The organism is Mucilaginibacter sp. UYNi724 (genome assembly GCF_054057495.1).
In genome coordinates this window covers 288,358-345,334 of sequence record NZ_JBSRZI010000002.1, presented here as the reverse complement: position 1 = coordinate 345,334, position 56,977 = coordinate 288,358, and the positions used below count along the sequence as shown (strand labels likewise).

Here is a 56,977-nt window from a genome sequence, read left to right as displayed (position 1 = left end):
CAGGATATCATGAAGCTTTTAGAGAAAGGAGGTATTAAATGAAAAAGGCATCTCCGGAACTGGCCTTACTGAAGGCAATCCAAAAACATAAAGGACTAAGCCCTTTTCATATCAGCTTGTATACGGCCATGCTTTCATTATGGCAAGAGCAGCAATACAACACGCCTTTCAGGGTAACGCGGAGCAGTTTAATGGCAACATCCGGCATCCGTTCACCGGCCACTTATCACAAGTGCTTAAAGGGTCTGATCGGCCACGAATACATTATATATGAGCCATCTTTTGATAAGCATATAGCAAGCCGGGTCACCTTGATAACGGACAAAGCAGGTATGTAAAATGCACAGCTTAAAACCATTTGGGATATACAATATCGCGAAAAACATTATAGGGAAATTTTATCCGGTAGTAAGGAGCAAGTTTGTGTCTTTGTTGCCACAAAGACCTCCCGGATGTCTGCGACACCGGGCAAACTTGCCTTTTGCGCCCGATGGTTGCAAAAGGGAAAATTAGAGAAACAGTAATGAATTAACAGATGGAAGCGATAGAAAAGAACACTAATAACAAACAAACAGCTGAGCTAAAAAACAAAGGCGGTGGGCCGAAGAAAAGGGTCAGACGTGACTTAATCATGCGCATCAGAATGACAGCGACCGAGCGCTTTTATATTGACAGTAAAGCTAAGACTGCCGGAATGCGTTCAAGCAGTTGGATAAGGGCAGCGGCTAAAAGTGCAAAGATAGTTCCGCGATTAACAAATGAAGAGCGGCGCATCCTTTGGATGCTTGCCGAGTTGGCTAACAATCTTAATCAGCTAACAAAGCTTGCGCATCAACTTGGACTACTAACGGTAGCACGGGATTGTAGTAAAATTTTGAACGAGATAGATGTTATTCTAAAACACCTCAATAACAATGATAGGGAAAGTGATAACGGGTAAAAGCTTTGGCGGGTGTATCCGGTATGTGGTACAAAAGCATGATGCGGTTATACTGGATGCCGCAGGTGTAAGAATGCAGCAAGTTAATCAAACCATCAACGATTTTAACCTACAAAGAAAATACAATCCGAATTTAGGAAAGGCAGTTGGTCATATTGCCCTAAACTGGAGCGTAAATGATCTTGACAAGCTTAACGATGAAGTAATGGTAAATATGGCGAAAGAATATCTTCAAAGAATGAAGATACAGGACACACAGTATTTAATTGTTAAGCACCGGGATAAAGAACACCCGCATATTCACATCGTTTATAACCGCGTAAGCAACAATGGTGAAACCATACCGGATAAATTTCAAAAGAAGCGAAATGTACAGGTAGCAAAAGAATTAACCATAAAGCACGGCTTTTACATGTCGCCAGGTAAAGATCAGGTCAACCGGCAGCAGCTTAAAGGGGACGATAAGATCAAATATGAGTTATTCGATGCGATAAAGGCGGCCAGCAAAAAAGTAAAAAATATCAATGAGCTAAAGCAAGTATTGGCTAAGCAGGGTATTGATACCCACTTGAAATACAAGAGCGGCACTACCGAGGTGCAGGGCATCAGTTTCAGCAAGGGCGAGTATAAGTTTAAAGGATCAGAGATCGACCGCAGTTTAAGTTACGCAAAGCTGAGCCAGGCCATAGAGCAACAGCAGGCTAAACCGGAAAAGAGTTTAGCGGATCAGTTAAGGGAAGTAATAGAAAACGCAAAGCAGGAAAGCGAAAGTCAGGAGAAGACTGAACAAACCATTTATTTAAAACCGGAGCCGGAAACCCATTATTTACGGCAATCACTATCAGCGGGAGCAGATTTATTAGGTGGCTTGCTTGGCAATATAGCCGACGATGACGATAGCCCGGAAAGAAAACGGCGAAAGAAAAATGAACAACAACAAAGCAGAGGAATATCAAGATGAAAGAGATAATAGAAGAACTAAGCAAAAGGATGGATAGCAACGATGAGATTGTTGATAGCCTGGTGAAAAACAATACAGAGATGGAAAAGCAGGTAGCAAAAATTTCCGAAAATCCCGTCCCAGATTATTCAGTTGCCATTAGTACTATACTTACAGAGGTAAGGGAAATTAAACAGAATAATCAAAGGGATGAGGAATTGATCTTGTTGAAGCAAGTCAATGATAAATTAAGTAAGGTACCAACATCAGCCACTAAACAGTTACGCATTTTATTGTTCCCCGAAACCAACAAGGGGCAGTACTATAAAATTGTTTTTGGCAGGCTTATCCCCTGGGGTATATGCTTAGTCGCTATAACCTACTTGTATTCTTTAGGCGGCAAAGCAATTGATGCCTACGGCCAGCATAAGCAAAGTGAGAAATCAGTTCATTATCAAAGGGCATGGATTTACTTAAAGCATATTGCTAAAAAGAGAACTCTATCAGCTATGGATACGGCTTATTTAAAAACAGATGATAAGTAAACTCAATATTATTGCGAATCATTCAGGAAAGTAAATAAAGCCCCCTTACACTCGCTGTTTGGGGGCTTAAACCTAAACCTTATCACAATCGGACAAAAAGGGTTTGTCCTTTTAGATGTCGGCAATTTAATATTTTTAGGCCACTTCTTATTATTTGCCTTTTAGCAACTCGTTCTTTTCTTTTTCAGCCTGTAATAGGCGTTCAAGCAATTCAATCTTTTCGTTATAAAGCTTTTTGTTTTCTTCAATAACTTCCAGCCATTTTTCCACCGGATTAAAAGTTAACGTGCAATTATTGTTTACTGAACCGGCGTTATCATGCAACGTGCTCGATATGATATTAATGACAGCCTCTTCGCTAAAATTTTTTATGGCTTCTGCGGTAACCCCTAGCGCCTTAGCAATTTTATCCAAAGCCAAATCTTCTACATCAGCACTCTGCTCAATTTTTGAAATAGCTTGTTGGCTAACACCCATTAAAGTAGCAAGTGTTTCTTGCTTAATTCCTCGCAACTCACGGATCTTACTGATTTTTCTGCCAATGTGTAAGGTTGTTTTTGCCATAAGTCAAATGTATTGTTAAAATGTAAATGTACAAAACAACAGCTTTATTGTAAAGTACAATTGCCTATGGTTCGGTACGATAATGTTTTGCTATTCTTTTGTTTTGCCGGTTAATGGAGGCCGGTGAAAATTGAGCATTATGAATAACGCACCATATGCACCCTGGGAACATTATCCTAAAACACTTCGCCATTACGAAATTGAAAATCCGATGTCTGTAGTTGTTGATTTCTTTAGTGCGGATTCCGTAAAAGGCCACGGCAAGCGGTTAAAAGAGTGGCGCTATTATGTAGTGAACGATGAGCATTATGACGAAGATCGTCACGGCCCTGGTACATTGCTTTTTGTATATGACCTGAATTTAAAGATTTTGGAAGCGATGTACTTGCTACTAATCGGCTATAAAAGATACTCTTTCCGCCAAGACAAAGTTACCGAGGAACAATTGGAGGAAGAAAGGGAACGATGGGAATATTATCCTAAAAATCTTTCCATGAAAGAACAGCTTGAACCCTATAGGGCAGTTAAGAAAGTCTTCAAAAAGATTAAACCGCAAGAGTACAGGGATCAGTTGCATGAGTGGTCACACGTAGCGCTTTACAATAACGCAGATGTTGAATCCTTATATGCAGGTGAGGTTATTAATGTTTACGAAAATTTAATCAAGCTGTACTCTGCAGCATGGCTAATTTTTCAACGCGAAAGTAGTCGTCCACAGCTTAAGCGGAGCATACTTGAAAATAGTTTAAACGAAACATCCACCGAGCCAATCGCACTACGAACAATAAGCCCCGAACCAACAGCAGCCGAAAAATTGGCATTGGAAGAAATTAAAAATCTGATATTAAAATGCTGCCCGCAGGTTCAAATGATCATTCATTTAGGAACAAATGCTAAGCCGTTTACATTTTACCTGCTTATTCTTATTAGCGATGATGAAAAAACACCAGAGCATGTAATCAGCAATAAGATAGAGGATAATTGCCAGTATCTTGCTCTTGTACATGCCATAGTCCATAAGGCAAATAGCGCAAAGGAAGCCTTAAATATCGGCAGGCGTTTTTGGTCGGCTGTTATGGAAAAGGGATTTGTTGTATATCAATCCCCTGAATTAATATTACCCCCTCACCAGGAAATAACTAAGGAGGTACTATTAGAAAGAGCAGAGTTTAATTGGGAAAGGTGGGGTAAACAAGGCAGCGAATTTTTAAGGGGTGCAGAGCTATATTGGGCTGATAATAATTTCAGGCTCGCAGCATTTCTTTTGCACCAATCCGTTGAAAGTGCTTTAAAAGCAATTATACAATCCATTATAGGTTACCGGGTGCAAATGCATAATTTATCGAGGTTGCTAAGGCTTACCTTATTGTTTACGGATGAATTAAAAGACGTATTTGAATTGAATACCACCGAGGGGGCGCAACTATATCAATTGTTGCAAAATGCCTATTCACAATCAAGATATAGCAGTTCATTTAATCCTGACGGTGATTCAGTAAGAATACTATCTAAACAAGTAACAAAATTCAATAAGGTGGCTGAAAGAATTTACAAGCAATATATAAATGATATTAAGTGTTGACCGTTTCAGAGGTATTGGCAGGTGGGCACTTGTTCGCCTCATCTTACTTTTGAAAAATGGGTTACAATAAAGAAAGTACTGCCAGACCCCTTAGTAGCATGTCGGGCGGTAGATTTAAACCGTCCGGCATTGCTGCTAAAAAGCAAAACGACACATACACCCGTTGGAACCATGCAGCTACGGCAGGCGGCTTCATTGCACCTCGCGCTATCGCGCTGGGTTTCATTTCGCCGTCAGCCTCGCTGCCGCTGGCAGGAGTGACATTCGTTCCTCATAACACACCTGCCTTTCCCTCGCCCCAATATTAATCTCATTTCACCGCGTCCGGCAAAATTACCGACCGGCGGATGAAAAGTAAAGGCTATACAAGCGAAGCATTTTATTTTGTTTTTTAGCGGTGTTTCGGCCTTGACATTTCACCCGCCTTGCGATTTTGGTGCCTAAGCGTTGTAAATGCGATGGTGCGTAAAATGGATTGCCATGCTTGTACAAGCAAATTGTAATTAAGCCTAATTCAGTGTTAATTTAATCAGCTTAGTGCTGATTATCACCGGCATTCATTTTCATTTTTCCATGTATAGTTATAATAATTATTACCCCTGAAAACACCATGGCGAATCCCGCCAAATGTATCCAACGAAACGGTTCATTTAATAAAAAATAAGACAATACCAAGGCACTGATCGGCATCACACCCATAAATGTCGCGGCAGTGCTGCCTTCAACTTGTTTTATCCCTTTATACCAAAGAACGGAACCGAGCCCCATAGTGCCAGCGCCATAAATAGCCAAATAAAGCCAGCTTTTAATGGCAATTGTATCAAAGGAAAGGTTTTTGGCTTGCCATATCATAAAAGGCAGGAACCCCAAAAATCCTATCAGTGCAGAGAACGCCGCGATATCTTCAGGCGGAAAGTTTTTAGTAAGTACTTTGCCCATCATTGTATATCCGGCTTCACAGCAAATAGCGGCGACCACAAGCAAAATACCTAATAATTCATTTTTGCCTTGGTTATCCTGATGTTTACCAAGTTGCATAATGATCACCCCTGCTATAGCCAAGGTAATGGCGGCGCCTTTCTTCCAATTAAAATCGTCTTTAAAAAACACTACCGAAAGAATAGCTGTCAACGCAGGGGTCGCGCTCATGATCACACTTCCGGTTACCCCGGATATATGTTTCATGCCAAAAAGCATCAAGACCGTAAAACCAACCACGCCGACAAGGCTTATTCCGGCTAAAAGCCACTTATCCCTTCCTTTATAACTTTTAATATTGGAAAGTTTAACGAAAGGAACTAAGACGATGAAGGCAAGCAGGACTCTTAATCCGCCCGCAATAAAAACCGGGAAATCTTTTGTAACCAATTTGCTTAGTGGGGTAGCGCTACCAAACAGTATCATGCCGAATAGTAGCATCAAATAGGTCTTAATATTTTTCATAAACGTTCCATCCCCAGTTAAAAAGCTACAAACAGTAAACAGATTTGTTTCCGCAACAACTGCCATATTATAATACCCTCAAGATAATATCCCTACATTTAATTATTGTTAATTCATTTGATATCTATGAAATTCCTTATCAGCCTGTGGTTGTAAGTCTTTCATAATAATAAGCTGACTAGGCGGAATCATGCTATTATTTTTTAAGAGCAAACATTTTTTAGATAAAAAACTTGTTTTTATAAGATATTACCCCCTTAACGGTAAACTACATTAATGAGCTATGTTCGAAAGATTCTCCTATAGCGACCGGGTATTTGCCAAACCAGGAAAAACGGACGAAATCATTGTCTTAATATTAATAATTGTAAATGGATACACGCGAGATCATCACCATCACCATTGTTTTAGCAGCATTATTTGCGTATATTAATCATCGGTTTATTAAATGGCCGCCTACTATAGGGATAATGGCCTTATCGCTGATATCCTCTATATTGCTGGTTTTATTAGGCAATTCACAATCTCTCCTTTCAGAAAAAGCGGTTCAGCTTGCCAACTCTGTCGACTTTCAGGATATATTAATGAATTTCATGCTCAGTTTTTTGCTTTTTGCAGGGGCAATCCATATTGATGCCGGTAAATTGAAAAAAGAGCGCTGGCCGGTAATATTGTTGGCTACTATGGGCATACTTATCTCCACCTTTTTAGTGGGCGGCATGACCTGGTATTTATTCAGGTTATTTTCAATGCCAATTCCCTTTATTTATTGCCTGCTGTTTGGCTCGCTTATATCACCAACAGATCCTATTGCGGTAATGGGTATTCTTAAACAAGCAAAGATTCCATCTTCTCTCGAAGTTAAAATAGCCGGCGAATCGTTATTTAACGATGGCGTAGCTGTAGTAATATTTATCAGTATAGCGCAGATCGCCCGCTCAGCAGGTGGAGATTTTTCGGTAACTGATATTGGGAAGCTTTTCCTCCAGGAAGCTTTAGGTGGTTTAATCTTTGGAGCAGTACTGGGTTACCTGGGCTTTTTAGCACTACGGTCTATAGACGATTATAAAGTGGAAGTTTTAATTACCCTGGCCCTTGTTATGGGCGGCTATACGTTAGCGTCTCACTTGCATATTTCTGGTCCTTTAGCCATGGTTGTTGCGGGCATTATAACCGGTAATAAAGCCAGAGCGGGAAGCATGTCTGATGAAACCAGGGATTATCTGGGTAAGTTTTGGCATCTTATAGATGAGATACTTAACGCAGTGCTTTTCCTTTTTATTGGTTTAGAAATGCTGATCATCAAAATCAATACTACCGTTATGATTATCGGTGCGATAAGTATTTTACTCGTTCTTTTAGCACGCTGGATCTCCGTTATTCTCCCGGTTACAATGTTGCGATACAAGATCAAATTCGAAAATAATGCAATAGCTATTCTGACCTGGGGAGGTTTACGAGGGGGTATATCGGTAGCACTGGCACTTTCGTTGAGTGCAAATATGTACCGGGATGAATTTGTACTGATCACCTATATTATTGTGGTGTTTTCCATTTTAGTACAAGGTTTAACGATTGGTAAACTAGCTCAAAGGCTCCAGGTAAAAGCGTTAGAATAATTATGAGCAACCTTTTGCAACGTATTCGTTATTTTCTGACCCATCGGTTTAACTTGCAGGAAGACAAGGCTGATGAGGCAACTATTATCTCGTCCATACGAAAGAATATTGACTTTCGAGGGGCCAACCTCTGGGCATTAATCTTTGCAATATTCATTGCTTCTATCGGGCTTAATGTCAATTCAACTGCGGTTATCATCGGCGCTATGCTGGTATCTCCCATCATGGGCCCGGTGATGGGTATTGGTCTGGGAATTGGGATCAACGATCTCGAAATGGTAAAAAAAGGAGGTAAAAACTTACTGGTAGCAACCATTATCAGTATTCTTACCTCGACTATTTATTTTTCCATAACACCGTTACATGAAGCGCAATCGGAGTTACTTGCGCGTACTTCCCCGTCTACATGGGATGTATTTATTGCATTTTTCGGGGGCCTGGCAGGCATGGTTGCGGCATCCCGTAAAGAAAAAAGCAATGTTATTCCTGGTGTGGCTATCGCCACCGCACTGATGCCACCTTTATGCACCGCAGGCTTCGGCTTGGCCATGGGTAATTGGTATTTTTTCCTGGGGGCTATTTATCTCTACTTCATCAATAGTGTTTTTATTGCCATTGCCACGTTTTTGATGGCGCGGTATCTAAAAATGCACAGAAAAGTATTTGATGAGCCCGGCGTGCAGAAAAAAGTAACACGGTACGTTGTGCTCATTGTTTTAATCACCTTGATCCCCAGTATTTACATGGCTTACCGAATTGTGAACAGGAGTATTTTTGAAAGTAATGCCCGCAAATTTGTAGAGCAGGAATTTCATTTTAAGAATACGCAGGTCATCTCGAAAACTTTTGCATACACCAGTCAGCATAAGCAAATTGATCTTTTATTGATAGGCGCAGAACTGAATAAAACATTAATTGATTCCTTAAAACACAGAATGAACAACTATCGACTGCGTAATGTGCAACTCCGTATCCGGCAGGGCTTGAACGCCAAGCAGCAACTGGATCTTTCCCAGATCAAGGCCAGTATACTGGAGGATGTTTTTAACACGCGGACGAATACCGATACAGTGAAAGTACTGGCAAGGCTTCCCCAAATTGATAGCATTGTATTGACGGAAATGAAAGTGTTGTACCCGGCTATCCGATCATTTGGGGTTAACCAAATAGCCATTCGAAGAGCGGATACAACTTTGGTTGATACACAAAAGGTAGCACTCGCACGGTTTTCAAAACCATTACGTAAGGCAGACGTTCAGAAATTACAGCAATGGCTACAAAAGCGGTATCAATCAACGCAATTAAAACTGGTAATTCAATAAATCTAAGTTATGAGTACAAGCAACCCTGCATTACATAAATTAAATGAGTTACAAGCTACCGCTATTTGCGGCAATGATATCAGTTCATCGTGCCTTTATGTGTCGGCCCTAACTATTGCCTATGCCGGCCAGTTTGCCTGGATCTCGCTATTAGTTGTTGCTATTGTTCTCTATTTATTCAGGAAGATATATGGAGAAGTGGTGGGCGCGCTGCCGCTTAATGGCGGCGCCTACAATGTACTGCTCAACACCGCATCTAAGCGTACTGCTTCCTTTGCGGCCTGTTTGACCATTCTTTCTTACATGGCGACGGCTGTGATATCCGCCTACGAGGCCATGTTTTATTTTCATGATATAGCGGGTAGCCTTCCGTTAATTCCGGCTACCATTATGGTATTGGGGATTTTTATGATGCTGGCCATTATCGGCATAGGTGAATCGGCTATCGTTGCCGTGATCATCTTTATCACACACCTGGCATCACTCAGCCTGCTCGTACTCATGTGCTGCTGGTTTCTTTTTAACAACGGATTAACGACTTTTTTAACTAACTGGCATTTACCGTTGACATCCGGCAGTATACTGACAGCTCTGTTTTTGGGTTTTTCGGCAGCCATGCTTGGTATCTCCGGGTTCGAAAGCTCTGCAAATTTCGTGGAAGAGCAGAAGCTCGGTGTATTTCCAAAAACGCTGCGCAATATGTGGCGCGTAGTAAGTTTCTTTAATCCAGTTATAGCCCTGTTGGCGCTGGCAGTTTTACCCATGTCATCCATTAATGGCCATAAGGAATCTTTACTTTCTTTCATGGGGCTTACAGCAGGTGGTGGCTGGCTTAGCTATCTCATATCCATTGACGCCGTATTAGTATTATGCGGAGCCGTACTAACCTCCTATGTTGGTGTTACCGGGCTTGCTGAACGGATCACCCTGGATAGGATCCTGCCTAATTTTTTTCTTGCGAAAACCAGGAGAGGTGTCAACTATCGCATCGTTGTAGGTTTCTTTATCCTTTGCGTCTCCATCTTATTGGTTACCAAGGGGGATCTTGCAAGCCTTGCCGGTGTTTATACATTCTCCTTCCTTTTGGTCATGGCCTTGTTTGGCGTCGGCAACTTGTTACTTAAAGTGAAACGCCAAAAGTTACCCCGTATGGAAAAAGCACCTGTACTGTCCGTACTGATAGCTGTGGGGTTTATTATCGCTGCCTTTCTTGGAAACATGCGGCTTAATCTGGCTTCGTTTTATGTGTTTCTCCATTACCTGATTCCGGCAATGTTGTTTATCCTGATCATGCTTAACCGTGCCAGGATCATTAAGTGGCTCATATATTCAACAACGCATGTAGGGTTACCCATCCGCAAGCTTGTAATTAAAATTTTCAGGCCCTATAGGTCACTAGTAAAGATCAATTCGCAGGAATTGGTCTTTTTCACGCGTGGTGATAATGTGGCAATATTAAACCGGGTAATGATGTATGTAGAAGATAATGAATCCACCAAAAAGCTGAAGATTGTCCATATCTGTAATGCGGAATCTGACAATGATCATTTGAAAAAAGATATCGAGGTGCTAGACCGTGCATATCCGGATATAGACATCAATTTTATGGAAATAGAAGGCAAATTTGGCCCAGAATTGATTGAACGGCTGTCTAAAGAATGGCAAATCCCTAAGAATTTTATGTTTATCGGGGCACCGGGCGATAAATTCCCCTACCACGTTTCTGAGCTAGGCGGGGTACGGCTAATAATGTAAACAAAAATATGGATATTAATAATGCATATCAACTAATCAGTGATAAACTTACGCTCTGGATAAAAGACTTCATACGGATATTACCCAATATTGCCTTAGCGGCATTGATCCTTGTAGTTGGTTTTTTTGTGGCAAAGTTGGTGAGTAAAGCCGTCAAAAAGATTTTCCGGAGGTTCATTCATAATGAAACCCTGGATAACTTGTTTGGCTCGCTTATTTATCTTTTTTTGCTGGGCATTGTTGTTTTTATAGCCTTAAGTGTTCTGAAATTGGACAAAGCTGTAACGTCGATCCTGGCGGGAGCGGGTATATTAGGACTGGCATTGGCCTTTGCTTTCCAGGATATAGCCGCCAATTTTATGTCGGGGATATTTATTTCAGTCAGGAAACCGCTGTCGGTAGGCGATATTGTGAAGATCAAGGAATATATGGGAAAAGTGGAAGAGATCAATCTTCGCGATACAGTGATCCGTACCTATCAGGGACAGATGGTGATCATACCCAATAAAGATGTTTTTCAAAACCCGATAGAGAACTATACACTGCTCGGCAAACGCAGAATGGACCTCACCGTTGGCATATCCTATGGCGACGATCTTGATAAAGTAAAAGAGATTACGCTGGACGCTGTCAAGGACATTGAAGGATTATCGAAGGATGATGAGATCACTATGTTTTACACCGACTTCGCTGACAGTTCGATCAACTATGTGATCAGGCTATGGGTCTGTACCACCGAGCAGGTGAACTTTCTGGAAGTAAAAAGCCAGGCGATCATGCGTATCAAAAAAGCTTATGATACTAATGACATTATGATTCCGTTCCCTATTCGAACGATGGATTTTGGAATAAAGGGCGGCGTTCCTTTAAGTGAGATGAAAGTAAAATAAAGAAATCTCTGTTTTTTCTTGACGGTTTGGATTTTTTTTTGTATATTATGGCATACTTCACAGCGGCCTGCCTATGGTCGCTATTTGTTAACCAAAATATATATAATTATGAAAACGACTATAAATAACATTCTCATACCCATAGATTTATCCGATACAGGGTTAAACGCGCTCAATACCGCAGTCAAAATGGCTTCAAGACAACGGGCAAATCTTCACTTGCTTTATGTGCAGGACATCATGAACTATTATCCACGCCAAGGTCAGTTGTCTACTATTGAACCCATGATGGAAGAAATATTTGAAAAGGATAAATATCTCATTGAACGTACAGCTGCTGCAATTGTTAAAGATTACCAGGTAAACTGTCATTGTCACACTGTAACAGGACTACTTTCTACTGCGGTAGAAGAGATGGCTAAAGAGATAAATGCAGATCTGATTATCACCGGCATTCCTTCCGGATTAAAAGGTCAGTCTTACTTGTTTGACAGCGCTGCCTATCAAATCATTAAGTCAGCTCCTTGCCATGTGCTGACGGTACCAGCGGGCAGGAAGGTGAATAACTTTAAGCATATTGTTTATCCTGTGATCAGCGACGGGCAACCTATGGCCAGTTTGCCATTAACGAGTGCGGTCATCGAAAAGAATGATGCAGATGTATCAATCGTCAGTGTGATCCAAAAAGACAACGCGGACTTGTTGAGCAGTATAACCAGTTTTGCGGAACGCATCCGTCATAAAACACAAAAAATTTCCAGATCAGCAAGAACAAGGCCTCTCTATACCAGTAATGTTGTTAAGGCATTAAGCAGGATCTGCAGGGAGGAAGAAGCCGACCTAATCGTTATCGAATTGAATAAGACCCGTACTTTGAAAGAATTCTTTTACGGAAGTTTTACTCAGAAAATGATCCGTAATCCAGATGCGGCGGTACTGTGCGTAAAAGGTGATTTCAAATCAAAAGCAACAACTCTGAAAATAGCTTATCAACGGAAAGCTAATTTAACCGTATAAAGATGATGATTTCTAAAGGCGAACCCTTAAATACCAAAGTATTCATCAGTATCCTTCTGACGTTGATTTTGGGTATTTTTATTTCCGGAAATGCAGTTGCTCAATCTGCACCGGCCAGTGAACGGATCTGTGGAAAGTGGGAAAATGAAGAAAAAACGTTAAGGATACAGATCTACACAATCCATAGTGATTTTCAGGCAAAAATTATCTGGTTTAGCGATACAGAAGGTAAACCAATGAATTATTGGAAAGACAAAAGAAATCCTGATCCTGCGCTGCGAAACAGAACCATTCTGGGCATGAGCATTCTTGATGGATTAAAATACGATGCGCAAAATCAAACCTGGGAGGATGGTAAAGTTTATGATTCGAAGCATGGTAAGGAGTGGAATGCGGCTGCATCTATAACACAAAAGGGCTTGTTAAAAGTGCGGGGCTATTGGCATTTTAAATTTATCGGAAAAACAATGCTTTTCCACAGGATTAAATAATACCAGAAATACAGCTATTATTTGCTAATATTTCTTCCGGTTTCAGGCAATACCTGAATAAGTAATCGTCCTAAAACAAATAACTCTACCACCTGTAGTTTTATTAAGGTTACTATAGTCAGCCATTTTTAACGGCCGTTTTAAATAAACTCACCCATAAAAAACCAATATGAGCGATCAGCATGAAATTGTAGCGCCGGGTATAATCTCCGGCTTTTTCACTGATCAACAACAGGAGGAAATCGCATTTTCTGATTTGTTCAAAATGGGTTATCAGCCGCAAAAGGTCAACGTCGCTATGGCGAGTACTACCCGCGATAAATTAGTTAAAGCGGCAGGTTACGGCGTTAAGGCTGATCTCGGCGCAGCGGAAAGTGATGCCGAAAAAATCACACGAGATCCGCTGGCGATCTCACATGCTGATGATATCCGTAAAGCCGCTGATATCCTGAGTGATGCGCTGTATAATTTGCAACAGCAAAAATACCCATCATTGTCTGGAAGTGCGGCGCGTGTAAAGACAGCAGCCGCACAGATCGATCCTGATACGCTGACCCTCGAACAAAAGGAAAAAGTCAAAGGCTTTTTTAGTGCAGCGGCAGCATTACTTGAAAAAATGAATTAAAAATATAAGAACATGAATATACAGATCAATACGGACCATAATGTAGAAGGAAATGAACGCTTAAGCACATATCTCGAAACCAAGATAACTAATGCGTTAAGCCGGTTTGAACAACAACTCAGTCGTATAGAAGTACACCTGACTGATGAAAACGGCGAAAAAAAAGGAAAGGATGAAAAACGCTGCCTTTTAGAAGCGCGTTTGGATGGGATGGATCCTATAGCGGTTTCGGGGCTGGGCGACACGGTAGAAGCGGCTGTTAATCATGCTGTCGAAAAGATGAAAACGAAACTAACCACCATAACCGATAAAATTAAGAACCACTAAATACCGGATCATGAACAAATTTGGATTGATCGGTATATCCGCAATAGTTGCAGCAGCAGTTAGCTTCGCTACTTTCAAAGTTATGGAACCCAGGAGGGGCGCAATCGACTCGGCCCAGGCTGGTATACCATCTACCCAATTGGCTGCGAACCGCGGCAAAGCCAAAATAATGGATGCTGTCCCTGAATTTACACAAGCCGCCGCTTTAGTCACGCAGTCAATTGTGCATATCAAAGTAAAACTGAACCGTCCCGCTGAAAATGAAGGTTCTTATGGGGGCTATTATAACCAAAACCAGCGCGCGGTACCGGTAATGGCTTCCGGTTCCGGAGTTATCTGGAGCAAAGATGGTTTTATTGTTACCAATAATCATGTGGTGGATGGTGCGACAGATATCGAAGTAATCCTGACAGATAAACGGATCTTCCCGGGTAAACTGGTAGGGCGTGATCCAAATACTGATCTGGCCCTTATTAAGATCAGCACTAATGACCTAACACCTATTCAGGTCGGGAACTCCGATGACGTTCAGATCGGCGAATGGGTGCTGGCAGCGGGGTACCCGTTCTCGCTGAATACCACGGTAACTGCTGGTATTGTAAGTGCTAAAGAACGAAGCATCGGCATCATCGGGCAAGAAAACAAACAACCAAATGGAGAATCGGGTACGGCTACCGCTACCAGTTCTGCCGTGGAAGCATATATCCAGACCGATGCTGCGATAAACCCGGGCAACAGCGGCGGGGCTTTGGTCAATACCAGCGGGCAACTGATTGGTATTAATGCAGCTATCGCCTCGCAAACCGGCAGTTATGAAGGTTATGGCTTTGCCATCCCCGTAAACTTGACCAGCAAGATCGTGGAGGACTTGCGTAAATATGGCGAGGTGAAACGCGGTTTGTTAGGCGTAAGTTTTCCTTCCCCTGCTACTGAAGATCAGTTTTTGATCCAGCAAGGTATTAAGCCGGGAAGCGTTAATGGAGCATATCTGACCGGCGTGCAAAGCGGCAGTGCCGCATCTGCCGCAGGATTAAAGCCGGGTGATATTATTCAGGGTATTGACGGCGCTAAGATCAATTCATCAGTGGAATTATCGGAACGCATCGCGCGTCATCATCCCGGTGATGCCGTCAAACTGGACTATCGCAGAGGGACTGCAGTCAGCAGTACAAAGGTTACCCTTAAAGCACAGGAAGCCGCTCCGAAAACAGACGAACTTGTTCCGCAGGCACTGGCCTCAAAATTAGGTGCTTCTTTCGCGCCGTTAAGTGATGCTTTTAAGCAACGTTACCAAATGAATACAGGCCTGGCCATAACAGCTATCGCGCCGGGTGGGCTGTTTGAGCAGATCGGGATTCAAAGAGGTTCAATTATCATCAGCGTCAATGGTAACCGAATCAATTCCTCAGATGACCTTAGCAAGGCTTTTAAAGCCGCCCGCAATGGCATCGTCCGTTTTGCCTGCATTACGCCGGATGGCTCACGGATCGTATTTAATTTATCACTCGGCGCTTAATTTCAACCCTATGAACACCTTTAATGAACTTTCAACCGCTGAACAACAAGAATTTTTAAAATTTCCGGTTTATGTTTCTATGCTGGCCGCTAACGCAGATGGTACCACGGACGATGCGGAAAAGAATACCGCGATCGCATTTGACCATACCAAGACCTACACTAGCGACATTTTGCTGGCCGGTTTTTATCAAAAAGCAGATCAGGCATTCCGTGAAAATTGGAACCAACTCGACGCGGTTCTTCCTAAAGGACAAGCCGAGCGAAAAACGGCTTTAACGGCTAAACTGGGGAAATTAGAGACCATCCTGAAAAAGTTTGACGCTGATTATCAGGCGGCCATGCACAAAAGTATGCTGGCATTCAAAGACCATGTTTCCCGCGCACATCACAATATATTAGATGATTTCCTTTTCCCGGTGCCGATAACAGGTATTAATGCCTGAAGAAGCTTTTTCAACCACCTGTTCCGGGTGACTTATTCGGAGTAGGTATTGAATTTAATTTAAAGAATATGAAGATCACGATTAATGAACCTTTAAAAAAAAGTCCTGAAGTTGGAGGCTACCCCCGAAACTTATGAACACGGTTCCGGCTGGCGAATCGATTTTCCGGATGCCAAATCCTTTAGCGTTAGCCAGGAAACTGGGCGTTGGGCCGTGATTTCCGATATCAGTCCCGAACCAATCAACCGGATCGGCATCGCCCTTCACCCGATTTCACTTTACACTTGTTTTAATTCTTAATCTATGACCACTAAAAAGAAAATTATAATGATAAGCGGCGGCGTTTTGCTGATCGCGCTGATTTCCATTGTTTACTATCGTTACTATTTTGTGTTTGGCCAGGGTGTGAAAGCCGGGCAGTTGAATTATTTTGTAGAGAAAGGCTATCTATTTAAGACCCACGAGGGTAGATTGATACAGGCCGGTTTTAAAACTCCGCAACCAGGGGCGATAACATCTAACGAATTTATGTTTTCGGTAACTGACTCCAAACTGGCTGATTCACTTAATCATCACGCGGGCGCTGTTTTACAATTACATTATAGAGAATATTTGCACACATTACCATGGCGCGGTGTAAGCCACTTTGTAGTCGACAGCATATATGCTATTGAACCTGGAACTAAGCCGTGAAAATGAGTAACCGTTTTACCAAATGGCTGCGGGGCACTTATAATAAAATTGTCACCAGTATTGCTTTTTACCCTGCCCTTATTGCCATTGGCTTTTTAGTGCTTTCCTGGCTAATGCTGGAGCTTGATTTTTCGGAAACTGGTAAGCATATCAAGTCTAATTACAGCTGGATACGGCTAAAGGATGCCAGCACCGCCCGCAGCATTGTATCCACTATTGCAGGTGGCATCATTTCTCTGATGGTTTTCAGTTTCTCTATGGTGATGATCCTGCTGAACTAGGCTGCCTCACAAATGAGTAACCGTATGCTGGAAAGCATGATCGGTAACCGCTTTCAGCAATTGGTACTGGGTACTTATATCGGTACTATCGTTTATTCACTCTTTTTACTCAGCACCATCAGGGATATCGAATCCGGCATCTATGTCCCCGCCTTAAGTATCTACTTATTGGTGGCGCTTACGGTAATTGATATTTTTGTGTTTATCTACTTCCTGCATTACGTGACACAGTCGGTCAAGTTCGAGACCATTATCGAACGGGTGCACCACCAAACACTGGCATCGCTTCAAAAAATCTGTACTGTTGATATCTCTGAAAATATTATCCTCCCCGCTACTCAGCCTGTAGTATTGTTAACCCAAAGATCAGGCACCTTCCAGGGTTTTGATCAAAGGTCGTTATTGAAGTTTATTGGAGAAAACAGTGGTACGGTGCAACTGATACACCCGGCGGGTACTTATTTGCTTGTCGGGCAACCAATACTTAAATGGTATGGTAAGCCCCTTTCTGATGATTGTAAAGGCGACCTGTTGCTAACGCTTGATTTTTATTCGGGCCAGCCGGTAACTCAAAATGCATACTACGGCTTTCATCAACTGGCAGAGGTGGCTTTAAAGGCTTTAAGCCCCGGGATTAACGACCCGGAAACTGCGGTATTAAGCCTTCACGCACTGGCAGACCTGTTCGCTTACCGGTCAAGGCATCATCCTCAATTGTGTATTCAGCACCCTGATGACAAAGGAAGTATCATATTGACCGACCGAACTTTTGAAGATCTTTTTGCTGTCTGTATTTACCCGATATGGGATTACGGAAAAAATGACCGGTATATTCAACAGGGGCTGTATAGTATCCTGACACAATTGATAAAGATAATCCCAGCCGATAGTCAAAAAGAATTATTAGCAGGTATGCTTGAAAAAATAGATCAAAACGTAACAGAAACCTCGGGTCAACTCCCGCTGGTAAAAAGTATTTAATAGCCCGAAAATGACAAAGCTTAATTATTATCCATTGCGTTTCGCACCAATATATCAGTATCGCCTTTGGGGCGGCCGGAATTTAGAGCAACTGTTGGCTGAACCTTTACCGGACGGCCCGGTTGGCGAAGCGTGGTTGCTGAGCGACCGGGATGACCATGCAAGTTTAGTGGCGGAAGGCAATCTGGCCGGAAAATCCATTGTAGACCTGATCAAAGCTGATGAAAAAGGCTTGATGGGCAAATTTGCAGGAAAGTTTCAACGGTTCCCGCTGTTACTTAAGTTTTTGGATTGTAATGATGTGCTTTCGGTACAGGTTCATCCTGATGATAACCAAAAGCAATATATCCCGAAAGGCGAAAATGGTAAGACAGAAGCCTGGGTAGTGCTGGAAACCAGTAAAAAAAGCCTGATATACGCCGGACTAAAATCGGGCACTACGCCTGAAAAGCTAACGCAAGCGATCCGTGAGAAAACTGTTGGACAATACCTGCATAGTTTTAAACCGGATCTGAACGATAGTGTACTCATTAAAGCAGGGACGGTGCATACCTTGGATGGCGTGGTTGTTTTCGAGGTGCAGGAAAACAGTGATGTCACTTTTAGGTTATACGACTGGGACCGCACCGATAAAAAGACCGCAAAACTACGGGAATTACAGGTAAAAGAAGCGATGGCCTGTGTGGATTATAGCCAAACAGACATAGGCCCGGTAAAGCCTGAAAGTAACAAGCCGCCGGTTTTATTGAGGTCGGATCACTTTATCGTCTGGAAGCACGAAGGCCTTAATGGGTTTACAGTTGGTGAGGCAAACGAACCAAGGATATTAGTCTGCATTAACGGAGGCGGCAAATTGAATTTCGAAAAGGACGTTTTTGACATATGCAAAGGACAGGTTTTTTTGCTGCCTGCTCAAACAGGTAAATGTGTATTTGAACCATCAGGAAATGTTGAACTTTTGGAGATAGGTATTCCATTATAATAACTATGAAAAAACTGATCGTATTTGACCTTGATGGCACGCTGGCTGAAAGTAAAGCGGCTATAGACCCGGAGATGGCCGGATTGTTTACTGAATTGTTAACCGTTGCAAGGGTTGCCATTATATCCGGCGGCGATTGGTCGCAGTTTGAAAAACAGGTGATCGGGCATCTGCCTGCGGGCACCGACCTGGGCAGTTTATCCATTCTGCCTACCTGTGGCACTAAGTTTTATGCCTTTGATGAAAGCGGCTGGAAGCAATTGTATGCCGAGAACTTTACGGATGAGGAAAAAAAGAAGATCATCGGTTCCCTTGAAAAAGCGATAGCCGAATCCAGCGTTCAAGCAGAGAAGATTTGGGGTGAGCAGGTGGAAGACCGGGACAGCCAGATCACCTTTTCGGCGCTGGGACAAAAAGCCCCGCTGGAACCCAAAAAAACCTGGGACCCGGATTTTGAAAAACGAAAAAAGATCAGGAAAATTTTAATCAGGATGATCCCCGGTTTTGCCATTAACCTGGGTGGTGCTACCTCTATCGATGTGACCAAGCCCGGCATAGATAAGGCTTATGGAATGCGAAAACTAAGAGATATTTTGAAAATAAAGGTAACTGATATGCTGTTTCTCGGTGATGCGCTGTTTGAGGGCGGTAACGATTTCCCGGCGCGCGCTTCGGGTGCGGATTGTATACAAGTGCGTGATCCTGAGGAAACCAAAAAGATTATAGCTACGATTATAGCCTGCCAAAAATAGATATGAAAACATTGAAACTAAAAAGGATTGGTATCCTGATGGAACCGGAGCCAAATAACCCAATGGAAGCTGGCGGCGTTCTTAACCCGGCTGCTGCCCGTGGCAGGGACGGTAATTTATACCTGTTCCCCAGGATCGCCACAAAAGATAATTATTCCCGGATTGGAATTGTTAAAGTGCTTTTTAATAATGCGGGTGAGCCCATTGATGTGGAGCGTATAGGGATCGCGCTGGAACCGGAGGTTGATTATGAAAAGCGCCCGGATGGCGGGGGTGGCTGCGAAGATGCGCGGGTGACCTATGTGGAGCCTTTAGAGCGTTATATCATGACCTATACAGCGTTTTCACCTGACGGGCCGCGTATTGCACTGGCGCAATCACAGGATCTGCTTAAATGGGAGCGGATCGGCCTTGCGACTTACCTCCCGTATGAAAACATGGCGTTCAATGGTATCAATAACAAAGATGCCTGTGTTTTTCCAATGCAAATCCCAAGCCCACACGGGCATCGGGCATTGGGGATGCTGCACCGGCCGTTATTCCCCGGCACCTCGCCTGAAGAAAAAATGGGGCACCCCTGGGATAAGGCGTTAGACAAACACCACGAAAGTATTTGGTTATCCTATTGCCATATCCACCCGGAGAAGCAGGAAAGTGAAAAATGGGACCCTGCTGCCTTCACCTCGCACCGTCCGCTGGCGGTGCCGGTCTTTGATTGGGAGCGAATCAAGATCGGTTCGGGCACACCGCCTGTAATGACCCGGTTTGGCTGGATGTTTTGTTATCATGGTGTTAGCGAAAGCAAAAATTCAACGCTTGAAAAGCAGCAACTGATATATTCCGCAGGCCTGATGTTCTTGTCTGAAACCGATCCTTACGATATTACTTTCCGTTCTTTTGAACCCATTTTGGAACCTACGCTCCCCGAAGAAACCGTTGGCGTGATTGCCAACGTAGTATTTCCGACCGGGATAGACCGAAGGGATGATATCGGCATGCCCGACCGTTATGATGTTTACTACGGCATGGCTGATAACCGAATCGGCGTTGCCCGCTTAGACCTGCCAGAGAACCTGGACTGGTATGAACATTCACAAAACTATTAATGATGGAACAAAAAACTAACTCGTTATCCCGCGCCGTTCAATACTTACTGTTATTGTTTCTTTTATTTGCCGGTTTGTATTTTTCGGCCGGCATATTAATGCCGATAGCACTAGCAGGGATCATGGCCATGCTTTTTCTGCCTTTAAGCCGCTGGCTGGAAAAAAAAGGGATGAACCGGACTGTAGGTGCGGTGATCTGTGTGTTATTGCTGCTTTTAGTGATTGGCTTAATGATATTCCTGTTCAGCTGGCGGGTATCAAATTTACAGGCTAATCTTGACCAAATGGAGCAGCAGGCCAATAAATATATCGGGCAATTGCAGCAGCTTATCAATGACCGGTTTGGGGTTTCCAAAGAGCAGCAGGATCAAATGCTGAAAAAACAAGGCTCGTCAGGTGCCGGTAATGTGGCTACCTATATCGCTTCATTTGCTGCAGGATTTTTAGGTTCGCTCACCACGGGTATCCTGGTGCTGATCTACATATTCCTATTCATCAGTTCCAGGAAACATTTTAAGAATTTTATTTTGAAACTGGTTAAAAAGGAGCATCAGGCTAAAACAAATACAATCATAGAAGAAGCATCAGGGGTAGCGCAGAATTATGTTTCGGGCTTGGCCAAAATGATCGTTTGTTTATGGGTGATGTATGGCATCGGGTTTTCTATTGTTGGCGTTCAGAATGCCTTCTTTTTCGCCATCCTTTGCGGCACGCTTGAGATCATTCCATTCGTCGGAAATCTTACGGGAACCTCTCTGACAGTACTGATGGCGGTAGCACAGGGTGGCGGTAGCACGATGGTCATCAGTGTGCTGATCACTTACGGGCTGGTGCAGTTTATCCAGAGCTACATTTTACAACCCTTAGTGGTCGGTAAAGATGTCGATGTTAATCCTTTCTTTACCATTATGGTATTAGTATTGGGAGATACTTTATGGGGCATTGGCGGCATGGTACTATCCATTCCGCTTTTAGGTATGCTGAAAATTGTATTTGACCATATTGAACCGTTAAAACCCTATGGTTACCTGATAAGCAATGGCGATGAAAAGAAGCCGGATAAACCATTGACAACAAAAATCAAATCATGGTTTAAAAAGTAATTCAATAGATTTTGAAAACATTTGACTTTAGATGTTATACAACTTTTGAATTTGCATTATTCTAAGTCGTTTTGTATATTTAAATCGTAAGATTTGTAATTAGTCTGCATCAAATAATGGTTAGTAATTCGGTGCGTAGTAAATCGATAACCATATAAAGTATTGTAAGTCAATAGGGTTTTAGTCGTGTTCGATTCCCCAAACGGGAAACTCCCCCACTGGCTGTCAAAATAGCGGCTCTCGAATTGCTTGCTACCCATTTCAAAATCTACATACAGCACCCTGGTTTGCAACTCCAGGCTGTTGTTGAAGTTGAGGGTGCAGCCGCCCTGCGCCAGGTTGTTGCCAATTTGCACGGCAAGGATAGATTTGCCCAGGTTGGTATCGGCAAACAGGATGCACATTTCGCCTTCCAGCCAAAGGTCGCCCAGCAGCATGCGCGGCATGGGTTTGCCGTACTCCTGCTTCATCCACTCGCCGGCGGTTTTTACAAACAGCAGCTCGGTCTTCTGCGGGTCGAGGTAAACAGTTGCGTCAAGGCCGTGTTTTTTCAATCGCTTCTTGCTCTCGTAGGCTTGTGTACGAATGGCCTCAATCACCGCCGGCCTGTACAAGCGCCGCGTCGGTGAAATCTGGTAATAATCTGGTTCGTCCATGAAATTATAATTTCTGTAAATATAAAGAATAATCTTTACTAAACAAAGAAATTATAATAGATTGTGGATTTTATAGCGGAAAAAGGCGAATTTGAGGATAAAATGGAGGTGTCCCAGGGTGTCCCACTGTGTACCGTTTTTTTATGAATTGGACAGCGCAATAAAATTGTTTAAGTAATTGTATGAGAGTTATTTACCATAAAAATCTACAAGTGTTACTTTAACTTAACCCGAATATTACGATTTTGTAAACAATTAATTTACAGCATGTTACATTTTTGTACCGCGTTATGCAATTAAAAGTGGGACAGTAAGTCAGCCTCACCCAAACCCTCTCCTTCGGAGAGGGCTTAAAAAGCAATTGTTTGATAATCCCAACAAGGGGTTAAAGGCATTAGCTCCCTCTCCTTCGTAGAGGGCTGGGGAGAGGCTTCCCCCTTATTTCAAAAACTCCGGCTTTAATTCCGCTTTCATCGCCTTGCGGAACTTAATCACCTTGGGTTCGGATACGCTGCTGATGTATGGGTTATCGCCATTGGTGCGGTAATAGCCCTGGTGGTAATTCTCGGCAGCATAGAACGCGCTGAACGGTACTACCTGCGTAACTATTGGGTTAGTGTAATGCCTGGTACCGTTCACTTTTTTGATCACGCTAACCAAGGCCTTCTTCTCATCGTCGGTACGGTAAAAAGCTATCGAGCGGTAATCGGTACCCACATCCGGGCCCTGGCGGTTAAGTGTGGTTGGGTCGTGCGCAAAAAAGAAAGCCTCGGCCAACGTAGCAAAGCTGATCACTTTTGGGTCGTAGTAAATTTGGGTAACCTCGGCGTGGTTGGTGGTACGGCTGCTTACATCCTCGTAGGTGGGGTTCTTGGTTTTGCCACCCGCATAGCCGGATACTACCTTGCTTACGCCTTTTAATTCGCTCATGGCCTCGCTCATGCTCCAAAAACAACCACCGCCAAAAGTAGCGATGGCCTCGCCTGCTGCAGGTTTTGGTATCGGCGCCATAGCATTCCGGCTGCCGGTTTGCCCGTTGGCACAACCTGTAAATATTAACAGGGCCGCCAAATATGTTATCAGGATCTTCATAATTATAAGTTTATATGTTGGTATAATTTACGCAAATGAAGTGATGGCGGATGGTCATGTGTAGGTAAAATAGTGGATGGTTAATAGTTCATAGATAATCGCTTGATGAGCTACTATGAACCATGAACTATTATTTATCACGCTCTTCCATACTTAAACTTTATCTGCCTCAGCAATTGGTCTACCCCGTTGCTTTTTATCTCGAATACGGTGCTCAGCAGCATGCCCAATTTACCGGCGGGGAAACCGCCTTTGTTGTGCATCCATTCCAGGTAGCTTATGGGCACATCGCAAATTAGCGTGTCTTTATACTTGCCGAAGGGCATACGGGTGTTTACACAATCAATTAAAACCTGCGGGTCGGGTACAATATTTTCCACGGCGTAAATGTAGAATAATATTGCTTAGCCCCACACCTTGCCGGCCTTCCTCACCAATAAAAAACTCACTACCGATGCTGCTATGGCAATTGCAGCAGTTCTCTTCATGGTGCCTTTGTATGGCGGGATGTACCGTACGCCGTTCTCGTCGGATATTGCGCCGTGGCCAACATACCTGCCTGTTTTGGGTATCGCGACGCTCTCGAAACGGTTTGCCAAAAAGTTTAGCGCTGTAGAAAGTTCGCGCCCCCGCATTACCGCACCATGCCCCGTTGCCGCTATTCGTGGTTGCAAAGCAGCCAGTTTCCGTACCGATTTTGCCGCGGCTATCCAGTCGGTAGTAATATACTTTGGCGGGCCGCTCACCTGCTTGCGATAAGTCAATACCGAAAATGCCGACTCAGCTGGTGTGGTGGTAAACGCATCGCCTGCTATCAGCGTGGTATTCAACCGTAAAAATAAGGAGATATGGCCAGGAGTATGCCCCGGCGTGTGGATCACTTTCCATTCGGGCAGTTCGGGGATGCCGTCGTGCAGGTCTATCTCGCGCACGTTGCGGGTAATATTTATCGGGCCGGTTGGCCACATCCACGATATCAGGCTCATGAACCCTCCACCAACTTCAGGGTCGGCGGGCGGATAGGATGATCTGCCGGTTAAATAAGGCAGCTCAAGCTTATGGGCGTAAACGGGTACGTCCCAATGTTTCAAAAGTTCTTTGAGCGAACCGGCATGGTCGGCATGCCCGTGGGTAAGCACAATGGCACTCGGCCTGGTACCGGGGCCAAAAATAGATTCGGCCATGGCTATGATCTTACCTGCCTGGCCTTTAATGCCGGTATCAACCAGCACCCAACCCTTGCCAACACCGCGGCGATTGGCTATCATATAAACATTTACAAAAAAAAGCCGCATTCCCCACACATTCTGCGCCACCTGGAAATATCTTACACTCATTACGTTGTTAACTAATTGGTTTTAAAGTTAACAGCCCTTTAATGCTAATAGTTTTAGTGGGTTAAAGATAGTTTAATACTAAAGGTTGTAGATGCAAACTGATAATGGCAAACTAACATGGGCGTTGCCTGCGGCTGGGCTTTACACTCATACGCCTGCAGGCCTTGCGCTCAAGGCCGGTATCCGTTTCAATCCCTAACGCTGGCGCTATGCAACTTTTAACTGTGGCGCTATAACAGGGCGTAAAAAATCGTTCATATCTACCTCGAACACATTGCAGATCTCTATCAGTTTAATGAGGGTAACTTTCGTTTGCCCTAATTCAACCTTACAATAAGCATTTTGGGTTTGCTTTAATTTAAAAGCCATAAACTCTTGCGAGTAATGCATTTGCGTTCTTTTTTGGCGGATAGCCAGTGCAAGCGTTTTTCCGATCTGTATCATGATATTATGGTTTTGTGTTGGGTTTATATCTTCAACAAACGTATTAATATGATGCACGGATTTCTATTCATTAAAATGAATAACATTTATACACGAATTGGTTTAACCCGCTTATGACATAAACAAAGCAAACACAAAGCGCATCCCCTTGTTAGAAAATGTAAATACTAACATTATGGAACAGCAATTTGAAGCGGTACTTACCGGAACAGATACACCGGTTAACGGTGTGGTTACACAGAATAATGGCACCTATGAGTTTAAAGCGCTTGATGAAACACTGCAATTAACTATTGCAAAAGATGCGGACGGCAACTGGGAACGCGTTGGCGGGTCTGAGCCCTACTTATCCGGATGGGTTGATGAACTGGCAGAACAAATTCAAACCGGAATAAATTATTCAGAATAATGGAAAAACGGGAATTAGGTAAATCGAGCATCTCCGTATCTCCGTTTTGCTTCGGTGGAAATGTATTTGGGTGGACGGCAGATCAAAAAACGTCGTTTACGCTGTTGGACGCCTTTGTTGATGCAGGTTTCGATTTTATTGATACTGCCGATGTTTACAGCAAATGGGTGCCCGGTAATCCCGGAGGCGAATCTGAAACCATTATTGGTAACTGGCTTAAACAAGACGGCAAGCGCGATAAGATCATCCTCGCCACAAAAGTAGGCAAGCCAATGGCTGATGATAAAAAAGGCCTATCTAAAGCCTTATCACCAAAGCGGTTGAAGCATCTTTAAAACGTTTACAAACCGACTATATCGACCTGTATCAATCCCACGACGATGATAAAGAAACTCCGTTAGCTGAAACACTCGAAACTTATAATGACCTTATTAAACAAGGCAAGGTAAGGGCGATTGGTGCCTCAAACCACAATGCCGATAGGCTTAAAGAAGCATTACAAGTAAGCGAACAAAACGGTTTCGCCCGCTACGAAACCCTGCAACCCGAATATAACTTATACGACCGCGAAGATTACGAAACAAAGTACGAATCGTTATGCCGCGAAAGTAACATTGGGGTGATAACCTATTACTCGTTAGCCAGTGGTTTCCTGACCGGTAAATACAGATCTGAGGACGACCTTAACAAAAGCCAGCGCGGCGGCGGTGTAAAAAAATATATGAATGGCCGTGGCTTCAAAATCTTGGCTGCTTTGGATAAAGTAGCTGCTGATTATGACACTACCCCTGCCGCGGTGTCGTTGGCTTGGGTTATGGCACGGCCGGGTATCACAGCCCCAATTGCAAGTGCCACAACTGTAAAACAATTTAACGACCTTGCCAAAGCCGCACACTTAAACTTAAACAGCGACGCTATCGACTTACTAACTACAGCCAGCAACTATTAAGAAATCGTAAATAAACAATAAAGCCATCCCGATATAACCGGGATGGCTTTGTTATTGATATATGTTGAGGAGGTAATTTTTAGAACCTTGCCTGGCGGTGAGATCCACCACCAAAGCCACCCCTGTTTTGTGCTAACTGCGTACGATCATCGCCGCCGCGGTTGCCACCATTGTTATTATTCCTGCTTGGTTGTGATGGCTGGTTGCCACCGTTACCACGCCCGCCATTTCCACGGTTATCATTGTTACGGTTTGGCTGTTGTGGTTGTTGTTGGCCACCACCCCAGTTACCACGGTTGTCATTGTTACGGTTTGGCTGTTGTTGGCCACCATTGCCACCCCAGTTTCCACGGTCGCGGTTTGGTTGGTTAAAACCGCCTTGCGGCCTGTCATTACGGTTGGGCTGCTGCGGCTGTTGTCCCCAACTGCCTTGGTTATTATGCCCGCCACCGCGGTTATCATCGTTACGGTTTGGCTGTTGCGGCCGGCCCCATGCACCCTCGTTGCCACGGTCACGGCCCGGCTGGTTAAAGCCACCTTGCGGCCTGTCGTTACGGTTGTTGCCTTTGTTCCAGTTGTTGCCTTTGTTCCAGTCGTTACGGTTGTTATTGTTCCGGCCGGCATAGTTATTATCACGGCGGTTCCAATTCCAATCGTTACGGTTATAGTTGCCACCCCATTGGTTGCGGTATTGGTCGTGGTGCATGTACGGCCTCCGGCCCCTTATCTCATAACGTTGAGAAGTACGCCAATCATAGTTGCGGTATGCGCCGGGCAGGTACGCTGCAGAGATCCACCGGCCACCATCCTGATAATAGTAGCAATGGCGCGGGATGCTGTAGTATGCCTCAACTTCGGGCAGGTAATAATAGTCGTCGCTGTCGTCAAACTCATCGTTATCATAAACCATTACCGGCTGTGGTTGCGGGGCCGGTACATACACCCGGCGGGCCGGAACATTGAACCCGATGTGAACAGAAATTTGTGCCTGTGCACTATTATAAACCAGGCCCCCTAATAATATTGCTGATAGTATAACTGCCTTTTTCATATCCTTAAATTTTATACATCTATGACCACGCCGGTTAACAAAAGTTTAACCCTGCTATCGATAATATTTAGCATTTATTACAAATCGGAATTATATATTGAACTGTTTAGCCGAAACGAAATTTAGTATTGTTGCAAAGACTTGTGATTGTATTTACAAATGCTACAGATGTCAGAATGTACATTTTCTCCAAACAGATTTGGCTATGTGCTGTATATTAAGTTAAATTCGCTAACCAATATTTATGGCTTGCCCCTGCCATTCATCAATGTTAAAACATCCACAAAAAAATGAAAAATAAATTCAACTATGTTTTAGCCGTTACCGCGCTGGCCGGTTCGGTATTATTTGCTGCGTGTAATAGCAATGGAAAAAAAAGCAATGCCGATAGCGCCACAGCGATCGTTGATACATCAGCTAAGTCCGCCGCATTAACACTTCCCGAAGGTTTCACCGCTAACGTACTCGCCGAAAACCTTGGAGGTACACGACACATTGCGGTATCGCCACAGGGCGATATTTTTGTGAAACTTGGTAAAACTAAAAATGGTAAAGGCATTGTGGTACTCCACGAAAACAATGGTAAAGCTGACGTTAAAACCAGCTTTGGCGACTTCGGGGGAACAGGCATCTACTTGAAAAATGGTTACCTATATGCCTCATCTGACGAAAATGTTTACCGATATAAATTAAACGACAAAAACGAAGTAATTGACGGCAGCCAACCGGAAATGATTGTTAAAGGTTTGATAAGCCGTAACGAGCACGAAGCTAAAGCGATTGTATTAGATGATGCAGGTAACCTATACGTAAACATCGGTGCATACTCCAACTCCTGCCAAGTTAAAGACCGCGAAAAAGGTTCAATGGGCCAGCCAGGCTGCCCTATCCTTGATTCGGCAGGTGGGATTTGGCAATTTAAGGCTGATAAGTTGAACCAGACCTACAAAGATGGTCTGCGTTATGCAACCGGCTTGCGTAATGTTGTTGGCTTGGACTGGAATAAACAAAACAATCAGCTATTTGTGATGCAGCATGGCCGCGATGCACTGCACGACATTTTTCCGGATATGTTTACTACTAAAGAATCTGCTAATTTACCTGCCGAATGTATGTATGCCATCAAAAAAGGCGACAACGCGGGTTGGCCATATATCTACTATAATCAGCAATTAAGCAAAAAGATAATGGCACCTGAGTATGGTGGCGATGGCAAAAAAGATGGCGACCCAACCAATAAATACATCAGCCCTGCGGCAGCTTACCCTGCCCACCTTGCACCGGATGGTTTACTTTTTTATACCGGCGACCAGTTTCCTGAGAAATACAAAAATGGTGCTTTCATAGCCTTCCACGGGTCATGGAACCGCGCCCCAGAGCCACAGGCGGGTTACTTTGTGGTTTTCCAACCTTTTAAAAATGGTAAAGCTGATGGGAAATGGGAGGTATTTGCCGACGGATTTTCAGGCTCGGCAGCAAACACCGCCAAGGGCAGTGCGGTACGCCGCCCATGTGGCTTAGCCCAAGGCCCCGACGGTTCGCTTTACGTAACCGATGACTCTAAAGGGACTATCTACAAGATTAGCTACAATAAATAAGAAATATTGTGTAACAAACAAGGCCTCCAAATTGGAGGCCTTGTTTGTTACTTTATCTCCCCGCGTCATTGCGAGGTACCAAGCAATCTCTTTGCTATACAGGGCGTGCCTGCCTACGTCGAGATTGCTTCGTATCTTGATCTTGCAATGGCGCTTTTTTTATAATTCTGTTACGCTGCAATATCCTGGCTCGCCCCGCCTTTTTCTATTTGATAATTATTCATCAATTCGTTCTCGGATATGATAACGCTGAAGTCTTCAAAACGTACGCCATCTTCAAATGCGTATAGCACGTAGCCGCGTTTGGTGCCATCGTATTGGCCCAGTTCGTAAACTTCGTCTTGATTTTTGGCTTTTATTTTTGCGCCGCTCACCAACTGGTAAGCGTCGAATATGTTTTCAAATGTTGTGTTCTTCATGGTACAAAAAAGGGCAATGCAATTTCTTTGCCATTTATCTATCCAAACCAATTATATAGGTCAGTTTGCTTTAAACTGTATTTTTCTTCGCCCGATATGTCCTTTAAAACCTCCCCCTCGCCCATTTGGATAATGCGCGAACCAAAGTTTCCTGCGTCTTTTAAATTATGCGTAACCAATATGGCAGTAAGTTGATATTCCTTTATTAAACCGTCAGCAATGCGTAAAACATGCTCGGCAGATGGTGGGTCGAGTGCGGCAGTCGGTTCATCAAGCAGCAGGATCTTGCAGCTATCCATTACGCTCATCAACAAAGTAAGCGCCTGGCGTTGCCCGCCGGAGAGTGTGCCGATGGGTTGCTCTATTTTATCCTCCAGCCCCATACCTAAAGTTGCAACCTTATCACGCACATGCTTTTTAAAGGCCTCGTTCTTACCTATAAATAAACCTTTGGGCTGCGTGCGCAGAGCGGCTAAACGGAAGTTATCGATAATGCTCAGGTCGGCGGCGGTACCCAATAAAGGGTTCTGAAAAATGCGGGCTATCCACTTGCTGCGTTTGTATTCGGGCAGGCGGGTAACATTGGTACCATCTATCCTGATGGTGCCTTTACTGGGCAGGATGTTGCCCGCAACTAGGTTAAGCAGCGTAGTTTTGCCCGAACCATTGCTGCCAACTATCACCACAAACTCGCCGTCATTTATTTGCAGGTTAATGTTGTTTACTGCTATTACCTCGTTAGGCTTGCCGGTGTTAAATGTTTTATGGATGTTGCTCAATTGGATCATGCCTGCCTCCCCGTTAAACGCGGCAAGCCGACGATCAATAATACAAATACAGCGGTAACCAATTTAAGCAAGTTGGCATCTACACCTATGTTGAGTGTGAGGGCCAGCACAAACTGAAAGATCACCGCGCCCACCATCACCAAAACTAAACTCAACCATACGGATGTAATCCGCAGCCAGTTGATAATGGTTTCGGCAATGATAACCGAGCCTAAACCAACTATCACGATACCTATCCCCATATTAATATCTGCAAAGCCCTGCAACTGCACAATCAGGTAACCACTTAGGGCTGTCAATGCGTTCGCGATAGCTAAACCTGTGATCTTCATCCTGTCGGTATTTACGCCAAGGGCACGGATCATCGGTTCACTGTTACCTGTAGCACGCATGGCTATACCGAAATCTGTTTTGAGCAGGTAACCGATGATTAGCGTAACGACAATAATAAAAGTGGATAATATATAAAGCGCGTTCAGGTTAGGGTTTGTGCTGATATTTACCGCGGTGAATAATGTAGGCATGCTCAACAACGGCAGGTTGGAACGGCCAAGGACAGTTAGGTTGACCGAGTACAACGCCGTCATTACCAAAATACCGGCAAGTAAGGCGTTTATTTTTAGCTTGGTGTGGATGATACCCGTCAACGCCCCGGCCAATGCCCCGGCCAAAAGCACGGTCGGCAATATGAGGTAAGACGGTAAGTTATGCGTAAGCATCGCCCCTGTTACTACGCCGCCAAGGGTGTAACTGCCATCGGTAGTAATATCCGGGATGTTAAAGATCTTCATGGAGATGTAGATGCCGAAGGCTATCCCCGCGAAGCAAAGCCCCTGCAATAAAGCGGTTAGGTAAAAGTCCATTATTTTACAGCTTCAAAATCGGCCGGGATGCTGATGTTGTATTTTTTTGCGACGGCAGGGTTATAAACACGCTTTCGGATATTCACCATCTCCAGCTTTAAGCCATCAATTTTATGTGTTTTAAGGTATTGGGCAGCTTGCAAGCCAGATTGGTAACCCCATTGGTAAATATCGGCACCAAAGGCAGCTACTGCACCACGTTGTACTAAGCCGGCCTCGCTGGTAAAGATGGGCACATTTTTTTGGTCGCAGCTTTTTCGAATGGTTTCAAATGCCGCAAACACCGTATTATCCGGGTTAGCGAAAAACGCGTCGATGTTTTTATCCAATAATGCCTGCGTAACCAACTGCGCGTCGGCAGATGAATTTAACGGCAGGGCGATAACCTTAACGTTCAACTTAGTAGCCAACCCCTGGATGCGTTGCAGGGCATCTGCAGATTGTGGCTCCGATTGGTTGTAGATCATTCCGATGGTCAATTGCGCGCCTTTGGGTTTTAGCAATTTCGGGATCACAGCGAACGAGGTGTCTATGTAATTCAACTCTTCCATGGTGCCAAAAAGGTTTGCCGGGCCGTTACCTTTCGCATCGGCTACTTTCATCCGCTCGGGAGTAGGCGATACCATCTGGAAGATAGGGATGGTTTTAGTTTTTTGGATAGCCGCAACGGTGGACAATGTGGTCGAGGTTGCCAGCAGGTCGACTTTTTCAGACACAAAATAATTCACGATCTGGTTAAGTGTAGGGATGCTGCCCTGGGCATTGCGATATTCTATCTTCACCGTTTTTTGCTCTTCGCTGAAACCATTCTTTTTCAATGCATCTGCAAATCCAACTTTGGCTTGTGCTAAAGTGGCATCATCAAGCGCTTCCACAAAACCCACAACCGGGATATTGTTTTTAGTGGATGATGAGCAGGATGTGATGATGATAGCCGAAACAATTAAGGGTAAGATCCGCAGAAATTTCATGATACTAAGGTAGATAATCAACCCAAAAAAGAAAAACATTAAAATGCAACGTTTTGATACGTACAACCGTCTTAAATGCGGTATTCGCTTACATTTGTTACCCTAACAACCTTTATGAAACTAAAACTTACCTTATCCGCAGTTTTACTTTTTTCGGCAGGCAGCTTGTTTGCCCAAAACGCTCTCAAAAATCCTTTCGACGCCTTCGCCAATAACCAGAGCGGACTGATCCAAAAAGCTTACGACAAACGCGCCGACGCCGAAGCCCTAAAGCTGATGACTGAATTAACGGGCAAATACAAACAGCTAAATGCTGATGATAAAAGTATGTTTAAGGGTTACTTAACCAATAACTGGTACAATGTCAGTTGCCTGTATTCGCTCATCAACAAAAAGCAAGAAGCGTTTAACGCGTTGGATAGCGCGGTGCGTTATGGTTACTTCAACTACAACCATTTGATGGAGGATAGCGATTTTGCCAACATCAAAAACGAACAAAAATTTAAACAGATTGCCGAGGCTATGCGCTCTGTAGGAGATTATAAATACATCCTGCAAAAGGCAGAAAAATTTAATCCGGGTGATACGCGTAAACTGCCGGCATTTACTTATCAATCGGCAAGTGATGCCAATTTGGTAGCCATCCGCAAAAATTTTAAGCTGGATTCTATTGCCGGTAACAGCGACGAGGCATCAAAAGCCATAACCATTTTAAAATGGGTACACAATACCGTTAACCACGACGGGCAGCACGAAAGCGGCATCACCATAATCAATGCTAACGAGATCATCAGCAAAGCAACCGCTAAAAAGGTTGGGGTATCTTGTGGTGAACTGGCTACTACCCTTAACGAATGCTACCTGGCTATGGGCTGGAAATCTCGCAAGGTGTATTGTTTCCCAAAGGATAGTTTGAATGTTGATTATGATTCGCACGTGATCAATGTGGTTTACCTGCCAACCCTAAGCAAATGGGTTTGGATGGATCCCACAAATAACGCCTATGTAAAAGATGAAAATAACAACCTGTTAGGCGTTTCCGAAGTGCGCGAACGCTTGATAAAAAACCAGCCATTGTTTATTAACGACGATGCCAACTGGAACAACCGAATGAGGGTTACCAAGGCCGATTACTTGGATAAATACATGACCAAAAACCTGTACAGGGTTTATAGCCCATTGCGTAACGAATACAACTACGAAACCCGCGATAAGGATAAAACCATCACTTACATTAGCCTTTTGCCGGTAGACTACTTCAAACAAAGCCCCGACAAAAGCGTAGATACCAATAAAAATACTAACCTTACTATTGAGCGTTACCGCACCAACAATGCCGATGCTTTTTGGAAAGTTGGTAAGTAAAACAGTCCGTTCATTTTTAAACATTTAAAGGATAATAGAGTTTATTGGTTAATTTAGCCCCTGAATGATACCTATTATTTCAAAACTACCCCAAACAGGAACCAACATATTTACCACCATGTCGGCCCTGGCTGCCGAATATGGCGCGATAAATTTGTCGCAGGGTTTCCCGGATTATGATTGCTCGCCCAAACTGGTAGAGCTTGTACACAAGGCCATGCAAAACGGCCATAACCAATACGCCCCAATGGCAGGTGTTATGGCACTGCGCGAGCAAATTGCGATCAAGACAGAAAAGCTTTACGGGGCGCAATACAACCCCGAAAGTGAAATAACCATTACCGCGGGCGGCACACAGGCCGTGTTCACAGCCATCAGCGCGGTTATCCACCCAAACGATGAGGTGATCATGTTTGAGCCTGCTTACGATTGCTACGCCCCTGCTATAAAACTGATGGGCGGCGTGGTAAAGTCACTGGAGCTTGAACCACCCGACTATCGCATTGCCTGGGATATGGTGAAGAGGCTTGTCAACAATAAAACAAAAATGATCATCCTTAATTCGCCGCATAACCCCACCGCTACAATTTTGAGCCGTGAGGATATAGACGAGTTAAGCGCCCTGGTAAAAAACCAGGATATATTGATACTGAGCGACGAAGTTTACGAGCACCTTGTATTTGACGGGCAGGAACACCACAGCATGGCCCGCTACCCCGAATTGCAGCAGCGAAGCATGATCGTGGCATCGTTCGGTAAAACCTTCCACGCCACGGGTTGGAAAATGGGTTATTGCCTCGCTCCTGCTTATCTAATGGCCGAGTTCAGGAAAATACACCAGTTTTTGGTGTTTAGCGTAAATACGCCGTTACAATACGCCATTGCCGAATATTTAAAGGACGAAAACAACTACCTTAACCTGCCGGATTTTTTCCAGCAAAAGCGCGATCATTTCCGTAAAGGATTAGAAGATAGCAGGTTTGAGTTGCTGCCATGTTCGGGTTCATACTTTCAGTCGGTTACGTACAATGCCATTACCGATGAAAAAGATACCGATTTTGCTACACGTTTAACAAAAGAGATCGGGGTGGCGGCGATCCCTGTTTCGGCGTTTTACAGGAAAGGGACAGACCGGCACGTACTAAGATTTTGTTTTGCCAAAAGGCAAGAAACGCTTGATAAAGCCGTTGATAGATTGATTAAGGTTTAATCTTACAGCAATATTTACATATTAATTATTTGCCGGTACCTATAAAAAGCAATGCATATATGGATAATCTGAAAATTACGGTATACCAGGGGTATTTATTTTGGGAAAACACAGATAAGAACCTGCAAAATATTTCGTTGCGATTATCCGGAATACGCGAAAAAACCAACCTCATCATCCTGCCCGAGATGTTTAACACAGGTTTCACCATGAATGCGGAAGCACTTGGCGAAACAATGGACGGTAAAACCATGCAATGGATGCAAAAAACCGCGCAAAAGTACGAAGCGGTGGTTACAGGTAGCATTATAATTAAAGAGGACGGCAAGTTCTACAACCGCCTGCTTTGGGTACGCCCCGATGGCAGCCACGAACATTACGACAAACGTCACCTTTTTGCTTTGGGTAAAGAACATACCGTTTACACGCCCGGCGTTAAAAAACTAATAGTTGAACTTAACGGCTGGAAAATCTGCCCTGCTATCTGCTACGACCTGCGTTTCCCGGTTTGGTTGCGCAATGTAGATGAGGATTACGACATGCTGATGATAGTAGCCAACTGGCCCGAAAAACGCGCCCTGCACTGGCGTACGCTTATCCCAGCACGTGCGGTAGAGAATCAGGCATATGTTATAGGTGTTAACCGTGTTGGCCACGATGGTAACGAAGTTTACCACTCCGGCGACTCCACCTGTATCGACCCTAACGGTAACGTGGTTTATTACAAACGCGATGAAGAAGATGTTTACACTTTCTCTATCATTGGAGACGAAGTTAATAAAGCCCGCCGTGCTTTGCCTTTCCTAAAGGATGCGGACAGGTTTACGATAGAGGATTAATTTGACTTTACTTTACTGTGCGTTTTGTCATACCTGAACGATAGTGAAAGATCTATTGTACTTTATGCATGCCGGTGATTAGATGATTCGTACCTCCGCATGACAAAATAATAAAGCCCTTTTATTTCTATACTAATCTTGCTATTTTGCGGTAAGCTAAAAACCGTTTTGTAGATGAGATTGATCGTTCGTGGTGTTTTAATTGTATTGTCCTTGTTTGCCGTGTTTACTGCATCGGCCCAAAAGAAAAAAAAGGACCTTACCCAATTTGTTGATCCGTTTATAGGTACGGGTGGCCACGGGCATACTTATCCCGGCGCGGTGGCCCCTTTTGGTATGATACAGTTAAGTCCGGATACACGTTTAGAGGGTTGGGATGGCGTTTCGGGCTATCATTATACTGATACAGTTGTTTACGGATTTTCGCATACCCACCTGAGCGGTACCGGCATCGCCGATCTTTGCGATGTGCTTTTTATGCCCACCACCGGCCAACCTCAACTAAAAAATACAGACTACCGTTCGGGTTTCCAAAAGAAAAACGAAACAGCATCCCCCGGCCTTTACACTACACTACTTGACAAGTACAACATTGTTGTACAACTTACTGCCACCACGCGTGCAGGCTTGCACAAATACGATTACAAGGACGCCAAACAAGGCAATATTATCATCGACTTGCAACACCGGGATGAAGTGCTCGATAGCTGGATAGAGGTTGTTAATGACCATGAGATCCGCGGGTTTCGCCGTTCAAAATCGTGGGCTACAGATCAGCACTTATTCTTCTACGCTAAGTTCTCTAAGCCCTTTAAATCATATGGTATAGCGCTGAACGACGAGCTAAAACAAGGGCAAAAGAAAGTGCATGGGAAAAATGTGAAGATGTACATCCAATTTGATGACCCGGGCGTGGTACTTTCAAAAGTTGGCATCTCATCGGTAAGTGCCGATGGTGCATTAAAAAATCTGGACACGGAAATGCCCGATTTCGACTTTAAAAAGGTTGTTAAGGCGTCCAAACTTGCGTGGAACGAGGAGTTATCAAAGATTCAGGTGGAGGGCGGCGCTCCTGCCCTTTCGCAGCAGCAGGAGGCCAACTCGGTTTATAACCCTTACGGTTATAATTCGCCTGCCGCGCGCGGTAAAGGAAATAAAAAGGCGGAGGTTCTTGATTATGCAAAGCAAAAACAAGTAATGTTTTACTCGGCATTGTACCATTGCTTTGTAGCACCAAGTATTTATAACGATGTTGACGGGCAGTACCGCGGTATGGACCAAAAAATCCACACCGCCAATGGGTTTAACTACTACACGGCATTTTCTCTTTGGGATACATATCGCGCCGAAAACCCATTACTGAACATCATCGACAGTAAACGCACGCTTGATTTTATAAAAACTTTCCTTGCCGTTTATGAGCAAGGTGGTTTGTTACCGATATGGCCGTTGGCTACTACCGAAACCTACTGCATGGTGGGCAACCATTCCATTCCTGTTATTGTGGACGCTTACGCCAAAGGTATCCGCGATTTTAACGCCGAAGAAGCTTTTACAGCGATGAAGGCTGCAGTTAACCGCAACCAGTTCGGGTTAGATAATTATCGCTCTACCGGAGCTGTAAACGCCGATGTAGAGCATGAGTCGGTAGCCAAAACGTTGGATTATGCCATTGATGATTGGTGTATAGCGCAGATGGCTAAAATGTTGAATAAGCCACAGGAATATGCCGAGTATATTAGACGCGCGCAATACTGGAAGAACGTCCATAATGACCAAAACGGCTTTATGCAGGCTCGCGATAACGGCGGTTGGTATACCCCTTTCGAACCTACCGAAATCAATAATAACTATACCGAAGGCAATGCCTGGCAGTATAGCTTCCTTGTGCCGCAGGATGTTGAAGGACTGGCAAAAAGCCTTGGGGGCAAGCAGGCGCTTGAGACCAAACTTGATGAATTGTTTAGCACAAACGCCAAACTTAGCGGCCGCCAGCAGGATGATGTTACCGGGCTAATAGGCCAATACGCGCACGGCAACGAGCCGAGCCACCACATCGCGTATTTGTACAACTTCACCAATTCGCCCGATAAAACGCAATATTATGTGAACAAGATCTTGCGTGAGCAGTACAGTGCCAATCCCGATGGTTTATCAGGTAATGAAGATTGCGGGCAGATGTCGGCCTGGTATATTATGAGTTCGCTTGGGATCTATAATATAGCGCCGGGGCAGCAGCAGTACCAGATAACCGCGCCGCAATTCTCAAAGATCATTATCAACCTGGAGAATGGTAAAAAGTTCACCATCAGCAACCCGGGTGCAACCGTTGGCCGCGGTAATTTTTATGTGCAGGGTATGAACCTTGATAGAAAGCCATATAACAAGCTATTCTTGAATTATGAGGACGTGGCAAAAGGCGGTGATTTTGAAGTTTTTACAGGTTCATTAGCTAACAAATTGTTTATGCAGGAACTGGAAAGGCCAACCTCTGCTATCAACGATGAATTGATAGTGCCCAACCCATACGTTACATCGGGCACTAAAACGTTTAAAAATGCTATAACGGCAGAGATAGGTTGTGCCGATAGCGCCGCCAAAATTTACTATACGCTTGATGGCAGTACGCCTACCGTTACATCTACGCAATACAGCAAACCCATTAATATATTGGTGAATACCACTGTAAAAGCAATAGCTATACGGAATGGTAAAAGCAGTTTTGTCGATGTTGCTTCCTTCACCAAAATACGCGGTGATATCAAACTTACACTTACCAACAAATACCTGTCAAATTACTCGGCACAGGGCGATGAAACGCTGATAAACGGCATCCACGGCACAGCCAACTGGCGATTGGGCAATTGGCAGGGCTATCAGGGCAAAGATATGGAAGCCATAATCGACTTAGGCCAGGTAAAGCCTGTTAAACAGATTAGCATAGGCGCTTTGCAAGATACCCGTTCATGGATAGTTTTTCCCAGTAAAGTGGAATACTGGTTATCTGAGGATGGCAAAAATTACAAACTGGCCGCCACCGTAAACAGTAAAATTGATGTAAAAGAACTTGAACCACAAACCCAGCAATATACCGGGCCGATAAATAAAAAAACGAGGTATATTAAAGTGATAGCTAAACAGTTTGGCGCATTGCCCGAATGGCACGAGAGCAAAGGCAGTCCGTCGTACATCTTTGCCGATGAAATAACAGTGGAATAATTGATGTAACAAACTGTTTGATAGGTAGTCAAATATCAAAACGCTTTAAATATAAACCTCACCGACATGAACTGGAAATTTTTATCACGCAAAAAGAAAGACGAGAGCAAACCGAAAAAAAGTGCGGCACGTGAGTGGCTCGATGCTATATTGTTCGCGCTGATAGCTTCTACCATCATTCGCGGTTTGCTATTTTCAGCGTATGCTATTCCTTCCGCATCTATGGAAGGCAGCCTGCTAACCGGCGATTATTTGTTTGTGAGTAAAATGGCTTATGGCGCAAGGATGCCTATTACGCCGATATCAATTCCGTTTTTAGAATCTACCGTTACAGGCGCTAAAATTAAAACCTATTGGGACGGTTTACAATTGCCGTACTATCGCCTGCCGGGTTTAGGTGAGGTTAAAAAAGGTGACCCGGTTGTGTTTAATTATCCTGCCGAAGGCCCAGACCGCCCGGTTGATATGCGCACCCACTTTATAAAGCGCTGTGTTGGCACCCCCGGCGATGTTATAGAAATTAAAGATTCACAGGTTTACGCCAATGGCAAAGTAGTTAAAAATGCTTCAAAGGCACAGGCATCCTATATGGTAACTACCACAGGTGCCGATCTTAATCCAGAAATGATAAGCAACCTTAAAATAGATGTGAGGTACCAATATGCGCCTAACAGCTACGAGATGATCATCCCTCCTGCCAGTTTAAGCGAGTTTAAAGGTTACTCTAATATTGTAAATGTAAAAGAAGTTATTGAAGCCAAAGGCGAATACAGTCCGCAGATTTTCCCGCATAACGAAAAATTTAAATGGAACGAAGATAATTTTGGTCCGTTACTGATCCCAAAACGCGGTACTACCATCCAGCTTAACGATTCTACCATGGCCCTTTATGGCCGCGCTATAGAGGTTTACGAACTTAATAAAGTTACCCGCGACGGAGCCGCCGTTGTCATCAATGGTAAAAAGGCCGCTACCTATACCTTTAAAATGAATTATTACTGGATGATGGGCGATAACCGTCATAATTCGGAAGATTCGCGCTTTTGGGGCTTTGTACCGGAAGACCATATTGTAGGTAAAGCCATGATAACCTGGATGAGTATCGACAGCACACAAAGCGCATTGAACCAGGTACGTTGGAACAGGGTTTTAAGGGCTATAAATTAAACCTAACATTGCACGCAACCGAACACTTCGTGTAATAAAACCGCCCGACTTAATTTAATACTGTCACTTAATTTATCATATATCAGTTATTTATGAAAATGGCATTTGCTTTGTAGCAGGTTATGCCAATTGCAGTGTTATGAGTAAAAACGGTAAGTTTATTATCAGGCGCACACTGTCGCAGGAGCGCTTTGAAATTCTTTGGAAAAAGCGCGGGAACGGCGAGGCTACCCTACGCGACCTAACCGAAATGGACGAGATCATTAACCGTGACGCAGGTGTGAGACAGTTTGTGCTGGAGGAAATGGAAGGTGAAGATAACCCGGATAACAATTCTGGTTACCAAGATCTGATGAAGCAACCTGCGAAAATCAACCAAAGTTTCGTTGATAAAATAAAGGCACTTTTTAATAATCTGTTCAACAATTACTCGGCTGCGCACTTGCACCCTGTCTCCCGTTGATATTCGACTGGTTGTAACTTTTTCATTTCATTCCCCTGCAAAGCGTTAAATTTAAGATATTAGGGCTGGTTACACCATTCCGCTTTATGAAAATAATTTTACTGCCCGCGTTTTTGCTCTTCAGTTTATGTGTTAGCGCACAAAAGGTATCCAAAAAACCGCTCGATCAAACCGTTTACGATGGTTGGCAGAGTATAACCAACGAGCGAATTAGCAACGATGGTAAATGGATAGCTTACGTGGTAAAGCCACAAGAGGGCGATGCCAATCTTTCGGTGTTAGATGTTAAAGGGAAAAATAAAATAACCATTCCACGTGCAGATACGGTACGCTTTACACCCGATTCTAAATATGCCGTGTTCCTGCTCAGGCCGTTTTATAAGGACATTCGCCAGGCTAAAATCAAAAAGAAAAAGCAATCGGAGTTCCCCAGGGATACATTGGGCATCCTTACCCTCGGTAAAAATATCATTAAGAAAATACCTTCCATACGCACTTTTAAAATAGCAGATAAAGCAGCAGTTGTCGCTTATCTTTCTACCGTTGATACATTGAAAAAGCCCGAGCCATCAGACACTTCAAAAAAAGCTATTGCCGCTACCATTGCGCCATCAACTAAAGAAGGGGCAGAACTTACTATTCAGCAATTGACTAACGGCAAAACCCGCAGCTTTAATTATGTGAGCGATTACCAACTTACTAAAAATGGCAAATGGCTTGCATTTTCGGTTACAGCACCAAAGAAGAACAAAACAGTTAAGTCGGGATTGTTTGTGTACGATGTAGAGCACGATTCGCTTAAAACATTAAGCACCGGGCGCGGCAGTTATAAAAACATAACCTTTGATGATGCCGGCAAGCAATTGGCTTTTACCGCCGAAAAGAACCCGGAGAAGGCTACGGTAAAACCATTTAAGTTGTATTATTATACCGCATTTAAAGATAGCGCTACGGTAATTGCCGGCCCCGGTTCTGAAGGTATGCCTATAAAATGGGCTGTTAGCGGAGATTGCAAGATGTCGTTCAGTAAAAGCGGGAATAACCTCTTTTTTGGTACTTCCCCTATCCCCAAACCAGCCGACACCGCCTTGGTTGATTTTGAAAACGCCCGTGTAGATATCTGGAATTATAAAGACGATTACCTTCAACCGCAACAATTGAAAAACCTGCAGCGCGAACTCAAACGCAGCTACCAGGCAGTTATTCGCCCGGCGGATGGTATGAAGAAATTGATTCAATTAGGTGACCCGGGCATCCCCGAGACCTCGATATCAATTAATAACGACGCCCCATTTGTATTAGGTTTAACCGATACCGGTGCGCGCGTACAAGCCCAATGGGAAGGCGGCTCGCAACAGGCGGCATATCTTATTAATACCAAAACCGGTGAACGGTTGCGCATAAACGACCGTATTAAAGGCCGTTACAGCATTTCGCCAAACGGCGGCTATGTGCTTTGGTTCGACTCGAAAGATCAAAACTGGCATACTTATAACATCGCTACCGGTAAAAAAATAAACATTACCCAACGGCTTGGGGTGAAATTTGGTGTGGAAGATAATGACGTACCAGATGATCCGTCGGCATACGGCGTGGCAGACTGGGAGGAAAACGACAGGCGTGTGCTGATCTATGACCGTTACGATATTTGGGCTATAGACCCTGCTACAGGCCATGCTACCAATTTTACCAATGGCATGGGCCGCAGGTATAAACTGGAGTTCCGTTACAACAATACCGATCCCGAGGAGAAATTCATTCCATCTAAAAAATCGTTATGGATGATCGTACAAAACGATGAGAACAAACAATGGGGCTATTATAAAAAGGAGTTGGCCAGCGATTATGCCCCTAAAAAGGTGGTAATGGCGCAAATGGGCTTCAGCGGACTGCAAAAAGCAAAATATGCAAACGAGTTTATTTTTACTAAATACAACTACACGCAATCGCCAGATCTTTATGTATCAACAGATCTGGTAAAGGAAACAAAACTAAGCGCTATCAACCCGCAGCAAGCCGAATATAACTGGGGCACTGCCGAACTGGTAAAATGGACAACACCTAAGGGCTACAGATCCAAAGGGATCTTGTACAAGCCAGAAGATTTCGACCCGGCCAAGAAATACCCGATGATCGCTTATTTTTATGAAAAGCTATCTGATGGATTGTATAATTACATGCCCCCTTCCCCTACGCCATCTCGCCTGCCAATCTCTTGGTTTGTAAGTAACGGTTATTTGGTATTCGCGCCGGATATTAGCTATGAAACCGGCCAACCAGGTGCCTCAGCTGTGGAGTACGTAAACTCGGGTGTGGAGGCGTTAAAGAAAAATTCTTGGGTTGATGGGCAACATATTGGAATACAAGGGCAAAGCTGGGGCGGCTACCAGGTAGCATACCTAATTACGCAAACTAATATGTACGCGGCTGCCTGGGCGGGTGCCCCAGTGGTAAATATGACGTCGGCTTACGGTGGTATTCGTTGGGAAAGCGGTATTAACCGTCAATCTCAATATGAGAAAACGCAAAGCCGTATCGGTGCAAGCCTTTGGGATAAACCAAATTTATACATCGAGAACTCTCCTCTGTTTCAATTACCTAAAGTAAAAACCCCGGTAGTTATTATGAGCAATGATGCTGATGGCGCCGTGCCATGGTACCAGGGCATAGAGATGTTTACGGCCCTGCGCAGATTGGGTAAACCAGTTTGGTTGTTACAGTATAACGACGAAGCCCACAACCTTGTAAAACGCCAAAACCGTAAAGACATTAGCATCCGCGAAGCACAATTTTTTGACCATTTCTTGAAAGGTGGCCCAATGCCGGTATGGCTTGATAAAGGAGTGCCTGCTGTTGATAAGGGAAAAGACTGGGGATTAGGTTTCGGTGGCGAGCAGTAAAGGGGTAAGTGGTGAGTGGTTGAATTGTCAGATAAACACAATGCAACCATTCACCGTTCTCTACTCACCTTACTTTAAATAATAATGCTTAATACAATTCAACCTATCATCCAGCTCGTAAACCCAGGGTGTTGCGGTGGGGATATCCAGTTTTGTTACTTCCTCGTCGCTTAGGTTTTCGATGTATTGGATGAGGGCGCGCAGGCTGTTGCCGTGTGCGCAGATGATCACTTTTTTATTTTCGCGAATGGCAGGAACGATGCTTTCATGCCAAAAAGGTAAGGCCCTGTCCATAGTCTCGCTTAGGTTCTCTGTTAGCGGGAGCTCACGGTAAGTAAGATCGTTATATCTTAAATAATGCCCGGGGAAGCGTTCGTCCAACTCCGTTATGGCAGGCGGTTTTTCATGGGGATCGCGACGCCATTTTTGCACCTGATCTTCGCCGTATTTCGCTATTGTTTCGTCTTTATTTAGTCCCTGTAATGCCCCATAAAACCGTTCGTTCAATCGCCAGGATTTATGCACCGGAATCCACAATGCATCCATTTGCTCCAATACAAAGTGCATGGTTTTTATGCTACGTTTTAAAACAGAAGTAAATCCCATATCAAAGGTGTAGCCATGTTTGGCAAGCAACTGCCCTGCGCGAATAGCCTGGTTGAAACCTTCTTCAGAAAGGTCAACATCGGTCCAGCCCGTAAAGCGGTTCTCCTGGTTCCAAACACTTTCGCCGTGGCGTATCAACACTAATTTTTGCATAAGTGATAGTTTAACACGCAATCGCCATTTGAGTTTAAAAAACTATTGCTAATTCGATTTATAAGATTTAGATTGCATTTTATAAACCAAATTTAGACTTTATTATGATACCTCCCACTCCTACACCTATGGTTGTAAAGGATGGCATTGCCAACCCTGCACCGCTTGGCCTTTGCGCTTTCGGCATGACAACCGTTTTACTGAACGTTCACAATGCCGGCTTTTTTGAGCTTAATGCCATGATACTTGCTATGGGTATCTTTTACGGCGGGCTGGCGCAAGTTATTGCCGGTGTTATCGAAGCAAAAAAGAATAACACATTCGGCTTAACAGCCTTTACCTCCTACGGTTTCTTTTGGCTATCGCTGGTAGGTTTAATTGTTATGCCAAAACTGGGCTGGGCACCTAAAGCATCAGAAGGGGCTATGTGTGCTTACCTGGGTATGTGGGGTTTCTTCACGTTTTGCCTTTTTTTTGGTACGCTAAAATTGAACCGCGCCCTACAATTTGTATTCGGCTCGTTAACTATATTGTTTGGCTTATTGGTTTGGGGCGATGCTACCGGTAACGAAAGTATTAAACACCTTGCAGGTTACGAAGGTATCATCTGCGGGTTATCGGCCGTTTATACAGGTATTGCGGGCGTTTTGAACGAAGTTTACGGCCGGGAAGTAATGCCTATCGGGACAGTGAAGTAACCTGCCCCCTGCCCATGATCCAAAGGGAAGGCATAAAATTAACGTATATTATAAAGTCCTCACCTTTGGCGAGGCTCTCAATTATTTCTGCTAAATTGCGCAGGTGAAAGATCTAAAAAAATATTATTTGTTATTGGCTACGCCAGAAGAGGTGTACACGGCACTTACAAACCCGCTAACCCTGGAGTTGTGGACGGGCGAAAAAGCAGAAATGAGTACGGAGCCCGATTCTGAATTCTCACTATGGGAAGGCAGTATCATAGGTAAGAATATCGAATTTGAAGAGGATAAAAAGATTGTACAGCAATGGTATTTCGACGGGCAAAGTGAAGAATCAATCGTAACTATCAAGATCCACCCCGATAAGCACGGTTCTTCTATCGAACTTAGGCATACCAATATCCCCGAGGATGATTTTAACGATATTGCCGAGGGTTGGGATGATAGCTATTTTGGTAACCTTGCCGATTTCTTTGCCTTAGGATAGTAAGACAGAGGCGAGATAATAATAATAAGCAAGAATCAAGACAGAATAAGAAAATCCCTATATAAAGAAAGAGCCGCCCCAATTTTGGAGCGGCTCTTCTTAATTTAGGAGATTTGATTCCTGACTCTTAAGGTCGTGAATCTATCCCTTAGTATAAAGTAAACTCTACACGACGGTTTTGCTGACGGCCTGCTGCTGTTTTGTTAGTAGCAATTGGCTGGCTTTCACCGTAACCTGTAGCCTCAACACGTGATGCGTTAGCACCTTTGCTTACAAGGTAAGTTTTGATAGACTCTGCACGGTCTTTAGATAACCTTAAGTTTAAGGCATCAGAACCGGTGTTGTCTGTGTGGCCTGCTAATTTTAAGCTGAAGTTTTTCTCAGTTAACAACTTAGCAACACGGTCTAAACTTGGGAATGATTTTTCGCGGATAGTTGCTTTACCCAAATCAAATTCAAGATTGTTGATCGCATCTTTAACAACACGTTTGTCTTCTTCAGTGATGTAAACAACCGGTTTAGCCAATGGGCAACCAGAACCATCTACCTTGGTACCTGCTGGTGTGTTAGGGCATTTATCGTTAATGTCTAATACACCGTCACCATCGCTATCAACAGTTAACTTAGCTAAGTTAGCGTTAGTAGTGTTCAGGTCGTTACGTAACTGGTCGTTTTTAGCTTTTTCTGCATCAATTTGAGCCTGTAATAAAGCTTTTGTTTGCGCATTCTGCCATACATACTCGGTACGCATTGAGTTTACCGGGTTGTAAGTTGACATATTAGGAGTTTTTGAACTACCTAACAAAAATTCTAAACCAGCGTGGGCATATGAGAACCTGTCGTTAGTGTTACCTGCATTATAACCATCAAAGTTGTCAGACTGTACAAAGTTAACCTGGTACCCTAAATCTAAATTTACGTTGCTACCTAAGTTTACTTTAAAACCTAAACCAACTGGGATGAAAAATTCTTTTATTGAATTTTCACCTGCGCCGTTGGTGTAAGCAGTTGTGTTACCTGTTGCATCGGTAGTGGTTGTTTTGTAACCCATGTAACCTGCACCAGCTGTTAAATACGGTTGAATAGATGATTTTGCATGAAACCAGCTAATGTTTCCAAGCGTGATGTTTGTGCTTAATGCACCAGACCAGCTTAGTTTTGTGTTAAAGCTGGTAGGATCAGTAACACCACCTACCTGGCCCCTTTGGCCACTAACTTCACCACGAAGGAAATCAGCTTGTAAGCCAAACGTTGGTGTAAATTGTTTCTTAATGTAACCGCCGTAACCAAGTTCTGATTGTGGCTGGCGGAAATCCTGACGGCCATTAGCGCCGAAAATTGTGAAGGGGGTTAATAAACCACCATGGATACCAATAGACCATGTTTTAACCGGGCCGCCTGAAAAAGGCTTTACATAGTTTGTTGTATTAACCGAATCGGTTTGTGCGAATAGAGTGCTACCTGCCAACAATCCGGTAAGTAGTAAGGATGCTTTTTTTAAATTTGTTTTCATGTTATTTCAATTTTGGGGTGTCCGTTAAAATGGATGAACGAACATATCCCACATACCAACATTGATGCCAGTAAGCATTTTTAGTTTTATTAACTATAGTTTATAACAGCATTAAATTTTAATAAACAGCAAGTAAAATCTTAATCTATAGCAAATTATACTAAAATACTGACCTATTAAATAATATGGTCAAAATGATTGTCGACAAAGGTTGCATGAAATAACCGTGTGACCCCAAAAAGATACAATACCGCCTTATTAAGCCATTACCGCTATGGTATTAAATACAGTTTTGGCAAGGTTGGTATTACTTTTGATAGTGGAAAGGCCCATTGCAATTTGCGGGCTGATGGCTTTTGTAAATAACTTCCAGGCGGTGTCGGGCGATAAAACAACTTCGGATGTTATGTCGGGCGATAGATTCTCTTTAGATAATTCCCAACCGTCAGATATTTTTTGCAGATGCCAATTGCGGCCAGCATCACCGCTTACGGTGATTTTCAAGATTGTTCCTGCATCTGCCTTAATATCACGGTAGGTAAATGGCAGGGCATACATAAACGTATCCATTCAGGGTAAAAATAATTCCTTTGTAATAATGCCCGGCTTGCCGACAGCATCGCGTATCTGTTGCTGGTGGTGCCATTTCTCCGTGTACTCGCGAGCTACATGAAACCAGTTTAGCGATGTTTCCTCTCCTGCCCAGGCAACAGAAAACTTTGCCTGCTCAAACGGTTCTAAGCTTTTTAAATATTCAAGGTATGATTTGCCTGTATCTTCCAGTTGTTGTGTAAGCAGTTGTGGGCTCACTCTTTTCATGGCATTAATCCAGGTAGCGTTAAGCTGGTTCAGAAATTCTACCAGGTCCTGGTAATTATTTATTGGCTTGGCTGGCGGCGGCGCTTCGTGCCCATTTAAAATAGCAATGCCGCGCACGTTGCCATCAAGCAGGTGCGCGGCAATATCTTTAACCGTCCAAAGACGTGCTACGGTAGGTTTGTTCCAGTCTTCGGGAGATAAGGACGCAAGCAGCTCAATCAGCAATCTATCCAGTATCGGGAATAATTGCAATGTTGGTATAGGTATCGCCTGCTGCATAACAAATGTTACTCACCAGGATAGATAATTACCTTCCATTGAATGTCAGCAGCGGCTTTATAGAGCGTCGCGGCTACAGAGCAATATTTGTTAAGCGATAATTCTACCGCTTTATTGGCTTTATCTTCGTCAACATTGCCATAAATATGAAACTCGAGCGTGATATTCTGCCATAGCGATGGCTCCTTACCTGCTTCGCGTTCCCCTGCAATCACCATTTTATAGTCGGTAACGTTTTGGCGTTGCTTTTTAAGGATAGCGATAACATCAATGGCCGAGCATCCGCCCAATCCCATTAAAAGCATTTGCATAGGGCGCACACCAAAGTTTTGGCCGCCGCTTTCAGTGCTGCTGTCCATACGTACGGTGTGCCCGTATTCGTCGGTGGCTTCAAAGCCATATTCGCCGCTAACGCGGGATAAGTTTATAGTAGGCATAAGCAGTGTAATAATTATGCTAAGTTAGGTTTTTGGCCGCATAATAAAATACCAAAATGCTATATTCACGTTAAATACCCAAAGTACTAACTACATGAAAAAGCTACTGTTCTCCGTTATTTTCTTTTGCTTCGCAACTGCAGGTTTCGCGCAAACCAACCTGATCTCTTATGATGATCTAAGCTATCTGTTACATAACAACATAAACAAGGCCGATACCTTTTTATGGCAAAGGGTTACACGCTTACCAAAAAAGACGAGAAAAAAAACACCCGCAAATACGACCTTAAGATCCCCGGCGGCACTTATGTTACCAACAGCATCCGTGTTGATGGCAGGCGCATGTATATCGAAATGGAAACCAACGGATTGGGGCAATATAATATGATCTATAACTCGGTATCGCAATACATTAATAAAGAAAGCAGTACGCCCGATGTACAAACGATTGTAGTTAAAGATCTTGGCACTATCTATATTATGGTTAACGATGCAGTACCCTACAACCCCACCCGCCGCGAGTATACGTTTAGGATAGTGGCCGGTAAAGGCATCACTGCTTATAATTAACGCAATGGGTTTAAGTGGTGTTGCAATTTAAAGGCTGTTTCTTTTATCGCGAAGCAAATATTTGATATTAAAATAGGCTTGATCGTGGTAAATTATCCAAAAAAAATTAACTTCATGGCTTCAATTAATCTCTATGGCCTTAAACTACATCTGGATCGCCTTTTTCCTTATCGCTTTTGTAATAGCGTTTTGTAAACTGGTGTTTTTGGGTGATACAGAAGCGTTTAAACTTCTGGTTGATGGTATGTTTGATAGCTCCAAAGCCTCGGTGATGGACATTGCCCTGCCTCTTGCCGGTAATATGGTATTATGGCTGGGCATCCTAAACATTGGCGAAAAAGCAGGGGCCATGAATTTCCTGGCCCGTATTGTTGGCCCGTTCCTGAGCCGCTTATTTCCCGAAGTACCTAAAAAGCACCCTGCCACCGGGCAAATGATGATGAACTTTTCGGCTAACTTGCTTGGTTTAGATAATGCCGCTACCCCGCTCGGGCTAAAAGCAATGGGTAGCTTGCAGGAACTCAATCCTAATAAAGAAACCGCCTCAAACGCGCAGATCATGTTTTTAGTGCTGCACACATCGGGCCTGCAATTGCTGCCGGTAACCATTATAGCACAGCGCTTTATACTTCATGCCAAAGATCCTGCTGATGTTTTAATTCCTTGTATCATAGCTACCTACGTAGCTACTATTGTGGGGATGGTAGCGGTTGCCATTAAACAAAAAATAAACCTGTTCGATAAAGTTATCCTCAGCTGGCTTGGCGGGATGACGGCCTTTATACTTGCGCTGGTTTGGTACTTTACGCAGTACCTGGATAAAGAGCAAATTACCACAGTGTCTAAAGTGTCAAGCAATCTTCTTATCTATCTAATACCTACTATATTTATTTTAGGGGCACTTTATAAAAAAGTAAACGTGTTCGAAAGTTTTATTGATGGTGCTAAAGGTGGTTTTGAGGTATCTGTAAAGATAATCCCCTACCTGGTTGCAATGTTAGTTGCTATCAGCGTTTTTCGCAACAGCGGCGCTTTAGAGTACGTTAACAACGGCGTACGCTGGGCGGTTACCCAGGCCCACTTGGATACCCGCTTTGTAGATGCGATGCCGGTTGCTTACATGAAACCTTTAAGTGGCTCGGGATCTAAAGCGATGATGATAAACGTAATGCAAACTTACGGGCCTGATAGTTTTGCGGGCCGTTTGGGTTCTGTATTCAACGGCTCGGCCGATACCACGTTCTACATTGTAGCCCTATATTTTGGTTCGGTAGGTATTAAAAGGTCACGCTATGCTATCCCGGCAGGTTTGCTGGCCGATTTTGCAGGCGTGGTAGCAGCCATCTTGATCTCGTATCTGTTTTTTGGCTAAACAATAGCCGGAAGCCCCCTTTCCGGTTTAATTTTAATCGATTCTGTTGTAACACAGCAAATTTAATTACGTACAAAGGTGCAGTAAACTTCAGTTTACAAGCATAAAGTATTCACGCGTTTGACGTTTTAGTTATCGACGTGATCTGTATGAATTGATTTTGAATAGTGTGATGGGTGTAATTTTTACCAAACGTCTATTTCTTGTATTAATATCCCTGTTTGCAATAGCAACTGCTTCGGCACAAACTATTACCGTGGGTGCAATAGATCCGGGGCCGTACGGAGGGGGATCATCTATTGGTGTACCTATAAATGTGAACAATGGCGGAGGCTGTTTTTTCACAAATAACGTTTACCGATTATATCTTTCTGATGCTTCGGGCAGTTTTGCGTCACAAATACAAATTGGTTTCACTAACGGTTTTTATGCGACATTTGTAAACGGCATCATACCTGGAGGTACACCTGCTGGTACAGGTTATAAAGTCAGGGTTATTTCTACATCGCCGGTTGGTATAGTTGGCACGTCTTCCGCATTTACAATTAACGGCAGTGCGGGAGTTTTAGCGGGTATTGCTTCGCAATCCATTAGTTCGGGCAACCCTGATGTTTTTGGCTCATGCTCGGGTTCCGGCAGTTCGCCTTATACCTTTTCAAGTACTTCTACATCGGGCGCCACCGCAACCGCCAGTTTCTTTAACGAAATAACACAGGCTACAGAAGGCACCCCACGCACTGTGCCGGGTAGCTTCCCCGCAAATGCGGCAAACTATACAATTACCGTAACGGCTGCAAAAGGCGGCGTAATTGGTACGAAATGTTACACGCTTATAAATAATGAAATATACCGTTCTATAGGTAATGCCGACAATGCTACACCCTGCGCAAATGGCAGCCCGGCGGTATTCCCGTTAGTTATCGATGACGGGCAGGGCAATGGTTTTAAATATAACTATCCCGGCCTCACTTATAAGGTTACTTGGGGCGATGGCACCTCAACTACTTACCGTTATTGCGACATTATTGCCAATGGCAACGCTATCAGCCATGTTTTCACCAAGGCATCATGCGGTAACAATGTGGGCACTTTAAAAAACGTGTTCAGGGTAGAGCTTGCACCTTTTAATGATTATTGTGGCAGCACCTCTGTGTTGCCAGGTGTAGCATACATAAGGGTTGTTACGCCTGCCAATACCGATTTTACACACCCCATAGCCGCTTGCCTGGGTAGTCAGGTTACCTTTAATCCCAACATTTCCGACCCAGGCCAGGACCCCAACAACAACACATCTGACTGTAAGAACCTCGACGCGCTTTATACCTGGTTTATTAATGGCGTACAAATTATAGCAAATCAACCCCTAACCAAAACTTTTAAGTACACTTTTAATGCTGTTGGCACTTATAAGGTAAAATTAAAGCTACAAAATGGTGTTGGTGGATGCGGAGTGCTTGAAAAGGAATATGACATATGTATTCAGGAAGCACCTGAACCTAAGTACACCGTACCGGTAAATTCGGGTTGTTTGCCATTAAGCCTTACCCCTAATAACACATCAATAGTTCGTGCCGACTGTAACGCTACTAATAGTTTTAAATGGACGGTGACCGGACCTGCACCTGTTAAATACAATAGCGGTACTAATGCGACAAGTGTAACCCCGCAGTTTTTATTTGACCAGCCCGGGGTTTATACGGTAAAACTGGAAGTAAAAACAGAAAGCTGCGGTACTGTATCTGCGCCTAATATCGAGACAATCGTTGTTGACGGCCCGCCCGTAGCGCAGCTATCAGCAAATAAAAACATTTGTGGTATTAACCAAACCTATACGTTTAATGGCGATCCCGGCCCTACACAATCTATAGTTAGCGGCAGCTCTCAACCCGGCCCCGGCGATTATACCTGGACGGTGACCGGCGGCGCCTTCCAGTTTACCGGCGGTACATCGGCAAGTTCGAGATATCCTCAAATACTATTTAAAGATGCGGCGGCTTATACCATAAGTGTCAGTTCAAAAAGTGCCTGCGGTTCTCCTGCTACAGATTCGCAGGTGTTAACATTTCAATCAGCACCGGTAATTGACGCGGGTACAAGCCCGCCTGTATGTATTGGTAACCCTGTGGCGTTGCAAGGCATAATTACCAACGGCACGGTAAATAGTGTACAATGGAGCGGCGGAGCTGGTGCATTTAGTAACCGTAACAGCCTTACAAGTACTTATACCCCTACAGCAGCAGAGTACGCCGCCGGGACAGTAACGCTTACACTGACGGGTTACACCAGCCTTAGCGCGCCTTGTAATGAGATACCCGATAATATCACGATAAGTTTCCAGCCCGATAATTCTATCACCAGCACTAATAAGTTTTACACATGCTCAGGTGCGGCGCTGGGCTATAACATTACTTCATTGCTTGCGGCAAGCACCTTTAATTGGACGGTTGACGCTGCGAACACATCCACAACCATAAGTGGCTATGCGGCATCAGGCAGCGGGAACGTTATTAATGATGTTTTAGTAAACAGTGATATAAACAACAGTGCGGTAGTTACTTATAATATCACCGCCACAAATGGTTCATGTACAACAAATATCTTTGTACTTACTGTAAGCGTAGGGCCAAAAACACTGGTTGCAAATTTTACCCATGACCTGCCCGGTAGCGCAGGGTGCGGTAATACTTTGGTACAATTTACCGATGCATCTGCACCTATGAGCGGCAGTACATTTAAATGGGAATTTGAAAAAAACGGCACTATTACATCCTCAATATTAGCAAATCCGTCTAATCTCTTCCGGCCAAATAATGACGGAAGCGATGCTGTATACAATGTTAAACTAACTATTACCAGCCCTTGCGGTATTGCAACATCAAGCATACAAACCATTACTATAAGGCCTTTGTTGCCGGTGGCGCATATTATTCCGCCAACGGTCACAGCTTGTACTCCTGTAACCTTAAGCATGAAAAACGATTCGCCGGGCACCAACATAGATTATACTTATTATTTTTATAAGTATAATAACGCCGATAAAACGGATAGCACCCTGGTGTTTAACCCTGTCATAACTACGAGTAAAGGTCCCGTAAATATTGGCCCGATATCAGACCCGGGTAACTATACTTTGTTTATGAGGATAAGAGGATATTGCAACTCTATCGGCGAAACGGTGCATATCCCAATAAAAATAGACGCGGCTTCTTTCGATTCACAAATATTTGCAACAGGGCCTTTAGAAGGATGCCAGGGTGCATTCGCGGCGCAAATATTCAATAATTCAACGCCCGGAAATACGTATACCTATTTTATAACAAATTCTAACGGTAATTTTAATGATACAAAGTCGGCCGGCTTAGGTGCCTTTAGCTATACTTTCCCGGCACCAGGTATCTATTATGTTACCCTTAGCACGCAAAATACATGTGATAATAAAATATCTAATGTTCTGCAATTTATTGTACACAATAACCCAAGGCCGGATTTTACCTCAGATTTTACCTCGGCCTGCAGGGAACTTGTCGTAACCTTTACCAATAAAACGCTTGATGATCCTACCACACAAGCATCATCTATGAGTTATATCTGGGATTTTGGTGACGGCAGGCCCCCGTTTTCAGGTTTTTCCCCGCCACCGCATAAATATGCAGCTCGTAATACGCCTTACACCGTTACGCTTACTGCCACTATACCTGCAACAAGTTGTACAGCCCAAAAAATCCATATGGATTATATAAATATCACGGAGCCCCCAGGTACTAACTTCGAAGTAAAGCCGGGATTGATAACAAATCTTCCAAATTATCACTTTGAGTTTATTGACCGTACTATCGGCAGCCCTAAAACCTTTGTATGGAATTTTGGTGATGGCGGTGGTTCACAATCGCAAAACGCCAGCCATACTTATGCAGATACCGGCAAATATGTGGTTACGCTTAAAGCCACTGATATTAATGGCTGCGATAGCACATTTAGTCAGCAAGTACAAATAACCGGCATACCGGGCTCTCTTTACTTACCAAATGCATTCCAACCGAGTGGCCCTACAGTAGATCTGCAAAAGTTTACAGCCAAAGGATCTGGCGTTGCTAAATGGCAACTTCAAATATTTAACAATTGGGGCCAGTTAATATGGCAAACAACGGCCTTAGGTGCCAATGGCGATCCTACAGAAGGTTGGGATGGCACATTTAAAGGCGCACCCTTGCAACAAGGCGTTTACATATGGCAGGCTTCGGCCACATTTATTAATGGTACCGAGTGGAAGGGAATGTCATACAACGGATCGCTACCTAAACGTAGCGGCTATATACATTTATTAAGATAAAGGGAGAATGAAGGGACCGATAAAATATTACCTTTTACTTTTAACCATGGCTTTGGCAGGATGCTTTAATGCGTCGGCACAAGATCATATGTATTCGCAGTTTTTTAACTCGCCTATTTATCTTAACCCGGCTTTAAATGGCCAGTTTCAAGGCGATTTGCGCATGAACCTCATCTATCGTAATCAATATACATCGATCCCTGGCGGCCTGTCTTACTTGTCGGCCTCTATTGATTATAAAGTGCCCGAGTTTGGCGGTGGTTTAGGTTTGATATTTACCCGTAGCAGCGAAGGATCCGCCTATTTAAATAAAAACAACATTGCCGGTATTTACTCTTATAGCGTAGGGTCTGAGGATTTTGTGCTATCTTTTGGTTTGCAAGCGGGTGTAACTAATCGTTCGGTTGATTTTAGCAAACTTGCCTTTGGCGACCAGATAGACCCCCGTTTAGGTTACGACCCAAGCGTAATAACCGGCGCAGCCAAACCCGATTTTAATAACAAGTTCTTTTTTGACGCCGGTGCCGGAATAAACCTTACGCTTAAAAACTTTAACATAGGTGGCGCCGCGCAACACATTAACCGCCCTAACGAATCGTTTACCGGTACGCCGTCAAAACTGCCCATGCGTGGAACCCTGCATGCCAGCTTCAGATATAACCTCACCCGTGACGATAACCTTGATGACGAGGATAAATCGTACATCATCCCATCGGTGGTTTTTTATAAACAGGCGCAGGCGCAATCAATTAGCGCGGGCATGCAGTACAAACGCCGCAGTATTAATGTAGGTGCATGGTACCGTAGCGGCGGTGCAGGCGGGCCAAGCGCGTTTGTGGTTTCGTTGATCTTTGATCTGTTTATTAATAAAGAAGGCGGCGAGAAGTTGCGTTTCGGCGTAAGCCATGACGTACCCGCAGGAGGCTTAAATTATAGCAATACAAGTGGCACAACCGAGGGAAGCATCGGGTACGAAACTACCCTGCCGTCCCGCTCAGACGGTGAACGTAAATTTTATGGTGCAAGCCGTTGTTACGATTTCTATTAAATCAATAATTTTATACTCTTAAATTAACTAAACGGTGGCGCGGGCGCCAAGATGAAAAACCGGATATTGGTTGGGTAGACCAGGATAGTAACTAACACCAGCATTAGAATCTATTGGTATGGATGCCGAAATGAATTTATAGTTAGCAGCGTAAAAGCTGATCGCCATTGCCGATGCCTGCCTTATCCATAAAATACTGGTGGTGAATATTGCGATCAAGACCGGTTTGAACCGAGCCTAATGCAGGCCTTTAACAAAAATATCTATCAGTAACAGGCGTTTGTTGTGGATCTCATCCAATTGTTCGCGTTGAGGGAAGTTTAATTTTTTCTGCGGAACAGCACCGCCAACCTTAATACCATGTAATGCATCTAAAAATACTTCTACCACCTCTACTGGGTTTGATACTGGGGTTATATTGCCTTTTTCTGTTTCGGTTTTTATCGCGTTAGCTAATAACGTGATCTCGGCATTACGGATATGGTTCACCGTTTCCCATATAGTATCGGGCAGGTTTTGTTCGTTCAGTCGGAAATAATCGAAAAAGTTATAATTGTTTATGATGAAATCGTGGTGGGTATTCACTTGGAAAAGAAAAGCATCGCGCAGGTCATCAAAATGGCCAACCTTATTTTCCAGTTGTTTAAGATAATCGGAAGCCAACTTGCGCATAACGGCCATATACAGTTCGCTCTTATCCGGGAAATAATAGTATAACAATGCTTTCGACATCGAAAGATCGCCTGCTATCTCATTCATAGTGGTTTTAGAATAACCGTAATGAAGGAACCGCTGGTGCGATGCTTCTAATATTTTTTCGCGTTTAATATCTTGCTGGTCGTTAGCTGCGCTCATTTTATTTAAAGTTGTCTTCCTGACTTTTTTAACAAAACTATCAAATTACCAGCCAAGATATCAAACCTTACGAGAAAGATGAATTTAACATGAAATTGTTACAGTTGTTTTGCCAGCGCGGTGCCGGCGCTTATTACGATAATATCTTCGA

General features: G+C 43.8%; 58 protein-coding genes and 1 pseudogene (2 of these 59 running past the window's edge). 39 read left to right on the top strand and 20 right to left on the bottom strand.

The features are described from left to right. The 5 genes from ACVW0P_RS04370 to ACVW0P_RS04350 all read left to right on the top strand — a co-directional run. A protein-coding gene (locus tag ACVW0P_RS04370; RefSeq protein WP_354428792.1) for a helix-turn-helix domain-containing protein crosses the window boundary here: on the top strand, window positions 1-42 show its 3' end. 228 nt of this gene lie to the left of the window's left edge; only the last 42 of its 270 coding nucleotides appear in the window; the start codon falls outside the window, past its left edge; its stop codon occupies window positions 40-42. Then, on the top strand, window positions 39-338 hold the full coding sequence (locus tag ACVW0P_RS04365) for a hypothetical protein (RefSeq protein ID WP_354427494.1): 300 nt from the start codon (window positions 39-41) through the stop codon (window positions 336-338). Before ACVW0P_RS04370 ends, ACVW0P_RS04365 begins: the two co-directional genes overlap by 4 nt. Before the next feature lie 197 nt (window positions 339-535). Continuing rightward, window positions 536-940, top strand: a complete 405-nt coding sequence (locus ACVW0P_RS04360) for a plasmid mobilization protein (RefSeq protein WP_354427496.1) — start codon at window positions 536-538, stop codon at window positions 938-940. Next, on the top strand, window positions 915-1,901 hold the full coding sequence (locus ACVW0P_RS04355; RefSeq protein WP_354427498.1) for a relaxase/mobilization nuclease domain-containing protein: 987 nt from the start codon (window positions 915-917) through the stop codon (window positions 1,899-1,901). The genes ACVW0P_RS04360 and ACVW0P_RS04355 overlap by 26 nt, the downstream gene beginning before the upstream one ends. Further along, window positions 1,898-2,425, top strand: coding sequence for a hypothetical protein (locus tag ACVW0P_RS04350; protein ID WP_457131003.1), 528 nt, complete (start codon window positions 1,898-1,900; stop codon window positions 2,423-2,425). The genes ACVW0P_RS04355 and ACVW0P_RS04350 overlap by 4 nt, the downstream gene beginning before the upstream one ends. Before the next feature lie 150 nt (window positions 2,426-2,575). Here ACVW0P_RS04350 and ACVW0P_RS04345 read toward each other — a convergent pair whose 3' ends face one another. Beyond that, window positions 2,576-2,989, bottom strand: coding sequence for a helix-turn-helix domain-containing protein (locus ACVW0P_RS04345; RefSeq protein ID WP_457131002.1), 414 nt, complete (start codon window positions 2,987-2,989; stop codon window positions 2,576-2,578). Between the two features lie 139 nt (window positions 2,990-3,128). Here ACVW0P_RS04345 and ACVW0P_RS04340 point away from each other — a divergent pair, with 139 nt between their 5' ends. After that, a complete protein-coding gene (locus ACVW0P_RS04340) occupies window positions 3,129-4,571 on the top strand; it encodes a HEPN domain-containing protein (RefSeq protein WP_457131001.1) in 1,443 nt (480 codons plus the stop codon). Between the two features lie 534 nt (window positions 4,572-5,105). Here the strand turns inward: ACVW0P_RS04340 and ACVW0P_RS04335 are convergent. Then, window positions 5,106-6,080: a DMT family transporter gene (locus ACVW0P_RS04335; RefSeq protein ID WP_457131000.1), complete on the bottom strand. Its 975-nt coding sequence runs from the start codon at window positions 6,078-6,080 to the stop codon at window positions 5,106-5,108. Between the two features lie 305 nt (window positions 6,081-6,385). On the opposite strand from ACVW0P_RS04335, the gene ACVW0P_RS04330 reads away from it, so the two are divergent. From ACVW0P_RS04330 to ACVW0P_RS04255, 16 genes and pseudogenes are all read left to right on the top strand, one after another. Then, entirely contained in the window at window positions 6,386-7,633 is a 1,248-nt protein-coding gene (locus ACVW0P_RS04330; protein WP_457130999.1) for a cation:proton antiporter, read from the top strand. 2 nt (window positions 7,634-7,635) lie between these two features. Then, window positions 7,636-8,955 (top strand): DUF389 domain-containing protein, encoded by a 1,320-nt coding sequence (locus ACVW0P_RS04325; RefSeq protein ID WP_457130998.1) that lies wholly within the window; start codon window positions 7,636-7,638, stop codon window positions 8,953-8,955. Between the two features lie 9 nt (window positions 8,956-8,964). Next, on the top strand, window positions 8,965-10,710 hold the full coding sequence (locus tag ACVW0P_RS04320) for an APC family permease (protein ID WP_457130997.1): 1,746 nt from the start codon (window positions 8,965-8,967) through the stop codon (window positions 10,708-10,710). Window positions 10,711-10,718: 8 nt separating this feature from the next. Next, window positions 10,719-11,600, top strand: a complete 882-nt coding sequence (locus tag ACVW0P_RS04315) for a mechanosensitive ion channel family protein (protein ID WP_457130996.1) — start codon at window positions 10,719-10,721, stop codon at window positions 11,598-11,600. 108 nt (window positions 11,601-11,708) lie between these two features. Then, window positions 11,709-12,617, top strand: coding sequence for a universal stress protein (locus ACVW0P_RS04310; protein ID WP_457130995.1), 909 nt, complete (start codon window positions 11,709-11,711; stop codon window positions 12,615-12,617). A 2-nt stretch (window positions 12,618-12,619) separates the two neighbouring features. Then, a complete protein-coding gene (locus ACVW0P_RS04305; protein ID WP_457130994.1) occupies window positions 12,620-13,108 on the top strand; it encodes a DUF2147 domain-containing protein in 489 nt (162 codons plus the stop codon). 169 nt (window positions 13,109-13,277) lie between these two features. After that, window positions 13,278-13,733 carry a hypothetical protein gene (locus ACVW0P_RS04300; protein ID WP_457130993.1) on the top strand — a complete coding sequence of 152 codons (456 nt, stop codon included), beginning with the start codon at window positions 13,278-13,280 and terminating at the stop codon, window positions 13,731-13,733. Window positions 13,734-13,745: 12 nt separating this feature from the next. After that, entirely contained in the window at window positions 13,746-14,060 is a 315-nt protein-coding gene (locus ACVW0P_RS04295; protein WP_457130992.1) for an HPF/RaiA family ribosome-associated protein, read from the top strand. Window positions 14,061-14,070: 10 nt separating this feature from the next. Continuing rightward, entirely contained in the window at window positions 14,071-15,576 is a 1,506-nt protein-coding gene (locus ACVW0P_RS04290) for a trypsin-like peptidase domain-containing protein (RefSeq protein WP_457130991.1), read from the top strand. Between the two features lie 10 nt (window positions 15,577-15,586). Then, window positions 15,587-16,021: a hypothetical protein gene (locus tag ACVW0P_RS04285; RefSeq protein ID WP_457130990.1), complete on the top strand. Its 435-nt coding sequence runs from the start codon at window positions 15,587-15,589 to the stop codon at window positions 16,019-16,021. Between the two features lie 303 nt (window positions 16,022-16,324). Further along, window positions 16,325-16,714 (top strand): hypothetical protein, encoded by a 390-nt coding sequence (locus ACVW0P_RS04280; RefSeq protein WP_457130989.1) that lies wholly within the window; start codon window positions 16,325-16,327, stop codon window positions 16,712-16,714. Window positions 16,715-16,716: 2 nt separating this feature from the next. Continuing rightward, a pseudogene (locus tag ACVW0P_RS04275) lies at window positions 16,717-17,976 on the top strand (DUF2254 domain-containing protein). Between the two features lie 10 nt (window positions 17,977-17,986). Further along, the gene (locus ACVW0P_RS04270; protein ID WP_457130988.1) at window positions 17,987-18,958 is read left to right on the top strand and encodes a type I phosphomannose isomerase catalytic subunit; all 972 of its coding nucleotides are present in this window, start codon (window positions 17,987-17,989) and stop codon (window positions 18,956-18,958) included. 5 nt (window positions 18,959-18,963) lie between these two features. Beyond that, complete coding sequence (locus ACVW0P_RS04265) at window positions 18,964-19,710, top strand: HAD-IIB family hydrolase (RefSeq protein WP_457130987.1); 747 nt, start codon at window positions 18,964-18,966, stop codon at window positions 19,708-19,710. A gap of 2 nt (window positions 19,711-19,712) precedes the next feature. Then, complete coding sequence (locus ACVW0P_RS04260) at window positions 19,713-20,816, top strand: glycoside hydrolase family 130 protein (RefSeq protein ID WP_457130986.1); 1,104 nt, start codon at window positions 19,713-19,715, stop codon at window positions 20,814-20,816. After that, window positions 20,816-21,919: an AI-2E family transporter gene (locus ACVW0P_RS04255; RefSeq protein ID WP_354427529.1), complete on the top strand. Its 1,104-nt coding sequence runs from the start codon at window positions 20,816-20,818 to the stop codon at window positions 21,917-21,919. The genes ACVW0P_RS04260 and ACVW0P_RS04255 overlap by 1 nt, the downstream gene beginning before the upstream one ends. A gap of 56 nt (window positions 21,920-21,975) precedes the next feature. Here the strand turns inward: ACVW0P_RS04255 and ACVW0P_RS04250 are convergent, their stop codons facing one another. From ACVW0P_RS04250 to ACVW0P_RS04230, 5 genes are all read right to left on the bottom strand, one after another. Next, window positions 21,976-22,575 (bottom strand): AAA family ATPase, encoded by a 600-nt coding sequence (locus ACVW0P_RS04250; protein WP_457130985.1) that lies wholly within the window; start codon window positions 22,573-22,575, stop codon window positions 21,976-21,978. A gap of 438 nt (window positions 22,576-23,013) precedes the next feature. Next, window positions 23,014-23,667: a peptide-methionine (S)-S-oxide reductase MsrA gene (msrA, locus tag ACVW0P_RS04245; protein ID WP_457130984.1), complete on the bottom strand. Its 654-nt coding sequence runs from the start codon at window positions 23,665-23,667 to the stop codon at window positions 23,014-23,016. 137 nt (window positions 23,668-23,804) lie between these two features. Further along, complete coding sequence (locus ACVW0P_RS04240; RefSeq protein ID WP_457130983.1) at window positions 23,805-24,047, bottom strand: DUF3820 family protein; 243 nt, start codon at window positions 24,045-24,047, stop codon at window positions 23,805-23,807. A gap of 24 nt (window positions 24,048-24,071) precedes the next feature. Next, the gene (locus ACVW0P_RS04235) at window positions 24,072-25,004 is read right to left on the bottom strand and encodes an MBL fold metallo-hydrolase (protein ID WP_457130982.1); all 933 of its coding nucleotides are present in this window, start codon (window positions 25,002-25,004) and stop codon (window positions 24,072-24,074) included. 207 nt (window positions 25,005-25,211) lie between these two features. Next, window positions 25,212-25,448: a helix-turn-helix domain-containing protein gene (locus ACVW0P_RS04230; RefSeq protein ID WP_457130981.1), complete on the bottom strand. Its 237-nt coding sequence runs from the start codon at window positions 25,446-25,448 to the stop codon at window positions 25,212-25,214. Window positions 25,449-25,623: 175 nt separating this feature from the next. Here ACVW0P_RS04230 and ACVW0P_RS04225 point away from each other — a divergent pair, with 175 nt between their 5' ends. Genes ACVW0P_RS04225 through ACVW0P_RS04215 form a run of 3 tightly spaced genes read left to right on the top strand, consistent with a single transcriptional unit; the run spans window position 25,624 to window position 26,806 of the window. Next, window positions 25,624-25,857, top strand: coding sequence for a hypothetical protein (locus tag ACVW0P_RS04225; protein ID WP_354430330.1), 234 nt, complete (start codon window positions 25,624-25,626; stop codon window positions 25,855-25,857). Further along, entirely contained in the window at window positions 25,857-26,192 is a 336-nt protein-coding gene (locus tag ACVW0P_RS04220; RefSeq protein ID WP_457130980.1) for an aldo/keto reductase, read from the top strand. The genes ACVW0P_RS04225 and ACVW0P_RS04220 overlap by 1 nt, the downstream gene beginning before the upstream one ends. After that, window positions 26,165-26,806, top strand: coding sequence for an aldo/keto reductase (locus ACVW0P_RS04215; RefSeq protein WP_457131148.1), 642 nt, complete (start codon window positions 26,165-26,167; stop codon window positions 26,804-26,806). The genes ACVW0P_RS04220 and ACVW0P_RS04215 overlap by 28 nt, the downstream gene beginning before the upstream one ends. Before the next feature lie 79 nt (window positions 26,807-26,885). Here the strand turns inward: ACVW0P_RS04215 and ACVW0P_RS04210 are convergent, their stop codons facing one another. Continuing rightward, window positions 26,886-27,857 (bottom strand): hypothetical protein, encoded by a 972-nt coding sequence (locus tag ACVW0P_RS04210; protein ID WP_457130979.1) that lies wholly within the window; start codon window positions 27,855-27,857, stop codon window positions 26,886-26,888. A gap of 290 nt (window positions 27,858-28,147) precedes the next feature. On the opposite strand from ACVW0P_RS04210, the gene ACVW0P_RS04205 reads away from it, so the two are divergent. Continuing rightward, window positions 28,148-29,455 (top strand): PQQ-dependent sugar dehydrogenase, encoded by a 1,308-nt coding sequence (locus tag ACVW0P_RS04205; RefSeq protein ID WP_457130978.1) that lies wholly within the window; start codon window positions 28,148-28,150, stop codon window positions 29,453-29,455. 170 nt (window positions 29,456-29,625) lie between these two features. Here ACVW0P_RS04205 and ACVW0P_RS04200 read toward each other — a convergent pair whose 3' ends face one another. The 4 genes from ACVW0P_RS04200 to ACVW0P_RS04185 are packed head-to-tail and all read right to left on the bottom strand — an operon-like array spanning window position 29,626 to window position 32,496. Next, on the bottom strand, window positions 29,626-29,874 hold the full coding sequence (locus ACVW0P_RS04200) for a hypothetical protein (protein WP_457130977.1): 249 nt from the start codon (window positions 29,872-29,874) through the stop codon (window positions 29,626-29,628). Between the two features lie 38 nt (window positions 29,875-29,912). Beyond that, window positions 29,913-30,662: an ABC transporter ATP-binding protein gene (locus tag ACVW0P_RS04195; protein ID WP_457130976.1), complete on the bottom strand. Its 750-nt coding sequence runs from the start codon at window positions 30,660-30,662 to the stop codon at window positions 29,913-29,915. Beyond that, window positions 30,659-31,525, bottom strand: coding sequence for an ABC transporter permease (locus tag ACVW0P_RS04190; RefSeq protein ID WP_457130975.1), 867 nt, complete (start codon window positions 31,523-31,525; stop codon window positions 30,659-30,661). The genes ACVW0P_RS04195 and ACVW0P_RS04190 overlap by 4 nt, the downstream gene beginning before the upstream one ends. Then, on the bottom strand, window positions 31,525-32,496 hold the full coding sequence (locus ACVW0P_RS04185; RefSeq protein WP_457130974.1) for an ABC transporter substrate-binding protein: 972 nt from the start codon (window positions 32,494-32,496) through the stop codon (window positions 31,525-31,527). The genes ACVW0P_RS04190 and ACVW0P_RS04185 overlap by 1 nt, the downstream gene beginning before the upstream one ends. A gap of 114 nt (window positions 32,497-32,610) precedes the next feature. Between ACVW0P_RS04185 and ACVW0P_RS04180 the strand changes: the two genes are divergently transcribed. The 7 genes from ACVW0P_RS04180 (at window position 32,611) to ACVW0P_RS04150 (ending at window position 43,659) form a co-directional block, all read left to right on the top strand. Beyond that, window positions 32,611-33,861: a TPR end-of-group domain-containing protein gene (locus ACVW0P_RS04180; RefSeq protein ID WP_457130973.1), complete on the top strand. Its 1,251-nt coding sequence runs from the start codon at window positions 32,611-32,613 to the stop codon at window positions 33,859-33,861. A gap of 64 nt (window positions 33,862-33,925) precedes the next feature. Beyond that, window positions 33,926-35,071, top strand: a complete 1,146-nt coding sequence (locus ACVW0P_RS04175) for a methionine aminotransferase (protein ID WP_457130972.1) — start codon at window positions 33,926-33,928, stop codon at window positions 35,069-35,071. 59 nt (window positions 35,072-35,130) lie between these two features. Beyond that, window positions 35,131-35,910, top strand: a complete 780-nt coding sequence (locus tag ACVW0P_RS04170) for an amidohydrolase (protein ID WP_457130971.1) — start codon at window positions 35,131-35,133, stop codon at window positions 35,908-35,910. 174 nt (window positions 35,911-36,084) lie between these two features. Continuing rightward, window positions 36,085-39,129 (top strand): GH92 family glycosyl hydrolase, encoded by a 3,045-nt coding sequence (locus ACVW0P_RS04165; RefSeq protein WP_457130970.1) that lies wholly within the window; start codon window positions 36,085-36,087, stop codon window positions 39,127-39,129. A 66-nt stretch (window positions 39,130-39,195) separates the two neighbouring features. Further along, complete coding sequence (lepB, locus tag ACVW0P_RS04160; protein WP_457130969.1) at window positions 39,196-40,296, top strand: signal peptidase I; 1,101 nt, start codon at window positions 39,196-39,198, stop codon at window positions 40,294-40,296. 139 nt (window positions 40,297-40,435) lie between these two features. Further along, the gene (locus ACVW0P_RS04155; protein WP_457130968.1) at window positions 40,436-40,759 is read left to right on the top strand and encodes a hypothetical protein; all 324 of its coding nucleotides are present in this window, start codon (window positions 40,436-40,438) and stop codon (window positions 40,757-40,759) included. A gap of 86 nt (window positions 40,760-40,845) precedes the next feature. After that, the gene (locus ACVW0P_RS04150; RefSeq protein WP_457130967.1) at window positions 40,846-43,659 is read left to right on the top strand and encodes a prolyl oligopeptidase family serine peptidase; all 2,814 of its coding nucleotides are present in this window, start codon (window positions 40,846-40,848) and stop codon (window positions 43,657-43,659) included. Window positions 43,660-43,728: 69 nt separating this feature from the next. Here ACVW0P_RS04150 and gpmA read toward each other — a convergent pair whose 3' ends face one another. Further along, a complete protein-coding gene (gene gpmA, locus ACVW0P_RS04145; protein WP_457130966.1) occupies window positions 43,729-44,418 on the bottom strand; it encodes a 2,3-diphosphoglycerate-dependent phosphoglycerate mutase in 690 nt (229 codons plus the stop codon). Window positions 44,419-44,522: 104 nt separating this feature from the next. Between gpmA and ACVW0P_RS04140 the strand changes: the two genes are divergently transcribed. Beyond that, complete coding sequence (locus ACVW0P_RS04140; RefSeq protein ID WP_457130965.1) at window positions 44,523-45,116, top strand: acetate uptake transporter; 594 nt, start codon at window positions 44,523-44,525, stop codon at window positions 45,114-45,116. Window positions 45,117-45,219: 103 nt separating this feature from the next. Further along, a complete protein-coding gene (locus ACVW0P_RS04135; RefSeq protein ID WP_457130964.1) occupies window positions 45,220-45,603 on the top strand; it encodes an SRPBCC domain-containing protein in 384 nt (127 codons plus the stop codon). 148 nt (window positions 45,604-45,751) lie between these two features. Here the strand turns inward: ACVW0P_RS04135 and ACVW0P_RS04130 are convergent, their stop codons facing one another. The 4 genes from ACVW0P_RS04130 to ACVW0P_RS04115 all read right to left on the bottom strand — a co-directional run bounded on the left by ACVW0P_RS04130 (window position 45,752) and on the right by ACVW0P_RS04115 (window position 48,651). Further along, window positions 45,752-47,116 carry an OmpA family protein gene (locus ACVW0P_RS04130; protein ID WP_457130963.1) on the bottom strand — a complete coding sequence of 455 codons (1,365 nt, stop codon included), beginning with the start codon at window positions 47,114-47,116 and terminating at the stop codon, window positions 45,752-45,754. 258 nt (window positions 47,117-47,374) lie between these two features. Continuing rightward, window positions 47,375-47,686 (bottom strand): hypothetical protein, encoded by a 312-nt coding sequence (locus ACVW0P_RS04125; protein WP_457130962.1) that lies wholly within the window; start codon window positions 47,684-47,686, stop codon window positions 47,375-47,377. Next, window positions 47,687-48,214, bottom strand: a complete 528-nt coding sequence (locus ACVW0P_RS04120) for a maleylpyruvate isomerase N-terminal domain-containing protein (protein WP_457130961.1) — start codon at window positions 48,212-48,214, stop codon at window positions 47,687-47,689. An 8-nt stretch (window positions 48,215-48,222) separates the two neighbouring features. Continuing rightward, a complete protein-coding gene (locus tag ACVW0P_RS04115; protein WP_457130960.1) occupies window positions 48,223-48,651 on the bottom strand; it encodes an OsmC family protein in 429 nt (142 codons plus the stop codon). 225 nt (window positions 48,652-48,876) lie between these two features. Here ACVW0P_RS04115 and ACVW0P_RS04110 point away from each other — a divergent pair, with 225 nt between their 5' ends. From ACVW0P_RS04110 to ACVW0P_RS04095, 4 genes are all read left to right on the top strand, one after another. Beyond that, a complete protein-coding gene (locus ACVW0P_RS04110) occupies window positions 48,877-49,221 on the top strand; it encodes a hypothetical protein (protein ID WP_457130959.1) in 345 nt (114 codons plus the stop codon). A gap of 133 nt (window positions 49,222-49,354) precedes the next feature. Further along, window positions 49,355-50,593 carry a nucleoside recognition domain-containing protein gene (locus tag ACVW0P_RS04105; protein ID WP_457130958.1) on the top strand — a complete coding sequence of 413 codons (1,239 nt, stop codon included), beginning with the start codon at window positions 49,355-49,357 and terminating at the stop codon, window positions 50,591-50,593. Between the two features lie 172 nt (window positions 50,594-50,765). After that, on the top strand, window positions 50,766-54,923 hold the full coding sequence (locus ACVW0P_RS04100) for a PKD domain-containing protein (protein WP_457130957.1): 4,158 nt from the start codon (window positions 50,766-50,768) through the stop codon (window positions 54,921-54,923). Window positions 54,924-54,930: 7 nt separating this feature from the next. Then, complete coding sequence (locus tag ACVW0P_RS04095) at window positions 54,931-55,971, top strand: PorP/SprF family type IX secretion system membrane protein (protein WP_354430284.1); 1,041 nt, start codon at window positions 54,931-54,933, stop codon at window positions 55,969-55,971. Window positions 55,972-55,998: 27 nt separating this feature from the next. On the opposite strand, the gene ACVW0P_RS04090 is transcribed toward ACVW0P_RS04095, so the two are convergent. The 3 genes from ACVW0P_RS04090 to ACVW0P_RS04080 form a co-directional block, all read right to left on the bottom strand. Further along, entirely contained in the window at window positions 55,999-56,190 is a 192-nt protein-coding gene (locus ACVW0P_RS04090; protein ID WP_457130956.1) for a hypothetical protein, read from the bottom strand. A gap of 18 nt (window positions 56,191-56,208) precedes the next feature. Next, window positions 56,209-56,826 carry a TetR/AcrR family transcriptional regulator gene (locus tag ACVW0P_RS04085; RefSeq protein WP_457130955.1) on the bottom strand — a complete coding sequence of 206 codons (618 nt, stop codon included), beginning with the start codon at window positions 56,824-56,826 and terminating at the stop codon, window positions 56,209-56,211. A 98-nt stretch (window positions 56,827-56,924) separates the two neighbouring features. Then, window positions 56,925-56,977: the final stretch of a DUF4126 family protein gene (locus tag ACVW0P_RS04080; RefSeq protein WP_457130954.1), read on the bottom strand. It continues 433 nt past the right edge of the window; 53 of the gene's 486 nt are visible here — the last part of the coding sequence; its start codon lies off the right edge, out of view; its stop codon occupies window positions 56,925-56,927.

What these genes read in the sequence shown, in the direction of transcription:
- ACVW0P_RS04190 (WP_457130975.1), bottom strand. Translation starts at nt 31,525, where the DNA reads ATGGACTTTTACCTAACCGCTTTATTGCAGGGGCTTTGCTTCGCGGGG.
- ACVW0P_RS04210 (WP_457130979.1), bottom strand. Translation starts at nt 27,857, where the DNA reads ATGAAAAAGGCAGTTATACTATCAGCAATATTATTAGGGGGCCTGGTT.
- ACVW0P_RS04310 (WP_457130995.1), top strand. Translation starts at nt 11,709, where the DNA reads ATGAAAACGACTATAAATAACATTCTCATACCCATAGATTTATCCGAT.
- ACVW0P_RS04095 (WP_354430284.1), top strand. Translation starts at nt 54,931, where the DNA reads ATGAAGGGACCGATAAAATATTACCTTTTACTTTTAACCATGGCTTTG.
- ACVW0P_RS04205 (WP_457130978.1), top strand. Translation starts at nt 28,148, where the DNA reads ATGAAAAATAAATTCAACTATGTTTTAGCCGTTACCGCGCTGGCCGGT.
- ACVW0P_RS04140 (WP_457130965.1), top strand. Translation starts at nt 44,523, where the DNA reads ATGATACCTCCCACTCCTACACCTATGGTTGTAAAGGATGGCATTGCC.
- ACVW0P_RS04350 (WP_457131003.1), top strand. Translation starts at nt 1,898, where the DNA reads ATGAAAGAGATAATAGAAGAACTAAGCAAAAGGATGGATAGCAACGAT.
- ACVW0P_RS04335 (WP_457131000.1), bottom strand. Translation starts at nt 6,080, where the DNA reads ATGGCAGTTGTTGCGGAAACAAATCTGTTTACTGTTTGTAGCTTTTTA.
- ACVW0P_RS04105 (WP_457130958.1), top strand. Translation starts at nt 49,355, where the DNA reads ATGGCCTTAAACTACATCTGGATCGCCTTTTTCCTTATCGCTTTTGTA.
- ACVW0P_RS04110 (WP_457130959.1), top strand. Translation starts at nt 48,877, where the DNA reads ATGGCAAAGGGTTACACGCTTACCAAAAAAGACGAGAAAAAAAACACC.
- ACVW0P_RS04365 (WP_354427494.1), top strand. Translation starts at nt 39, where the DNA reads ATGAAAAAGGCATCTCCGGAACTGGCCTTACTGAAGGCAATCCAAAAA.
- ACVW0P_RS04330 (WP_457130999.1), top strand. Translation starts at nt 6,386, where the DNA reads ATGGATACACGCGAGATCATCACCATCACCATTGTTTTAGCAGCATTA.
- ACVW0P_RS04315 (WP_457130996.1), top strand. Translation starts at nt 10,719, where the DNA reads ATGGATATTAATAATGCATATCAACTAATCAGTGATAAACTTACGCTC.
- ACVW0P_RS04115 (WP_457130960.1), bottom strand. Translation starts at nt 48,651, where the DNA reads ATGCCTACTATAAACTTATCCCGCGTTAGCGGCGAATATGGCTTTGAA.
- ACVW0P_RS04150 (WP_457130967.1), top strand. Translation starts at nt 40,846, where the DNA reads ATGAAAATAATTTTACTGCCCGCGTTTTTGCTCTTCAGTTTATGTGTT.
- ACVW0P_RS04100 (WP_457130957.1), top strand. Translation starts at nt 50,766, where the DNA reads ATGGGTGTAATTTTTACCAAACGTCTATTTCTTGTATTAATATCCCTG.
- ACVW0P_RS04195 (WP_457130976.1), bottom strand. Translation starts at nt 30,662, where the DNA reads ATGATCCAATTGAGCAACATCCATAAAACATTTAACACCGGCAAGCCT.
- ACVW0P_RS04250 (WP_457130985.1), bottom strand. Translation starts at nt 22,575, where the DNA reads ATGGACGAACCAGATTATTACCAGATTTCACCGACGCGGCGCTTGTAC.
- ACVW0P_RS04220 (WP_457130980.1), top strand. Translation starts at nt 25,857, where the DNA reads ATGGAAAAACGGGAATTAGGTAAATCGAGCATCTCCGTATCTCCGTTT.
- ACVW0P_RS04280 (WP_457130989.1), top strand. Translation starts at nt 16,325, where the DNA reads ATGACCACTAAAAAGAAAATTATAATGATAAGCGGCGGCGTTTTGCTG.
- ACVW0P_RS04340 (WP_457131001.1), top strand. Translation starts at nt 3,129, where the DNA reads ATGAATAACGCACCATATGCACCCTGGGAACATTATCCTAAAACACTT.
- ACVW0P_RS04320 (WP_457130997.1), top strand. Translation starts at nt 8,965, where the DNA reads ATGAGTACAAGCAACCCTGCATTACATAAATTAAATGAGTTACAAGCT.
- ACVW0P_RS04255 (WP_354427529.1), top strand. Translation starts at nt 20,816, where the DNA reads ATGATGGAACAAAAAACTAACTCGTTATCCCGCGCCGTTCAATACTTA.
- ACVW0P_RS04270 (WP_457130988.1), top strand. Translation starts at nt 17,987, where the DNA reads ATGACAAAGCTTAATTATTATCCATTGCGTTTCGCACCAATATATCAG.
- ACVW0P_RS04200 (WP_457130977.1), bottom strand. Translation starts at nt 29,874, where the DNA reads ATGAAGAACACAACATTTGAAAACATATTCGACGCTTACCAGTTGGTG.
- ACVW0P_RS04260 (WP_457130986.1), top strand. Translation starts at nt 19,713, where the DNA reads ATGAAAACATTGAAACTAAAAAGGATTGGTATCCTGATGGAACCGGAG.
- gpmA (WP_457130966.1), bottom strand. Translation starts at nt 44,418, where the DNA reads ATGCAAAAATTAGTGTTGATACGCCACGGCGAAAGTGTTTGGAACCAG.
- ACVW0P_RS04235 (WP_457130982.1), bottom strand. Translation starts at nt 25,004, where the DNA reads ATGAGTGTAAGATATTTCCAGGTGGCGCAGAATGTGTGGGGAATGCGG.
- ACVW0P_RS04230 (WP_457130981.1), bottom strand. Translation starts at nt 25,448, where the DNA reads ATGATACAGATCGGAAAAACGCTTGCACTGGCTATCCGCCAAAAAAGA.
- ACVW0P_RS04265 (WP_457130987.1), top strand. Translation starts at nt 18,964, where the DNA reads ATGAAAAAACTGATCGTATTTGACCTTGATGGCACGCTGGCTGAAAGT.
- ACVW0P_RS04355 (WP_354427498.1), top strand. Translation starts at nt 915, where the DNA reads ATGATAGGGAAAGTGATAACGGGTAAAAGCTTTGGCGGGTGTATCCGG.
- ACVW0P_RS04175 (WP_457130972.1), top strand. Translation starts at nt 33,926, where the DNA reads ATGATACCTATTATTTCAAAACTACCCCAAACAGGAACCAACATATTT.
- lepB (WP_457130969.1), top strand. Translation starts at nt 39,196, where the DNA reads ATGAACTGGAAATTTTTATCACGCAAAAAGAAAGACGAGAGCAAACCG.
- ACVW0P_RS04155 (WP_457130968.1), top strand. Translation starts at nt 40,436, where the DNA reads ATGAGTAAAAACGGTAAGTTTATTATCAGGCGCACACTGTCGCAGGAG.
- ACVW0P_RS04345 (WP_457131002.1), bottom strand. Translation starts at nt 2,989, where the DNA reads ATGGCAAAAACAACCTTACACATTGGCAGAAAAATCAGTAAGATCCGT.
- ACVW0P_RS04125 (WP_457130962.1), bottom strand. Translation starts at nt 47,686, where the DNA reads ATGGATACGTTTATGTATGCCCTGCCATTTACCTACCGTGATATTAAG.
- ACVW0P_RS04325 (WP_457130998.1), top strand. Translation starts at nt 7,636, where the DNA reads ATGAGCAACCTTTTGCAACGTATTCGTTATTTTCTGACCCATCGGTTT.
- ACVW0P_RS04305 (WP_457130994.1), top strand. Translation starts at nt 12,620, where the DNA reads ATGATGATTTCTAAAGGCGAACCCTTAAATACCAAAGTATTCATCAGT.
- ACVW0P_RS04225 (WP_354430330.1), top strand. Translation starts at nt 25,624, where the DNA reads ATGGAACAGCAATTTGAAGCGGTACTTACCGGAACAGATACACCGGTT.
- ACVW0P_RS04130 (WP_457130963.1), bottom strand. Translation starts at nt 47,116, where the DNA reads ATGAAAACAAATTTAAAAAAAGCATCCTTACTACTTACCGGATTGTTG.
- ACVW0P_RS04185 (WP_457130974.1), bottom strand. Translation starts at nt 32,496, where the DNA reads ATGAAATTTCTGCGGATCTTACCCTTAATTGTTTCGGCTATCATCATC.
- msrA (WP_457130984.1), bottom strand. Translation starts at nt 23,667, where the DNA reads ATGAAGATCCTGATAACATATTTGGCGGCCCTGTTAATATTTACAGGT.
- ACVW0P_RS04180 (WP_457130973.1), top strand. Translation starts at nt 32,611, where the DNA reads ATGAAACTAAAACTTACCTTATCCGCAGTTTTACTTTTTTCGGCAGGC.
- ACVW0P_RS04295 (WP_457130992.1), top strand. Translation starts at nt 13,746, where the DNA reads ATGAATATACAGATCAATACGGACCATAATGTAGAAGGAAATGAACGC.
- ACVW0P_RS04285 (WP_457130990.1), top strand. Translation starts at nt 15,587, where the DNA reads ATGAACACCTTTAATGAACTTTCAACCGCTGAACAACAAGAATTTTTA.
- ACVW0P_RS04170 (WP_457130971.1), top strand. Translation starts at nt 35,131, where the DNA reads ATGGATAATCTGAAAATTACGGTATACCAGGGGTATTTATTTTGGGAA.
- ACVW0P_RS04120 (WP_457130961.1), bottom strand. Translation starts at nt 48,214, where the DNA reads ATGCAGCAGGCGATACCTATACCAACATTGCAATTATTCCCGATACTG.
- ACVW0P_RS04165 (WP_457130970.1), top strand. Translation starts at nt 36,085, where the DNA reads ATGAGATTGATCGTTCGTGGTGTTTTAATTGTATTGTCCTTGTTTGCC.
- ACVW0P_RS04360 (WP_354427496.1), top strand. Translation starts at nt 536, where the DNA reads ATGGAAGCGATAGAAAAGAACACTAATAACAAACAAACAGCTGAGCTA.
- ACVW0P_RS04085 (WP_457130955.1), bottom strand. Translation starts at nt 56,826, where the DNA reads ATGAGCGCAGCTAACGACCAGCAAGATATTAAACGCGAAAAAATATTA.
- ACVW0P_RS04290 (WP_457130991.1), top strand. Translation starts at nt 14,071, where the DNA reads ATGAACAAATTTGGATTGATCGGTATATCCGCAATAGTTGCAGCAGCA.
- ACVW0P_RS04300 (WP_457130993.1), top strand. Translation starts at nt 13,278, where the DNA reads ATGAGCGATCAGCATGAAATTGTAGCGCCGGGTATAATCTCCGGCTTT.